Source organism: Methylobacterium sp. J-092, assembly GCF_022829325.1.
In the GTDB taxonomy this organism is placed as follows: domain Bacteria; phylum Pseudomonadota; class Alphaproteobacteria; order Rhizobiales; family Beijerinckiaceae; genus Methylobacterium.
Genome location: NZ_JAKSXU010000206.1, coordinates 1 through 57,105, shown reverse-complemented (window position 1 = coordinate 57,105; position 57,105 = coordinate 1). Strand labels below are relative to the sequence as shown.

Genomic DNA, 57,105 nt, shown 5'->3' with positions numbered 1-57,105 from the left:
CCGGGCGGCGGCGCGAGCGGCGCCGAGGTCACGGCGCCGGAGGGCATCGCCGGAGCGATGTTGTCGATGGCGGCTTGCTGTGCCGGCCCGCGGACGCGGGGTCCGTCGAAGCGCTGGGACGCGCAGGCGCCGAGCCCTGCCGCCAGCGCGAGGAGGGCGATCGTCGAACGGTACTGACGCGGCATCGGTCTCGGCTTCCCCGGCGCACGTGCGGCGCCCCTTGCGAGCCCTTGCGTCGGGGGCAATTGCGATGCCCGCAAGGCGGCCGGTCGGGGAACGGTCTTCGGAGGGCCCGCGCGCGAGGCTTTTCGGGCCGAGTGTGGCGGGGCGGCCTCAGTCGGCTGCCCCGCCGGATCACACCGTGCGCTCGACCATCATCTTCTTGATCTCGGCGATCGCCTTGGCCGGGTTCAGGCTCTTCGGGCAGGTGTTGGCGCAGTTCATGATCGTGTGGCAGCGATAGAGTTTGAACGGGTCGTGCAGCGCGTCGAGGCGGTCGCCGGTGTTCTCGTCGCGGCTGTCGATCAGCCAGCGATAGGCCTGCAGCAGCGCCGCCGGGCCGAGGAACTTCTCGCCGTTCCACCAGTAGCTCGGGCACGAGGTGGTGCAGCAGGCGCACAGGATGCACTCGTACAGCCCGTCGAGCTTGGCCCGGTCCTCGGGCGTCTGCGGCCACTCCTTCTCGGGGGCCAGGGTGTCGGTCTTGAGCCAGGGCTCGACCGAGGCATGCTGGGCGTAGAAGTTCGTCAGGTCGGGGACGAGGTCCTTCAGCACCGGCATGTGCGGCAGCGGATAGATCTTCACCGCTGCGGTCTTGCGGCCCTTCGCGTGCTCCTGGCACTCGTCGATGCCCATGGTGCAGGCGAGCGCGTTCTGGCCCTCGATGTTCATGGCGCAGGAGCCGCAGATGCCCTCGCGGCAGGAGCGGCGGAACACCAGCGTCGAGTCGACCTTGTTCTTGATCCACAGCAGCGCGTCGAGCACCATCGGCCCGCAATCGTCGCGGTCGACCTGATAGGTGTCGATCCGCGGGTTCTTCCCGTCGTCCGGGTTCCAGCGGTAGACGCGGAACTCCTTGAGGTTCTTGGCCCCCGTCGTCGCGGGCCAGGACTTGCCCTCGGTGATCTGGGAGTTCTTGGGGAGGGAGAATTCGGCCATGGCTGTCGTTGGCTTCCGCTAGAGTCGATCGAAGCAACGATCGGCAAGACGCATCGGGAACGCGGTCCCGCCGATCGGCTTTCCGAAGCGCGCAGCTTAGTAAACGCGCGCCTTCGGCTCGATGTACTGGATCTCATTCGACATCGTGTAGGTGTGGACCGGGCGGTAATCGATGCTCACCCGGTGGGCGCTCTCGTCGAGCCACGACAGGGTGTGCTTCATCCACTCCTTGTCGTTGCGGTCGGGGAAATCCTCGCGGGCGTGCGCGCCGCGGGATTCCTCGCGGTTGGCGGCCGATTCCATGGTGACGACCGCCTGGCCGATCAGGTTGTCGAACTCCAGGGTCTCGAGCAGGTCGGTGTTCCAGACGAGCGACCGGTCGGTGATGCGGATGTCGGCGGATGCCGACCACACCTTGTGGATCAGGCCCTTGCCCTCCTCCAGCACCTCGCCGGTGCGGAACACGGCGCAGTTGTTTTGCATCGTCTTCTGCATCTCGAGGCGCAGATCCGCGGTCGGCGTGGAGCCGTCGGCGTAGCGGAAGCGGTCGAGGCGGGTCAGCGCCTTGTCGGCGGAATCCTTGGCCAGGTCCATCGGCCGGCCGTTCGGCTCGACGATCTCGGCGCAGCGCTGGCCGGCGGCGCGGCCGAACACCACGAGGTCGATCAGCGAGTTCGAGCCGAGGCGATTGGCGCCGTGCACCGAGACGCAGGCCGCCTCGCCGATCGCCATCAGGCCGGGCACGACGGTGTCGGGGTTGCCGTCGCGCAAGGTCAGCACCTCGCCGTGATAGTTCGTCGGGATGCCGCCCATGTTGTAGTGCACCGTCGGCAGCACCGGGATCGGCTCCTTGGTGACGTCGACGCCGGCGAAGATCTTGGCGGATTCCGAGATGCCCGGCAGGCGCTGGTGGAGGATCGCCGGGTCGAGGTGGTCGAGGTGCAGGAAGATGTGGTCGCCGCCCTTGCCGACGCCGCGGCCGGCCCGGATCTCCATGGTCATCGAGCGCGAGACCACGTCGCGCGAGGCGAGGTCCTTGGCCGACGGGGCGTAGCGCTCCATGAAGCGCTCGCCCTCGGAATTCGTCAGGTAGCCGCCCTCGCCGCGGGCGCCCTCGGTGATCAGGCAGCCGGCGCCGTAGATGCCGGTCGGGTGGAACTGCACGAACTCCATGTCCTGCAGCGGCAGGCCGGCGCGCAGCACCATGGCATTGCCGTCGCCGGTGCAGGTGTGGGCCGAGGTCGCCGAGAAGTACGAGCGGCCGTAACCGCCGGTGGCGAGGATCACCATCTGCGCGCGGAAGCGGTGGATCTCGCCGGTGGCCTGGTCCATGGCGATGACGCCGCGGCAGCGGCCCTCGTCGTCCATGATCAGGTCGAGGGCGAAGTACTCGATGAAGAAGTTGGTCTGGTTCTTCACCGCCTGCCCGTACAGGGTGTGGAGCATCGCGTGCCCCGTGCGGTCGGCGGCCGCGCAGGTGCGCTGCGCGGTGCCCTTGCCGTAATCGGTGGTCATGCCGCCGAACGGGCGCTGGTAGATCTTGCCCTCTTCCGTGCGCGAGAACGGCACGCCCCAGTGCTCGAGCTCGTAGACGGCCGCGGGAGCATTGCGCACGAGATACTCGATCGCATCCTGGTCGCCGAGCCAGTCCGACCCCTTCACGGTGTCGTACATGTGCCAGCGCCAGTCGTCCGGGCCCATGTTGCCGAGCGAGGCCGAGATGCCGCCCTGCGCCGCCACCGTGTGCGAGCGGGTCGGGAACACCTTGGTGATGCAGGCGGTGCGCAGGCCCGCCTGGGAGCAGCCGACGGTGGCGCGCAGGCCCGCGCCGCCCGCGCCGACGACCACCACGTCGAAGGTGTGGTCGGTGATGGGATAGGCGGGTCCCTGCCCGTTCTGTCCGTTGGCGGCCATGGAAGGCTCCTTCAAGATCGCGAGTGGCAGGTCAGACGAGGCGGCCGAGCCCCACGCGCAGGATCGCGTAGAGGCAGGCCACGGCCACGACGACCGCGTAGAAGTTGTTGGCGAACACCGCGGCGACCTTCAGCCCCGGGCTGTGGACGTAATCCTCGATGATCACCTGCATCCCGAGACGCATGTGGATCGCGACCGAGGTCACGGCGAGGATCAGGACGATCGCGACGAAGGGGTGCGACACCAGGGCCACCGCCTCCGCGTAGGAGCGGCCGGCCATCAGCGCGATGATCACCACGAAGGCGAGCATCAAGGGCGCGTTGGCGGCGGCGGTCAGCCGCTGCATCCACCAATGCCCGACGCCGTGGTGGGCGACGCCGAGGCCGCGGACGCGGGCGCGGGGCGTGCGGATCGAGACCTGCGGGTTCTGAAGGATCTTGGCCTTGGCCATGGCGGGAACTCCTCAGCGCGCCAGAAGGGCGACGGCCCAGACGACGATGGTCAGCGTCGTTGAGCCGATCAGGGTGGCGCGGGCCAGCGCCATGCGCTTGTCGCGGTCGAAGCCGTATCCGGCATCCCACACGAAGTGCCGCAGGCCGCCCAGCATGTGGTGCAGCAGGATCCAGGTGTAGGCGAACAGCACGATCCGCCCGATCCAGGACCCGAAGAACCACGCCACCCAGGCGTAGGCCGCCGGGCCGGAGGCGAGCGCCACGAGCCAGATCGCGACGAGCGCGGTGCCGCCGTAGAGCGCCGTGCCGGTGACGCGGTGGAACACCGACATCGCCATCGTCCAGGTCCAGCGATAGATCTGGAGATGCGGCGAGAGCGGCTGGGCGACGGTGGGGCGTGCGGTGGGTGCCATCGTGCGGGAGGCCTCGTGTCGTTCTCGGAACCGGGTCGATCTTGGAATTGGACCGTCTCTAATCTGTAGCGCTAGAGGCCCGAGCGTTTCGCCGCAATGCGGCATGGCAGGACGGAGATGACGATTTCGTCGGGATATCGCCTGCTGCTGGGCACGGCGGCCGCCGTTCTCGCGACACGTATCCTTCTCATGGCAGTCGCCCGATCAGCCGCCACCAGAGGTAGTCGAGCGGCGCGGCGACCAGCAGCGTCGCGACCCCGTAGGCGAAGGTCGCGCGCGTCGCGTCCTTCAGCGACACGCCGCCGAGCTCGCGCGCGAACACGATGGGCGGCGCCTGATACGGGAAGAACAGCGTCGCGTAGCCGAGCACCTGCACCATCACCACGTCGAGCACAGGCCAGCCGCTGGCCTGTGCCATCTCGCCCGCCAGCGCCGTGTAGAGCGCGGGCGCGCCGTTGGCCGTGACCACGAGGGTGAGCGCCGTGGCGACGCCGGTCAGCACCGCGAAGTTCTGCACGGTCGCGCCCGGGCTCAGGGGCGCGACCGCCAGCAGCGCGTGGCCGAGCCGCTCGCCCAAGCCGGTCTCGTTGACGACCGCCACGAGGCCGAGCAGCGCGGCGATGTAGAAGCAGGTGCGCAGCGAGACCTGCGCGAAGGCGTCCGCCGGCAGCACGCCGATCCGCGGCATCAGGCAGATCACCGCGGCCGAGAGCCCGACCCAGGCCGGGGCGATGCCGTGCAGCCCGTCGGTCATCCATAGCGCCAGCGTGCCGACGAGGATCGCGGCCAGCCGGCGCTCGGCGGGCGAGGCCGGGGGCAGGGCCGGCAGCGCCGCGGCACCGGATTCGAGCCGGTCGGGGAACAGCGTCACGAGGAGCGCCACGAGCAGCACGCCCTTCACCAGCGCCAGGACCGGCGCGTGCAGCCAGAGATAGGGCAGGTAGGTGAGGTGCAGGCCCTGGAGCCGCTCGGCCGCGCCGGCCATCACCAGGTTCGGCACGTTGGCGGGCAGGATCGCCGCCGACAGGATCGGGGTCGCGAGCCCGACCGCCATCACCGCGCCGATCCGGCCCTTCCGCCCGGGCGCCAGCCCGAACGCGTCGCAGAGCGACAGGGTCACCGGAATCATCAGCGCGATGCGCCCGAGGTTCGACGGCATCACGAAGGCGAGCAGGAAGCTGAACCCCACGAGCCCGGCGACGAGGCGCGGATAGGAGCCCGAGAGCCGGCCGCTCAGCCCCTGCGCCAGGCGTGCGCCGAGGCCGGTCCGCGTCATCGCGAGGCCGACCACCATCCCCGACATCACCAGCCAGAAGGCCGAGGCCGCGAAGCCGGAGAACACCGTCGCTGCCGTGCCGAGCTTGAGCAGCATGGCGAGGGCGAAGAACAGCAGCGCGGTGACGATCTCGGGCAGCAGCGCCGTCGCCCAGAGGCCCATGCAGAGCACGAGCAGCGCGCCGGTCGCCCAGATCGTCGTCCCGCCTCCCACGCCGCCCTGCCCCTACCCTGTTCGATCCGCCCGATGGTTAGGGGCCCGATTGGAACGGTTCGCAATACGGATTTCCTTGATGATGCCTTCGCGATCGGCGAAGGCTGAGCGTCGGGAGCGCGCGTTTCGCAGTCGCTCGTGCATCGCGGTGGCGCCGGCAGCGGCTTCGCGGCCCGCGTAAGGAAGCCCGGTGATGATGCGCTTCGACCTGTCCGACCTCACCCTCTTCCGCCACGTGGTCGAGGCCGGCTCGATCACCCACGGGGCGGCGCGCGCGAACCTCGCGCTCGCCGCCGCCTCGACGCGGATCCGGGCAATGGAGACCTCGCTCGGCGCCGCCCTGCTCACCCGCACCCGTCTCGGCGTCACGCCGACCCCGGCCGGGCGGGCCTTGCTGGCGCATGCCCGCGGGCTGATCGCCGCGATCGAGCGGATGCAGGGCGAGCTCTCGGCCTTCTCCGGCGGCACGGTCGGGCAGATCCGGGTGCTGGCCAACACCAACGCGCTCACCGAATTCCTGCCGGATGCGCTGGCCGCCTACCTGGCGAAGAACCCCGGGGTCAGCGTCGAGATCGACGAGCACACCTCGGACGAGATCGTCGGCCTCGTCGCGGACGGGCAGGCCGACCTCGGCATCCTGTCGGGCACGGTCGACACCGGCGACCTCGAGACCTTCCCGTTCCGGCAGGACCGCTTCGTGCTGGTGGCGGCGCGCGGGCACGCCCTGGCCGGGCGCGGGGCGGTCGCCTTCGCCGAGGTGCTGGCGCACGACCTCGTCGGTCTCGACCGGGCGAGCGCGCTCACCCGGTTTCTCGCCGACAAGGCGGCGCGCGTCGGGCGCCCGATGCGCCTGCGCGTGCAGCTGCGCGGGTTCGACGCCGTCTGCCGTCTCGTCGATGCCCGCGTCGGCGTCGGCATCGTGCCCGAGAGCATGGCCCGGCGGGTCGCCCGCGGCCTCGACATCGCCGTCGTGCCGCTGGTCGAGCCGTGGGCGACGCGCGCCCTGACCCTGTGCCTGCGCAGCTACGAAGGCTTGCCGACCTTCGCGCAGGAATTCGTGACGCACTTGCGCGACGGTCGCGACGCCTGAACAGACCGCACCATGTCGTCGTCGATGAAGGCGCGACGCGATCTCTACCTTCGGTAGAACATTGCCACGATGTTTCTCGCTGGTCACGAAGGGTTGATCGCGAAGAACTACGCAAGGATCTTCTTTTCGGGATGGTTGCGACTTCTGTACCGTGCGGGCGTGTCGAAGGCGCCCCTGCCGGAGGGATGTGCTCGCCATGCCTGCTCAGACGGACTGCTTCGACGTCGTGGTGATCGGCGCCGGCCTGGCCGGAACCTGCCTGGCCGGCCGCCTCGCCCGCGACGGCCGCAGCGTCGCACTGATCGACACCCACGCCGTCCACCCGCACGATTTCCGCGCCGAGAAGTACGGCTCCGCCCAGATGTCGCTGTTCGAGTCCCTCGGGTTCGGCGCCGCCGCCCGCGGGTGCACCACGAGCACCGACGCCGTCCGGGTCGTGCGCTTCGGCAGCCTCGCGCATTGGGAGCGCAACACCGAGTACGGCGCCGCCTATCCCGACCTGATCAACGCCCTGCGCGCCGACCTGCCCGCCGGGCTGCTCACCGTCGGCCGGGTCGCCGACCTCGATCTCGGCCCGGAGCGGCAGGTCGTCACCCTCGGCGACGGGCGCCGGTTCGCCGGCCGCCTCGTGGTGCTGGCGACGGGGCTCGGCGACGTGCTGCGCCGCAAGGCCGGGATCGTCCGGCGCGTGATCGGCGAACGCCACTCGCTGGCCGTCGGCTTCGACATGGCGGCGCCGCGCGACGCCTTCCCGTTTCGGGCGATGACCTACTTCTCCGAACGGTTCGGCGGGCGCGACGCCTACCTGACGCTGTTCCCGCTCGGCGAGACCATGCGGGCGAACCTGTTCGGCTACCAGCAGCCGAACGCCCCCTGGACGAAGGCGTTTCGCGCCGAGCCGGAGGCGGCCCTGCGCGCGCTGATGCCGGGGCTCGCGGCCCATTGCCCGGACCTCGCCGTCGCCGGCTCGGTCGAGGTGCGCCCGATCGACCTGATGCGGGCCGAGGGCCACGTCCGCGACGGGGTGGTCCTCGTCGGCGACGTGTTCCAGACCGCGTGCCCGATTCCCGGGACCGGGATCGGCAAGGTGCTGACCGACGTGCGGCAACTGGCCGACGCCCACCTGCCCGGCTGGCTCGCGACGCCCGGCATGGGTGCCGACAAGGTCGCCGCGTTCTATGTCGACCCGGTCAAGGTCGCCTGCGACGCGGCGAGCCTGCGATCCAGCCTCTACGCCCGCGCGCTCGCCACCGAGACCGCCCTGCCCTGGGCGGTCCGCCGGGTGCGCAACCGCGTCGCGCGCCACGCGATCCGCTACGCGACGGGCGCCTCGCAGGGAGCGGTGCGCGCCGCCTCGGCGGTCGCGGCCCACTTGGCGCTCTGACCGCGCCGGGCGGTTGCCCCGTGCGGCCATCGGCGTAGCCTAGGCCGCGCGACGGGACGGAAAGGACGGCCATGGCGATTGCGACGGTGGACGCGCTCGGAAGCCGCCGAGGGGCGATGGTGCTGCTCGAGGTGCTGCGCTCGGAGGGGGTTCGCTACATCTTCGGCAATCCCGGCACCACCGAGCTGCCGCTGATCGACGCGCTCACCGAGACCCCCGACATCGCCTACGTGCTGGCGCTGCAGGAGGCGAGCGCGGTGGCGATGGCCGACGGCTACGCGCATGCCGCGCGCCGGCCCGCCTTCCTCAATCTCCACACCGCCGGCGGCCTCGGCCACGGCTTTGGCAACCTGATCAACGCCCACGTCTCGGGCACGCCGCTGGTGGTGACGGCGGGCCAGCAGGATTCGCGTCACGCGATCACCGATCCGCTGCTGTTCGGCGACCTCGTCAGCCTCGCCACGCCCGCCGTGAAGTGGGCGCGCGAGGTCACCAACGCCGACCAGCTGCCGATCCTGCTGCGGCGCGCCTTCCACGACTGCTCGGCCGCGCCCTCGGGCCCGGTCTTCCTGTCGCTGCCGATGGACGTGATGGAGGCGATGACCGCCGCGCCCGCCGGCGGCGTCTCGACGATCGACCGCTGCGCCGTGGCGGGCTCGCTCGAGCGGCTCGCCGACCACCTTGCCGCGGTGGCGCCCGGGCGCCTCGCCGTCATCGCCGGCGACGAGATCGACGCCAGCGACGCCTCCGGCCAGGCCGTGGCGCTCGCCGACCTCCTCGGCGCGCCGGTCTACGGCTCGTCCTGGCCGGCCCACATCCCCTTCCCCACCGCGCATCCGCTCTGGGCCGGGAACCTGCCGACCAAGGCCACGGAGATCGCCGGCATCCTCGGCGCCTACGACGCGGTGTTCGCGCTCGGCGGCAAGTCGCTGATCACGGTGCTCTACACGGAAGGCTCGGCGGTGCCGGCCGGCACGCAGGTGTTCCAGCTCTCGGCGGACGTGCGCGACCTCGGGCGCACCTACGAGACCACCCTCTCGATGGTCGGCGACGTGCGCGCCTCCCTCGACGCGCTGCTGCCGCTCCTGAGGCCGCGCCTCGCGGAGCGGGCCGACGCCTATGCCGAGCTGCGGGTCGCGGCCGCGCGGATCTACGCGGCCCGTCGCGGAAAGCTGACCGAGGCGGCCGACGCCGCCTTCGCCGACCCGGTGATCGCGCCGCTGGTCGCCGCCCGCGAGATCGCCCGCGCCGTCGGCGCCGACACCGCCATCGTCGACGAGGCGCCGGCGACGATGGCGCATCTGCGCACCTTCCTGCACAGCGACAAGACGCACCAGTACGCCTCGATGCGCGGCGGCGTCCTGGGCTGGGGAATGCCGGCCTCGGTCGGCACCTCGCTCGGCCTCGACCGCGCGCCGGTGATCTGCGTCGTCGGCGACGGCGCGGCGATGTACTCGCCCCAGGCGCTGTGGACCGCCGCCCACGAAGCGCTGCCGGTGACCTTCGTGGTGATCAACAACGCCGAGTACAACATCCTGAAGAACTACATGAAGTCGCAATCCCACTACGCGTCGGTGCGCGCCAACCGCTTCATCGCCATGGACCTCGTCGATCCGCGCATCGACTTCGTCGCGCTGGCCGCCTCGATGGGCGTGCCGGCGCGGCGCGTGACCCGTGCGGCCGACATCGCGGCGGCGATCGAGGACGGGATCCGGTCGGGCGCGCCGAACCTGGTCGAGGTGGTGGTGCGGGCGACCTGACGGGCGGCATGCCTCACGGCAGCAGCAGGATCGATCCCGTCGTTTCGCGTGCCTCCGCCGCGCGGTGCGCCGCGACCGCCTCCGCGAGCGGGAACCGCGCGCCGATGCGCGCGACGATCGCCCCCGAGGCGATGGCCGCGAAGACCTCGGCCGCGTTGGCCCGCAGGTCCGCGGGGTCGGCATTGTGCGGAAACACCGACGGGCGGGTGAGGAAGAGGCAGCCCTTCTTGTTCAGCAGCTCCGGCTCGATCGCCGGCGCCGGCCCGGAGGCGGCGCCGTAGAGCACCACGAGGCCGAAGGGCGCGGCGAGGTCGAGCGAATGCAGGAAGGTGTCGCGGCCGACCGAATCGTAGACGACCCGCGCCTTGCGGCCGCCGGTGGCGGCGAGCAGCGCCTCGGGCCAGCCCCCTTGCGAATAGTCGATCGCCACGTCGCAGCCGGCCTCGCGCGCCACCGCGCACTTCTGCGCCGATCCCGCGGTGCCGACCACGGTAGCGCCGAGCGCCTTGGCCCAGCGGCACAGGATCTGCCCGACGCCGCCGGCCGCGGCATGGACCAGCACCATCTCGCCCGGCTGGACCGCGTGGGTGCGCCGGAGCAGGTACTGCGCGGTCATCCCCTTGAACAGCAGGGCGGCGGCGTCCTCGTCCGAGACCGCGTCGGGGATCGCCACCAGCTTGTCCGCCGGCACGACGCGCCGGTCGGCGTAGCTGCCGAGCCCCGCGTTCATGTAGGCGACCCGGTCGCCGACCCGGAACCCCGCGACGCCCTCGCCCAGCGCCTCGATCCGCCCGGCGGCCTCGTGGCCGAGCCCGGTCGGCAGCGGCAGCGGGTAGACCCCCTTGCGCTGGTAGACGTCGATGAAGTTGAAGCCGATCGCGGTCTGGCGCAGGAGCACCGCGCCCGGTCCGGGCGGGGGCAGGTCGACGGTTTCGAGGCGCATCGCCTCGGGGGCGCCGAACGCGCGGAGGATGACGGCGTTCGCGTCTGTCATGGCGGTTCTCCGAGGCCGGGCGACGGTCTCGACCACCTAGCCCTGCGCCCGGCATCTGCCTAGAAGGCCGGGACCGGAATCGGAAAGGGGTCGCGATGGCCGTCACCGACGTCGCCGCGGATTCGCTCGCCGCCCTCGACACCCCCTGCCTGCTCCTCGACGAGGCGCGCCTGACCGCCAACGTCGCGCGGATGCGGGCGCGGCTCGCCGGCCTCGGCGTCGCCTTCCGGCCCCATCTCAAGACGGCGAAGTCTCTCGACGTGGCGCGCCGCGCGATGACCGGCCTGCGCGGGCCGGCCATGGTCTCGACGCTGCGCGAGGCCGCCTACTTCGCCGAGGGCGGCGTCACCGACCTCACCTACGGCGTCGGCATCGCGCCGCAGAAGCTCGATCGGGTCGGCGGCATCCGCCGGCAATACGGGGCCGACCTCGCGATCGTCCTCGACAGCGTGGCGCAGGCCGAGGCCGTCGCGGCGTGGGTGGCGGCCAACCGCGATCCCGTCTGCGCGCCCCTGCCCGTCCTGATCGAGGTCGACGCCGACGGGCACCGCTCGGGGGTCGCGCCGGACGACGCCGGGACGCTGACGGCGATCGGCCGCGTCCTCGTCGCCGGGGGCGCGGTGCTACGCGGGGTGCTGCTGCATGCCGGCGACAGCTACGGCCTGAGCGAGCCTGAGCGGATCGCGGCGGCGGCGGAGGCCGAGCGCGCGGCCGGCGTCGCGGCGGCCGGGCACCTGCGGGCCGCCGGCCTCCCCTGCCCCGTGGTCAGCATCGGCTCGACCCCGACCGCGCGGTTCGCCGAGGCGCTCGACGGCGTGACCGAGGTGCGGGCCGGCGTCTTCATGTTCGGCGACCTGTTCCAGGCCGGCATCGGCACCTGCGCAACCGGGGACATCGTCCTGTCGGTGCTGGCGACGGTGATCGGGCACCAGCGCGCGAAGGGCTGGATCATCGTCGACGCCGGATGGATGGCGCTGTCGCGCGACCGCGGCACCGCGCGCCAAGCCGTCGACCAGGGCTACGGGATCGTCTGCGATCCGGCGGGGACGCCCTACCCCGACCTGATCGTGCGCGACGCCAACCAGGAGCACGGCATCGTCGCCCTCCGCCCCGGATCCGCCGCCGCGCTGCCGGACCTTGCCTTGGGCGCGCGTCTGCGCATCCTGCCCAACCATGCCTGCGCCACCGCCGCGCAGCACGGAAGCTACCACGTGCTCGACGCCGCCGGGCGCGTCTCCGCCACGTGGCCCCGCATCGCCGGCTGGTGATCCTCCCCATGACAGATCCGATCGAGCGCATCGCGACGAAGGCCGTGCCGGAGCCCGCCGGGCACTATGCCCAGGCGACGGCATGGCGCGACCTCGTCTTCGTCTCGGGCCAGCTCGGGCCCCGCCCCGACGGCAGCCATACCTTCGACCGCCCGTTCGAGGAGCAGGCCCGGCAGGCGCTGGCCAACGTGCTCGCCATCCTCGGCGCGGCCGGATGCGGCCCGGAGCGCGTGCTCAAGGTCACCGCCTACCTGGTCGGCGTCGAGAACTGGCCGGCCTTCGATCGGATCTACGCGGAGATGTTCGGCGCGGCCCGCCCCGCCCGCGCCGTGGTGCCGGTGCCGGGCCTGCACCACGGCTACCTCGTCGAGATCGAGGCCGTCGCCGCGCGCCCGGACCCGGCCTGAGCCGACCCATCGCGGCCGTTTACCGATCGCCGGGGGCATCCCCCAAACGGGTGATGTGCGGGTCGTTGGAATCGCGGTGTTCTCTCGTGTCCGAGCCTGACGAGGGAGCCCGACATGCGAAACCGCCAGGATTTTCCGATCTGGACGCGAAACCGGGCGCAGCGTCACGCCGCGCGCGGCTGCAGCCGGCTCGTGGTCGGCCTGATCCTCCGGTCGGGCCGCCGGCGGCCGTCGCCCCCGGTCGCGGACGAGCGTCCCTCGAACGTCCTGCCGTTCAAGATCCCCGCGACCGCGCAACCTTTCCGGCCACCGCCGGCGCCGGTGGGCGACCTGCGGCACGGGTGAGGCCGCAGGTCTCTCAGAACCGCTCGACCCAGGGGCGCAGCTCCAGCTCCTGGGTCCAGGCGCTGCGATCCTGGCGCAGCACGTCGCGGTAGCTGCGGGCGATGGCCTCCGGGTCGAGGTGGCTGTCGGGGGCATCCGGCGCCTCGGGCGCGCGGGCCGGGTTCCGGATCGCGCCGTCGATGACGAAGTGGGCCACGTGGATGCCCTGGGGCTGCAGCTCGCGCGACAGGCTCTGGGCCAGGCCGCGCAGGGCGAACTTGCCCATGGCGAAGGCCGACGAGCCGGCGAACCCCTTCACGCTCGCCGAGGCGCCGGTGAGCAGGATCGCGCCGTGCCGGGCCGGCAGCATGCGCCGGGCGGCCGCCTGCGCCACCAGGAACCCGCCGAAGGCCGAGACGGCGAGCGCCTGGGCGACGGCCGCCGGGTCGAGCTCCGCGATCGCGCCGCGCACGCGCCCGCTGGCGTTGTAGACCACCACGTCCGGCGGGCCGCCGAGCGCCGGCTCGATCGCGGCAAACAGCGCCTCGACGTCGTCCGGCCGGCTCGCGTCGCAGGCGTGGACCGCCGCGCCGGTCTCGCGGGCGAGCCCGTCGAGCTTGCCGACGTCGCGGGCCGCCAGCCCAACCCGCAGGCCGTCGGCGGCGAGTTGCCGGGCGAGCGCCGCGCTGAGGCCCGAGCCGGCCCCGACGATCAGGGCGCGATGATAGGTCGGTCTCATGGAGGCGGCTTCCGGGTTGTCCGACGGGGCAACGTCGGGCGGGCGGGGCCGGTTCGCGCGCAGGGGCGACGGGTCAGTCCCGCCGCTCGCGGAAGAAGGCGCGCAGCAGTGCCGCCGCCTCGTCCTCGCGGAAGCCGCCATACACATCCGGCGCGTGGTGGCAGGTCGGATGATTGAACACGCGGGCGCCGTTCTCGACCCCGCCGCCCTTGGGGTCGGCGGCGCCGTAATAGAGCCGCCGGATCCGCGCGAAGCCGATCGCGCCCGCGCACATCGGGCACGGCTCCAGGGTCACGTAGAGGTCGCAGCCCGGCAGCCGGTCGTCGCCGAGGGCGGCGCAGGCAGCGCGGATCGCCAGGATCTCCGCATGCGCCGTCGGATCGTTGAGCGCCCGCGGCCGGTTGTGCGCCACCGCCAGCACGACGTCGCCGCGCACGATGACGGCACCGACCGGCACCTCGCCGGCCTCCGCCGCGCGGCGCGCCGCGGCGAAGGCGAGATCGAACGGCGACGTCTTCGCGGGAGGGATCGAGTCGGGCACGAGGACGTTCCTAGCCGCCGGAACCGCCGCCGCAAAGCGCGCCGCACCGGCCGGCACATCGACCCCAATCCGATCAATGTTAATCGGCGGAACATTCAGCCGGGGCCGGCCGTTTCTCATCCAACGCGGCACGGCCGCATTCAGGATGAGGAGCCGGCGATGAGCAGCACCACCGACAAGATCAAGGGCGCCGCCAACGAGGCGGTCGGCAAGGCCAAGCAGGGCATCGGCAACGCGACGGACAACGCGAACCTGAAGGCCGACGGCGCCGCGCAGGAAGCCAAGGGCAAGGCCGAAGGCGTCAAGGGCGACGTGAAGTCGGCCGTCGGCAAGTAAGCCTCGCAGCAACGCATCCCCCGGTGCGGATGCGGGTTTCGTTCCGCATCGGGGTTCGGTCGGCCGGTCGGTGCGTCCCCCGGCCTTGCATCAACGCATTCGTTTCCAGGAGGTCTGCATGATCGGTTGGGCCATCACCTTTCTCGTGGTCGCGTTGGTCGCGGCGCTCCTCGGCTTCGGCGGCATCGCCGGGATGGCGATGGAGGCGGCCAAGATCGTCTTCTTCGTGGCCATCGCCCTGTTCCTGGTCTCCGCCGTGTTCGGCGTGATGCGCGGACGCGCGCCGCGGCTCTGACCGGCCGGACTAGTTCTGCGTTGTGAGAAGGGCGGCCCGGATCGGGCCGCCCTTCTCGCGTTCCAGGGTGCACTGGGCGGGGTGCATTGGAACGCGTGCGGGCGTAGCCTCAGGTGCCCTCACCTCACCCTGTCCGGTCCATGAATCCCCAAACCTGGGCGCTCTTCCTATGCGCCGTCTTCCTGCTTTCCGGCACCCCCGGCCCGAACATGCTGCACGTGATGACGCGCAGCCTTCGCTTCGGCCTCGGAGCCAGCCTGTTCGCCATGGCCGGGTGCCTGTCGGCCGTGGTGCTGGTGCTCTGCGCCTCGGCGACGGGGCTGGGCGCCGTGCTCGCCGCCTCGCCCAACCTGTTCGCAGGGCTGCGCTATGCCGGCGTCGCATACCTGGTCCTCCTCGGGATTCAGGCGTGGCGCGGGGCCGGCGGGGTGCCGCAGGTCGGAACGGGACCGATCGCCCCCTCCGCCGGCGGCCTGTTCCGGGGCGGGTTCCTGATCGGGGCGAGCAACCCGAAGCTCCTGCTGTTCGCGGCGGCGTTCCTGCCGCAATTCATCGATCCCGCCGCGGATCAGGGGTTGCAGCTGACGATCCTGGTCGCGACCTTCGCCGCCGCCGAGGCGTTCTGGTATGCGGTCTACGCCCTCGGCGGCCGGCAGCTCGCGCGCCATCTCGCCAGGCCTGCGCTGCGGCGCCTGTTCGACCGGGCCACCGGTGCGATCTTCGTCGGCTTCGGGCTCGGCCTGCTGGCCGGACGCCCCTGAGCGACGATCCGTCTCGCGCGGCGGGGCCCGCTCTGTTATGGGCTTGCCGATGAGCGACAATCCGACCACCCCCTCCGCGGACGAGCCCGTCCGCGGTCCCGAGACGACGCAGGCGCCCGAGACCCCGGCGAACGCCGAGCCCGCACGCCGCGAGGCCGCCTCTCAGGACGAGCCTTCCCGTCAAGAGCCTTGGAGCCCGGCCACCGACGCCAACGTCCGGTCCGCGGACGACGAGGCGCCGCGGGAGCGCGTGGCCCGCGACCGACCCAAGGACCGGCACGCCAACGAGCGCCCGGCCAAGGAGAAGGTTTCGAAGGAGCGCGGCGGCGACGCCCCCCTGCGCCGCCGCCCGGCCGCGGCCGAGCCGACCCCGGCAGCGTCGGCCCCCGTCGATGAGGCCGAGCTCGAGGATCTCGAGGCCGCCGCGCCGGAGGCCACGGCTTCCGAGATCGCGGCCCCCGAGACCGCGCCGGCGAAGGCCGCCCCCGCTGCGCCCGAGACCTACGAGGGCGAGCGCATCGCCAAGGCGATCGCCCGCGCCGGCATCGCCTCGCGCCGCGACGTCGAGGCGATGATCGCGGAAGGCCGCATCACGCTGAACGGCCGCGTGCTCGACACGCCGGCGATCAACGTGACGGATTCCGACGCCATCACCGTCGACGGCGAGCCGCTGCCGACGCGCGAGCGCACCCGGCTCTGGATCTTCCACAAGCCGCGCGGCCTCGTCACCACGGCGCGCGACCCGGAAGGGCGCCAGACCGTGTTCGAGGTGATGCCTCAGGAGATGCCGCGCGTCGTCGCCATCGGCCGCCTCGACATCAACACCGAAGGCCTGCTGCTGCTGACCAACGACGGCGGCCTCGCCAAGGTGATCGCCCATCCCGATACCGGCTGGCTGCGCCGCTATCGCGTGCGTGCCTTCGGCGACATCACGCAGATGGAGCTCGACCAGCTGCGCAAGGGCGTGACCATCGACGGCATGGAATACGGCCCGGTCGAGGCGACCCTCGATCGCGCCAGCGGCGACAACGTCTGGCTGACGCTCGGCCTGCGCGAGGGCAAGAACCGCGAGGTCAAGCGCATCCTCGAGCATCTCGGCCTGTCGGTGAACCGGCTGATCCGGCTGTCGTTCGGGCCGTTCCAGCTCGGCGACCTCGAGGTCGGGCTGACCGAGGAGATCAAGACCAAGGTCCTGAAGGAGCAGCTCGGCAAGGGCCTCGCGAGCCAGGCCGGCGTCGACTTCGAGAGCCCGGTGCGCGAGCCGATCGCGCCCTTCGGCGGGCCGAAGAAGGAGGCCCAGGCCGAGCGCTCGCGCCGGGACGAGGCGCCCCGCGGCCGCGCGCCCTCCGGCGGGCGCCCGGTGCGCCCGGCCGCGCCGGCCCGCGTGCCCACCGGCGGCATGGGCGCCGGTCCGCGCCGGTCCGTCTGGCGCGCCGGCGAATCCGACAATCCGGAGGGCTTCCGGCCCTCCAAGGTGCCGCGCCGCGGCGCCGACCCGAAGGCCGAGCGGGCGGCGGCGGCCGAGAGCCGCGGGCGCGAGCGCGTCGGGGCGATCAACACCGGCGACCGGCGCGTCCTCGTCGAGCGGCTGTCGGCGAGCCCGGCGCCCGCCGAGGAGGCGCAGCCGCAGCGCCGCTACGCCCGCGACGAGAACGGCGCGAAGCCGCAGCGCCGGCGCGACGACCGCGACGCGGGCGCCCGCCCGGAGCGGCCCTACACCCCGCGCTTCAACGAGGGCGCGGATCGCGGGCCCCCGCGCAGCGATCGCGGCACGGGGTTCCGCGGGCAGGAGTCCGGCGAGCGCCCGCGCGGCGACCGCAATGAATCGCGCGGGTACCAGGGCGAGCGCCGGGACGGCGGCCGCGCCGAGGGCGCCCGCCCGGAGGGGCGCGGCTACCAGGGCAAGAAGCCGGCCGGGCAGCCGGGCGATCGACCCGGCGGCTTCGGCGGCAAGCCCGGCGGATTTGGTGCGAAGCCCGGCGGCTTCGGCGGAAAGCCGTCGGGCGGCTTCGGCGGCAAGCCCGGCGGCGAGCGCGAGACCGGCTACAAGGGCCGCGTCGAGGGCAGCTTCAAGCCGCGCGGCGAGGGCGGGTTCAAGGGCGGCCAGGGCCGACCCGGCGGCGGGGCCGGTCGTCCGGCGGGCGGCAAGCCCGGCGGGTTCGGGGGCAAGCCGTCCGGCGGGTTCGGTGCGAAGCCCGGCGGTCGGCCCGGCGGCGGCCGTCCGCCCGGCCGCGGCGGGCGGTGAGGATCGTCGGCGGGGATTGGCGCGGCCGGCGCCTCGCCACCCCGCGCTCCGACGCGATCCGCCCGACCTCGGACCGCCTGCGGGAGGCGTTGTTCAACGTTCTGGCCCACGCCTACGACGACGCGGTGCCGGGCGCCCGCATCCTCGACCTGTTCGCCGGCACCGGCGCGCTGAGCTTCGAGGCGCTGTCCCGCGGCGCGGCCTACGCGCTGCTGGTCGACGAGGGGGCGGAGGCGCGCGGCGTCATCCGCGAGAACATCGAGCAGTTCGGCGCCGAGGGGCGCACCCGCCTGTTCCGGCGGGACGCGACCAAGCTCGGCCCCTCGGGCACCACCGGTCGCTTCTCCCTGGTGTTCTGCGATCCGCCCTACGGCCGCGACCTGGCGCCCGCAGCGCTGACGGCGGCCGCGCAGGGCGGCTGGTTGACGCCCGACGCCCTGGTGGTGATCGAGGAATCCGCCGACGCGGTCGTCGCTCTGCCGGCGGGGTTCACGGACCTGGAACGGCGGACCTACGGTGACACGGCGGTCACGCTGGCGCGCTTCACGGGCTGAGTTGCCCAAGGCGAGAAAGGCCGTTCCTTGACCCCCCTGCCCCTCGTCCTCCTCACCAACCCGATCCACCCCGACGCGGTCGCGATGCTGGCGCCCCATGCCCGCGTCGTCGTCGCCCCCGACACGGCGGCGTCCTCCCTGCGTGCGCTCGCCCCCGACGCCGCCGGGATGATCGTGCGCGCGCAGCTGCCCGACGACATCCTCGACCACGCGCCGAAGCTTCGCGGCATCGTCCGCCACGGCGTCGGGCTGGACTTCGTGCCGCTGGCGGCCGCCACCGCCCGCGGGATCCCGGTGGCGAACCTGCCCGGCAGCAACACCGGGGCGGTGGCCGAGTACGTCCTCTCCGCCCTCCTCGCCCTGCGGCGGCGGCTCGCCGACGTCGATGCCGGGCTGCGCCGGGACGGCTGGCTCGCGGCCAAGACCCGCGCCAACGACCTCGCCGAGATCGGCGGCACCACGCTCGGCATCCTCGGGATGGGCGAGATCGGCCGCCGCGTCGCGGGAATCGCCCGCCACGGCTTCGGCCTGCGCGTGCTCGGGGCGTCGCGGACCGCATCGGACCATGGCGGGCTCGTCGAGCCGGTGGACGTCGCGACGCTGTTCTCGGGCAGCGACGCGGTGGTGATTGCCTGCCCGCTCACCGACGCCACGCGCGGGCTGGTCGACGCCGCGCTGATCGGGCGGATGCGCCCGGGTGCGGTGCTGATCAACGTCGCCCGCGGGCCGATCGTCGTGACCGATGCGGTGGTGGCGGCGCTGAACGCGGGCCGGCTCGGCGGCGCGGCGCTCGACGTGTTCGAGCATCAGCCGCTGGCGCCCGACCATCCGCTCCACGCCTGCCCGAACCTGCTGCTGACGCCGCACGTCGCCGGAACCACCGCCACGAGTCTGCGCGCGATGGGCCTCGGGGCGGTGGAGGAGATGCTCAGGATCCTGTCCGGCGAGCGGCCGCGGAACCTCGTGAACCCGGCCGCGCTGGAACGCTGACGGCTGGCGGTGCGCGCGCGGAGGCGGGCGCACACGGCGCTTGGGAGCCGTGACATCGCGCGGGTCCCTTCTCCCATGGGGGAGAAGGACAGGATGAGGGGCGTGAGCTTTCCGGAGAGGTCACGCCTCTCACTTCAACCCTCTCCCAAAGGGAGAGGGAGCCGGTCGGCCCCCGATCCGAAACTGAGCCGCCGAGTGTGTGAACCTGGATCGGAGCGAGGAACGGCACGATGAGCAAGGGTCTGCGAAAGGGTCTCACCAGCTACGGCGATGCCGGGTTCTCGCTGTTCCTGCGCAAGGCCTTCATCAAGGCGGCGGGCTATTCCGACGACGCCCTCGACCGGCCGATCGTCGGCATCACCAACACGGCCAGCGACTTCAATCCATGCCACGGCAACGTGCCGGCGCTGATCGAGGCGGCCAAGCGCGGTGTCATGCTCGCCGGCGCGATGCCGATGGTGTTCCCCACCATCTCGATCCACGAGAGCTTCGCGCACCCGACCTCGATGTTCCTGCGCAACCTGATGGCGATGGAGACCGAGGAGATGATCCGCGCCCAGCCGATGGACGCGGTGATCGTCATCGGCGGCTGCGACAAGACCCTTCCGGCCCAGATCATGGCTGCGGCCAGCGCCGACCTGCCGACGGTGGTGATCCCGACCGGGCCGATGGTGGTGGGCCACCACAAGGGCGAGGTTTTGGGCGCCTGCACCGATTGCCGCCGGCTCTGGAGCGCGCACCGTGCCGGCCAGCTCGACGAGGCCGAGATCGCCGCCGTCGAGGGCCGGCTCGCGCCCTCCGTCGGCACCTGCATGGTGATGGGCACGGCCAGCACCATGGCCTGCATCGCCGAGGCGCTCGGCCTGTCGCTGCCGATGTCGGCGACGATCCCCGCGCCACACGCCGAGCGCATCCGCCTCGCCGAGGCGAGCGGCCGGCGCGCCGCCGAGATGGCGGCCTCTGGCGGTCCCCGCCCGAGCGAACTCCTGACGCCGGACGCCTTCCGCAACGCGCAGGTGGTGCTCCAGGCGATCGGCGGCTCGACCAACGGGCTGATCCACCTCACCGCCATCGCCAACCGCACGCCGCACGGAATCGACCTCGACGCCTTCGACCGGCTCGGCCGTGCGGTGCCGGTGCTGGTCGATCTGAAGCCGTCCGGCGACCACTACATGGAGCATTTCCACCATGCCGGCGGCGTCCCGAAGCTGATGGCGCAGCTTGGGGACCTGATCGACCTCGACGCCGGGACGGTGGCCGGCGGGACGCTCCGCGACGTGGCCGCGGCGGCCGAGGACGTCCCGGGCCAGACGGTGATCCGGTCGCGGGACAACCCGATCAAGCCGCTGGGCGCGATGGCGGTGCTGCGCGGCAACCTCGCGCCGCGGGGCGCCGTGATCAAGCACAGCGCCGCGAGCCCGGCGCTGCTCCAGCACGAGGGCCGCGCGGTGGTGTTCGCCTCGATCCCCGACATGACCGCGCGGATCGACGATCCCGACCTCGACGTCGGCCCCGACGACGTGCTCGTCCTGCAGAACGCGGGCCCCAAGGGCGCGCCCGGCATGCCCGAGGCCGGCTACCTGCCGATCCCGAAGAAGATCCTCGCCGCTGGGGTGAAGGACATGGTCCGCATTTCCGATGCGCGGATGAGCGGCACCGCCTTCGGCACGATCGTGCTGCACGTCACCCCGGAATCGGCCGACGGCGGCCCGCTCGGGCTCGTCCGCACCGGCGACCGCATCCGCCTCGACACGGCGGCCCGTCGCATCGATCTCCTAGTGCACGACGCCGAGCTGGAGCGGCGCCGGTCCGAGGCGGGTCCGGCCGAGCGCCCGGCCTGGGCCGCCCGCGGCTACGCGCGCCTGCTCTACGAGACGGTCGAGCAGGCCGACGCGGGCTGCGACTTCGGTTTCATGCGCGCGGCGCCGGAGACCGGCTGAACGCCGCGACCGGCGTCAGCGTCCCGCCCCCGGCAGGACGACCTCCGCGCGCAGGCCCCCTTGCGGCAGGTTGTGCAGCCGGATCTCACCGCCATGCGCGCGGATCGCCGAGCGCGCGATGGCGAGCCCGAGGCCGGTGCCGCCGGTCTCGTCGCTGCGCGAATCGTCGAGCCGGGCGAAAGGCTCGAACATCGCCTCGACCCGGTCGGCAGGGATGCCCGGCCCGTCGTCCTCGACCCGGATGCGCACGTCCGCGCCGTCGCGATCGAGCGCGAGGCGCGCGCGTCGCCCGTAGCGGACCGCATTCTCGACGAGGTTGTCGAGCGCCCGCCTCAGGGCGTCGGGCCGGCCGGCGAAGGGAAGGGCTTCTGGGGCCGACAGGGTGACGTCGCGGCCGAGCGCGGCGTGGTCCGAGGCCAGCGTGCGGGCGAGCTCGGCGAGGTCGAGGGGGCCGCTCGCCTGCGAGGCGGCGTCGTCGCGGGCGAAGGACAGCGTCGCCTCCACCATCCGCTTCATGTCGCCCAGCGTCCGCACCATGCCGGCGCGGAGGTCCTCGTCCTCCACCATCTCCGCGCGCAGCCACAGCGAGGCGATCGGCGTGCGCAGGTCGTGGCTGACGGCGGCGAGCATCCGGGTGCGATCGTCGACGTAGGCCCGGAGCCGTGCTTGCATCCGGTTGAAGGCGATCGTCATCGTCCGCAGTTCCGCGGGGCCCGATTCCGGCAACGGCGCGACCATCGTGCCGCGCCCGGCCTCCTCGGCGGCCTGCGCCAGGGCTGTCACCGGCCCGACCACCCCGCGCAGCCCGAGACCGACCACGGCGAGCACGGCGACGACGCTGGCGGCGATCTGGAACAGGCCGATGCGCATCCAGGGCGGCGTCGGCAGCGCGACCGGCGCCTCGCCGTTGAGCCAGCGCCCGTCGGCGAGGTGCACCGAGACCTGGAGTGCCTCCGGCTTGGCCCGGCGCCCCTCGGCCGGCGGGTCGTCGGCGACGTCGGCGACGTCGCGCCTGACCGAGTCGCGCTTGACCAGGAGCAGGCGCGCCTCGGTCGCATCCGCCTGCAGGCGGCGGTCGAGGCCGTGCGCCAGCCGGGCCTCGTCGGCGTCCATCGCCCCGTCGGGGACGAGGCTCGCCGGGCCGATCGAGAAGTGGTGCCTGGGCGAGTTGAAGGCCGCGATGGTGCCTGGGACGGCGTCCGCCGGCACCGTGTCGAGCAGGCGGACGAGGATGGCGATGCGGTCGATCACCTGGGTGCGGCCGGCGGCGCGCCCGACGCGGGTCGCCTCGCTCGCGAACATCGCGAAGGCCGCGGCCTGCGCGGCCACCACCGCCAGCACCAGGAGCAGCGCCAGCCGCCAGACGAGCGAGCGCGGCATGAGGCGGCTCACCGGACCTCCCGCACGTCGGTGGCGAAGACGTAGCCGCCGCCCCACACCGTCTTGAGCAGCTCGGGATGGGCCGGGTCGCGCTCGAGCTTGCGCCGAAGCCGGCTGACCTGGTTGTCGATGCTGCGGTCGAAGGCCTGGGCGGTGCGGCCGCTCGTCAGGTCGAGGAGCTGGTCGCGCGACAGCACCACCCGCGGGCGCCGCACCAGCGCGGCGAGCAGGCGGAACTCCGCGGTGCTGAGCACGACCGCCTCGCCCGCCCCGTCGACGAGCTCGCGCCGGTCGCTATCCAGGATCCAGCGGTCGAAGGCGAGGCGCCGCGCGCCGGGTTCGGCGCGCTCGCGCGGCAGGGCGGCGGCCCGGCGCAGCAGGTTCTTCACCCGGGCGAGCAGCTCCCGCGGGTCGAACGGCTTGGTCACGTAGTCGTCCGCGCCGATCTCCAGCCCGACGATGCGGTCGGTCTGCTCGGCCATCGCCGTCAGCAGGATCACCGGCGTGTCGTGCACCTCGCGGATGTGGCGACAGAGCGAGAGCCCGTCCTCGCCGGGCATCATCACGTCGAGGACGACGAGGTCGATGGCGCTGGTGCCGAGGATCGCCCGCGCCGCCGCGGCGTCGGCCGCCACGCTCACCCGCAGGTCGTGCCGGCGCAGGTAGGCGGCCAGCGGATCGCGGATGTCGCGGTGGTCGTCGACGACCAGCAGGTGGGCAGCGTCCATGTCGTCGAGCCTTCGTCGTCGGGCCTTCCGCCGGCCGATCCTAGCGGCCGGGCCGGCCGGACCGCGCGGAAACAACGTCGCAAGATGTAACCGCCCGCCGGGCCTGCGACAGCTCGGCAAGAAAGTCTTCGAACCTGGGATTGTTGCGCGACAGGCGGGCGCGAAGGTCCGATCCAGGCCGCCGGTTCGGCGCGCCGCGAGGGATCGAAGCGATGACCACGGATGCGGTCCTTGCACTCAACCGGTTCGGGATCGGCGCACGGCCGGGCGAGACCGCCCGCATCGCCGGCGATCCCCGCGGATGGCTCGCCGCGCAGCTGTCCCAGCCCGCGGCGGCCCTGATCGACGATCCCGCGCTCCTGCCGTCCGATGCGGCGGCTCGCAGCCTCGCGCAGGCCCGGAACGCCAAGCGGGACCGGGCGGCGGCCGAACCCGCTTCGATGCCGGCTGCGCCCCCCCAGCCCGCGCCTCCGCCGTCCGCCGACCCCGGGCAGGTCCGGCGAACCATCGAGCGCGCCGAGGTCGAGGCCCGGCTCGCGCACGGCGCGGCGACGGAGGCCGGCTTCGTCGAGCGGCTGGCGCTTTTCTTCGCCAACCACTTCGCGGTCTCGAGCGACAAGGGGCCGGTCCGCGTGCTGGCCGGCGCCTTCGAGCGCGAGGCGATCCGCCCGCACGTGCTCGGGCGCTTCGCCGACATGCTGCGGGCGGTGCAGCGCCACCCGGCGATGCTGGTCTACCTCGACAATCAGCGCTCCGTCGGCCCCGGCTCCCCGGCCGGGGCACGGCGCGGCCTCGGCCTCAACGAGAACCTCGCCCGCGAGACGCTGGAGCTGCACACGCTCGGCGTCGACGGCGGCTACGGCCAGGCCGACGTCACGGCGCTGGCCGGGGTTCTCACCGGCCGGGGCTGGGTGCCGCCGCGGGCCGACCGGCCGGATGCCGGGCGCTTCCTGTTCGCCGCGAGCCGGCACGAGCCCGGCCCGGCGACGATCCTCGGCCGGACCTACGAACCGGGCGGCCTGGAGCAGGGCGACGCGGTGCTGGACGCGCTCGCGCGCCATCCGGCGACGGCCCGCCATCTCGCCCGCAAGCTCGCGATCCACTTCATCGCCGACGATCCGCCCGAGGGCGCGGTGGCGCGGCTCGCCGCCGCCTATCGCGACGGCGACGGCGATCTCGCCGCGATGGCCGCCGCGCTGGTCGCGACGCCGGAGGCGTGGGAGCCGGCGCCGCGCAAGTTCAAGACGCCCTACGAGTTCGTGCTGAGCGCGCTCCGGCTCGTCCCCGGTGCCGACCGACGCGACGGCCGCGTGCCGCGGGCGCTCGCCGCCTTCGGGCAGCGCACCTTCGCGCCGCCGAGCCCCCGCGGCTGGCCGGACGCCGCCGCCGAATGGCTCGCGCCGCACGCCTTCAAGGCCCGGATCGATTGGGCCGCCGAAGCCTGCGAGCGGGCGCCGCACGCCGGCAACCCGGTCGCGCTCGCCGAGGACGCGTTCGGTCCGCTGCTCTCCGCGCCGACCCGGCGCGAGATCGCCCGGGCCGAGACCGGGGCGCAGGGCCTCGCCCTGCTCCTGATGAGCCCGGAATTCCAGCGGAGATAGCGCGATGCGGCTCAACCCACCGACCTGCGGCAGCCTGCCGACCCGTCGCGGCCTGCTCGCCGCCGGCTCGACGCTCGCGGCCGCCGGCCTGATGCCGCGGATCGCTTCGGCCGCGACCCGCGACCCGCGCTTCGTCTTCGTGATCCTGCGCGGCGCGCTCGACGGTCTCGCCTTCCTCCCGGCGATCGGCGATCCGGCCTATGCCGCCTTGCGCGGCCCGCTGGCACTGCCGGCGTCGGGCGCCGGCGCGGCGCTGCCGTTCGGCGGCCTGTTCGGCCTCAACCCGAACCTGCCGTTCCTCAAGGGGCTGTTCGATGCCCGCGAGGCCTTGATGCTGCACGCGGTGGCGACGCCCTATCGCGAGCGTTCGCATTTCGACGGGCAGGACGTCCTGGAGAACGGCACCCCGAGCCCGAACGGCAGCGGGACCGGCTGGCTCAATCGCGCGGCCGCCCTGCTGCCGTCCGCCGGCCCGGCCCGCGGACGCGACCTCTTCGCCTGCGGCGCGACGGTGCCCCTGGTGATGCGCGGGCCCGCCCCGGTGATGAGCTGGTCGCCCGGCAACCTGCGCGCGCCGCTCGACGACACGGTGATGCGGCTGGAGCGTCTCTACGGCGAGCGCGATCCGGCCCTGCTGGCGGCGCTGACCGAAAGCAACCGTCTCGACGCGATGCTGCCGGAGGGGGGGCAAGCGGTCGGCGGTCCCGGCCGCATCTACGCCACCCTGGCCGCGGCGGCGGGGCGGATGCTCGCCCGCCCCGACGGGCCTCGGATCGCGACCCTGGCGCTCGACGGCTGGGACACCCATGCCGCGGAGGGGCCGGCCTCGGGCCGCCTCGCCCACCTCCTCAAGGCGCTCGACGACGCGCTGGCGGCGCTGAAGGCGGAGCTCGGCCCCGCCTGGGGCGACACCGTGGTCGCGGTCGCCACCGAGTTCGGCCGCACCGCGCACGCCAACGGCACCGACGGGACCGACCACGGCACCGCGGCGGCCGCCTTCCTCGCCGGCGGCGCGGTGGCCGGTGGGCGGGTCGTCGCCGACTGGCCGGGCCTCGCACCCGCGGCCCTGCTCGAGGGCCGCGACCTGCGCCCGACCACGGACCTGCGCGCCGTGCTGAAGGGCGTCCTGCGCGACCATCTCGGCCTCCCCGACCGGGCGCTGGCCGACACCGTCTTCCCGGGCAGCGGAGGCGTCGCGCCGATGCGCGACCTCCTCGCCTGATCCCCTGTTTCCGGGGTTCGAACCCGGAAGATCCCGGTGCGGCCGGACGGGCCGCGCCTTCCATGTCCAGGAGACTCGAATGGTGAGACGACATCTCGGCGCCTGCATCCTCGCCGGCAGCTTGGCCAGCACCCTCGCCGCGGCCGCCCCGGCCTCGGCGCTTCCCCTCGCCGGGCTCGCCGGCCCGGACGCGACCATCGTCCAGGTCTACGGCGGCTGCGGCCCGTTCGGCCATCGCGGACCCTACGGCGGCTGCCGACCCGGCGGGCAGGCCGGCGGCTACGTCCGCGGCCGCTCGTGCCCGCCGGGCTTCCACATCGGCCCGGCCGGCCGACGCTGCCGGCCGAACCGCTTCTGACGACCCGTCACGAACGACCGATGCCGGCGGCGTGCCGCCGGCCCTCACCCGTCACAGGAGAATCCCATGAAGGCATCGTTCATCACCACCCCGGTCGCGGCGGGGATCGTCGCCCTCGGCCTCGTCGGCGCGAGCGCCGGCGCCGCCGAGGCCCGCGACGGCTGCGGCCCCGGATTCCACCGCGGGTTCTACGGCTATTGCCGCCCGAACTTCGGCTACCGGCCGTTCGTCTACCGTCGCTTCGTGCATCGCCCCGCCTTCTACGGCTACCGGCGCTTCGCCTACGGCCCGCGCTGGCATCGCTGGGGCGGCCACCGTCACGTCGGCTGGGGCGGCTGGCACCGCGGATGGGGCGGCCATCGCGGATGGGGCGGCCACCACGGCGGCTGGCATCATCGCTGGTGATCGCCGGTGCACGTGAACCTGAGCCGCGTCGCCGCCTTCGCAGCGGCGCGGTTCCCGACGACGCGCGCGCAGCCTATCCGACCAGGCCGGCGAGGTGCAGGAGGATGCCGGCCGCCGCGCAGGCCGCCAGCGTCGGGATCACGCCGGCCTTGAGCCGGAACACGGCGGCGAGCGCCGCGACGGCGAGGACGAGCGCCCACGGATTCAGGCTCGCGAGCACCGGAAGCTCGAGGCGGATCGGCCCGAGGGCGACGGGTTCGAGGCGGGCGAACAGCGTGTGCAGCGCGAACCAGACCGCGAGGTTCAGGATCACCCCGACCACCGCCGCCGTGATCGCCGAGAGCGCGCCGGCCAGCGCCCGGTCGCCGCGCAGGCGCTCGACGTAGGGCGCGCCGACGAAGATCCAGAGGAAGCACGGCGCGAAGGTGACCCAGGTGGTGAGCAGGCCCCCGAGCGTGCCGGCGAGCAGCGGCGGCAGGCTGCCCGGATTGCGGAACGCGGCCAGGAAGCCGACGAACTGCGTGACCATGATCAGCGGCCCCGGCGTCGTCTCGGCCATGCCGAGCCCGTCGAGCATCTCGCCCGGCCGGAGCCAGCCGAACTGCCCGACCGCCTGCTGGGCGACGTAGGCCAGCACCGCGTAGGCGCCGCCGAAGGTCACCATCGCCATCTTCGAGAAGAACAGGGCGATCTGCCCGAACACGTTGTCGGGCCCGAGGATGGCGACGATCGCCGCGACCGGCGTCAGCCAGAGCGCGGCCCAGACAACCGCCGTCAGGAGCGTGCGCGCGGGGGCGTCCCGCTCCTGCGGCAGCGCCGCGTCGCCGATGAGGTACGGTCCGGCATCCGTCCTGCCGGCCGCTCCGTGGCCGCCGCCGACTCGGAACTGCGGCAGGCCGGCCCGGCCCCCGAGATAGCCGGCGAGGCCCGCGGCCAGGACGATCAGCGGGAACGGCAGGTCGAACAGGAACAGCGCGACGAACGAGGCCGCCGCCAGCGCGACCATCGGTGCGCTCCTCAGGGCGCGCCGGCCGATGCGGAGCACCGCCTCGGCGACGATGGCCAGCACCGCCGCCTTCAACCCGAAGAACAGGCCGGCGACGACGCCGACGTTGCCCGACAGCGCGTAGACCCAGCTCAGCGCCATGATCGCGACGAGGCCCGGCAGCACGAACAGGCCGCCCGCGACCAGCCCGCCGCGCGTGCCGTGCATCAGCCAGCCGATATAGGTCGCGAGCTGCTGCGCCTCCGGCCCCGGAAGCAGCGTGCAGAAGTTCAGCGCGTGCAGGAAGCGGTCCTCGGAGATCCAGCGCCGCTCCTCGACCAGGATGCGGTGCATCACCGCGATCTGCCCGGCCGGGCCGCCGAAGGAGAGCGCGGCGATGCGGCCCCAGACGGGGACGGCCTCGGCGAGGCCGACCGCCGGCGGGGCCGTGCGGGGCAGCGCGGCGCGGCCGGGCATCGGGATCTCGGGGCCGTCGGCCATGTCGGGGTTCGCCTCCCACCCCGCCGCCTCGGCCGGGGCGTCCGGTGTGCTACGCGGTGGCGCGGGCGGCCAGCACCTTGTCGATCCGGCGCCCGTCCATGTCGATGACCTCGAAGCGCCAGCCGCCGGCCTCGAAGGCGTCGCCCGCCGCAGGGATGCGGCCGAGCTGGTAGATCACGTAGCCGGCCAGCGTCGTGAAGTCGTCGGAATCCGGCGGCTCGGCGAGCCCGAGCCGCTCGAACGCCTGGCGGGCCGGGATCATCCCGTCGATCAGGAGCGAGCCGTCGGCCCGCTCGACCACGTCGGGCTCCTCGCCGGGCTCCGGGATGTCGCCGGCGATCGCCTCGAGCAGGTCCGTCTGGGTGACGATGCCCTCCAGGGTGCCGTACTCGTCCACGACCACGGCCATGCGCATCGGCTGGCTCTGGAAGGTCTCCAGCACCGCCAGGATCGTCATGCTCTCGTGGACGACGATCGGCGCCTGCGTCGCGGAGGCGATGTCGATCGCCCGCCCGTCGAGCACCTGATCGAGCAGGTCCTGCTTGCGGACCACGCCGACGAGCTCGTCGACCTGGCCCCGGCTGACCACCACCTGAGCGTGCCCGCAGGCGCGCATGGCCTTGAGGATCGCCTCCTGCTCCGCGTCGGCGTCGACCCACTCGACCTCGTGGCGCGGGGTCATGATGTCGCTGACCCGGCGCTCGCCGATGGCGAAGATCCGCTCCACCGCCTCCTGCTGGACCTCGCGGATCAGGCCGGCCTCCTGGCTCGCCTGGATCAGCAGGTTGAGCTCGGCGGTCGAGTGCAGCGAGCCCTCGCCGTGGCCCGGCTGGAGTCCGAACAGCCGCAGCACGCCGTTGCCGAGCCCGTTGAGGAACAGGATCGCCGGCCGGAACACGAACAGGAACAGGGCCAGGGGGCGGACCACCGCGAGCGCGGTGCGCTCGCTGCGCTGGAGGGCGAGGCTCTTGGGCGCGAGCTCGCCGAGCACGATGTGCAGCGACGTGATCAGGGCGAAGGCGATCGCCACCGCGATGGAGTGGGCGGCCACCGGCCCGAGCGACAGCGGCAGCCCGTCGACCGCCGGCGCGATCAGGTGGGCGAGCGCCGGCTCGCCGACCCAGCCGAGCGCCAGCGACGACAGGGTGATGCCGAGCTGCGTCGCGGCGAGATGCGCATCGAGGCGGTCGGTCGCCCGCTGCAGCGCCGTCGCGTTCGCGCGCCGCTCGGAGACGAGCTCGGCGACGCGGCTCCGGCGTACCGAGACCAGGGCGAACTCCGCCGCCACGAAGAACCCGTTGGCCAGCACCAGGACGAGGACCGCGAGCAGCCCCAGCGCGGTCGCCCATGCATCGTCGGAAATTCGCCGTCTCCCCGCGTGTCGAACGCCCCGCCATAGCAGCCGGAGCGTCGCCCGGCCACGCCGAAGGTCGCCGAAGGCGGGCGGACCGTTCGATGTGACATCAGAAACGATGCGTTTCCATCGTTTCGATTTCAATCGGTCGGGGCAATCCTCAAGTGAGGTCCATCACCAGCGCCCAGGGGCGCCAGGCAGGAGAAGCCTCATGTCCGAGATCGGCCTCCACCACGTCACCGCCTTTTCCGGCCCGGCGGCACGCAACCGCGACTTCTACACCCGCGTGCTCGGGTTGCGGCTCGTCAAGACGACCGTCAACTTCGACGACCCGGGCACCTACCATCTCTATTACGGCGACGAGGCCGGGCAGCCCGGCACGCTGCTGACCTTCTTCCCGATCGCGCATGCGGCCGCCGGCCGGGTCGGGGTCGGCGAGACGCAGGAGACCGCCTTCCGGGTGCCGCGGGCCTCGATCGGCTGGTGGATCCACCGCTTCGTCGCGATGAATGTCGACCACCAGGCGCCGTCGAGCGCGTTCGGCGAGCCGATCCTGCGCTTCCGCGATCCCGACGGGATGCGGCTGGCCCTGGTGGGCGTCGAGGAGGCCGGCCCGGCGCCGACCCGGGACGGCGGCGACGTGCCGGCCGAGCACGCGTTGCGCGGCCTTCACGGCGTCACGCTGCTCCTGGCCGAGACCGGCCCGACCGCCGCGATCCTCACCGACGGCCTCGGGTTCCGCGAGGCCGCACGCGACGGCGCATCGATCCGCTTCGCCGGCAGCGCGGCGGCCGGCGGGTTCGTGACGCTCGCCACGGCGGCCGACCGTTCGAGCGGGCGGCCGGGGGCCGGATCGGTGCACCACATCGCCTTCCGGGCGGCCGACGACGCGGCCCAGGCGGCGATGGTCGAGCGGCTCTCGACCCACCACCGCCTCGCCGTGACCGAGCAGCGCGACCGCCAGTACTTCCGCTCGGTGTATTTCCGCGAGCCCGGCGGCGTGCTGTTCGAGATCGCGACCGACGTGCCGGGCTTCACCGTCGACGAGCCGCTCGCCACCCTGGGCAGCGCCTTGAAGCTGCCCGCCGGCCTCGAGCCGCACCGGGCGCGGATCGCGGCCGCGCTGCCCGACCTCGCCTGATCCGTCGTCCCGCTCCGCGCGAATGCGGGGCGGGATCGTCCTGCCCCACGCTTTGGGAGCCCGAACATGCCCAACCCCGATCTCGGCTTCGTCCACCGCTTCGAGCCGGGCCGCGCCCCCGTCCCGCCCCTCCTCCTCCTGCACGGCACCGGCGGCGACGAGACCGACCTGCTGCCCCTCGGTCGCATGGTCGCTCCCGGCGCGGCCCTGCTGTCGCCGCGCGGGCCGGTCCTCGAGAACGGCATGCCGCGCTTCTTCCGCCGGCTGTCCGAGGGCGTGTTCGATGCTGCGGACGTGCGGCGCCGGGCGGCCGACCTCGCCGGGTTCGTCGCCGCGGCGCGGGCGCGCTACGGGCTTCCGGCGCCGTGGGCGCTCGGCTTCTCGAACGGGGCCAACATCGCCGCCGCGATGCTGCTGCTGCACCCCGAGGCGCTGGCGGGCGCCGTGCTGCTCCGGGCGATGATGCCGCTGTCCGACCCCGCGCCGGCGGACCTCTCGGGCCGGCCGGTGCTGATGCTCTCGGGCGCGGCCGACCCGATCGTCCCGGGCGACAACGCGGCAGGGCTGGCCGCGCTGCTCGCCGCGGCGGGCGCCCGCGTCGAGTACGCGGTCCTCCCGGGCGGCCACGGCCTGTCGCAGGCCGACGTCACCCGGATCGAGGCCTGGATGACGCGCGAGGCGCCCCTGCCCTGACGCTCGGGCCGGGCGCGTTGCGCCCGCCCAGGGCCATCCCGTCGTCAGGCTCCGCCTTAGGTCGGCGCCTGCATGACGGCGCGTCGGGGTGTAGGGAGGGAACGCGCGTGCGCTGAAACCGTCGGTGCAGCGTACAAGGATCGGAACAACCCCATGGACGCCGAGCTCGCCTCCAGCCTGCGACGGGCCACCGCCGCCGCCCGGCGCCACGCCGAGAAGTTCGTCGGCCCTGCCGGTGCGGACGCCCTCCCGTGGTCGATGGTCGATGCCTTCGATGCCGAGATCCGCGGCTCGGTCGAGCGCGACCGGCGGATCGAGGACGAGCGCGACCGCGTGCTGATCGCCGCGGTGAAGCTCGCCGACACCCGGCCGGAGGACGGGGCCGAGGCGATCGAGGCGGCCCGCGATCACCTGGTGGCGGCGATCGACTACTTGGAGCAGGCGGTGCTGCGGTTCGGCGTCGTCAACCGCGCCGGCGCGAAGCGCGGCTTCGGCTCGGCCGGCCAGCCGGTGACCGCGAGGACGTGACGTCGCCGCCGAAGCCGGGGTCGCGCCGAAATCCTTTCGGGCATCCTCGGCAGGCGCGAAGCGCCGTCAGCCCTCGCCGCCGCCCGCCAGGTGAAGCCTCGGCTTGAAGGGCGGCTTGCTGCCGGGGGCGTCGCCTCCGGACACCGCGTTGCGGGCATCGGCCACGGTCGCCTTCGCGGTCTCGATGGCGATGCCGACGGCGGCCATGGTCCGCATCTCCGGCGCGCGCTCGCGGGCGTAGCGGACCACGTCCGTCGCGAGCCGGTCGATCTCGCTGTTCAGGGCCTCGATGGCGGCCGGGTCGCGCAGCGTCGGGGCCTCGTCGATGATCGCCAGCAGCCGATCCGTCACCTCGTCGATCCGTTCGCGGCGCAGGCCGGCCAACCGCTGGCGGAGCCAGGCCACGGCCGAGAACAGGCCGCCGGCCAGGGCCGCCAGCAGGTAGAGGGTGTCGCCGAGCCTCTGTGGCGGCTCCGGTGCAGTGCCAGCACCGGAGCCGCGTCGACCATCGGTCCACTGGATACATGTCTCGGGCCGATCCGACCGCGACGACAGGTGATAGTTCGGCGTCCGGCCAGCCAGCCGTGGGAGTCGAGATCCCTGAGGCCGACCTTTACGAGAAGCGGAGGACGCCATCCCGGATCGCGAGGCGAGGCGCGCGTTGGTCGAGGCGACCGCGCCGGGCTGGCGCGATGTCCGCTCGCCGCCCGAGAGCGTGCGTCAGCGGTTTCCCTCGTTCGCGATACCGATCGGCCGTCTGGCGGATCTCGACCGCCGCGACCTGATCGAGCTCGTCTGGCTGTTCCCGAAGAAGCACCAACAGCTCTAATTATACAATGTTTAACAATGACTTAGCTGCCTTCTGGCGGCTTTTTCGTGCGGCGACGGCTAGCAACCTGATCCAAGCAATATCAATGACTTGAGATAGTCTGACGGCACCTGGACGCGACATGGCGACGACAAGGCCGCAACAAGAAGGCGAGGCGATGGTGCGCACCGATGACGACCTTAACGCACGAGATTTGCTCTACGGAATGCCGACCATCGCAGCCCATCTCGGTTTAAAAGTGCCCCAGGCTCGGCGCCTGTCGGACAAGGGCACCTTCCCGACGTTCAAGATCGGCAAGCTGACCTGCGCTCGGCGATAAACACTGAACGCTTGGCTCGCCGGGCGTGAGGCAGAAGCCCGGAAGGCGGCCGGCGCATGATCGAGGCCTACACGCCTCAAGGGGGGGCATCGGCTGTCCGTGACGAGGCCTGCCGGGGCAGGCAACGACCCATGATCGGGCCGACCTTCGGCAAGCTCAGTCGTCGGTCTTGTCTGGCGGGCTGATGAGGCGGGCAATCTGCGCCTCAAGCCGCTCGGTCTTCTCTCCGAACGCGATCGCGTAGCTTTCGCCTCCGGGCGATCGGATGAGCGAAGCGAGGTTTGTGAAGCCCTGGTGAAGCTGTTGCAGGTCTCGAAGGTGAGGCCGGATCGCAGCGCCATCGACCTTCACGAGACGGCCGGCGAAATCACCTGATCCGACGATCCACCGAACTAGTAAGCGCTCGGGGCCAAATCGAATCATCGGGTTATGCGCCCATTCGTTCCGCGCTCTCGAAAGTATCGTCGCGCGTTCAAGTAAGATCCTCAACGCCTCTTTCTGGACGCCCTCCAATTTGCCCTCGAAGGACGTTCGAACGAGCGCTATTCTTCTGCTCAGGCCAGACGTATCTCTATAGAACTCCTTGCGCCTCTGAACTTCGCTGCCTGGATTTGCAAGCAAATACAGCAGAAACATATCGACTTCGATGTACGCCGTCCAAGCCATGAACTCGCCAAGCAAGGTCAGTTCGGCTTCGGGGATTTCAGCGATCGGATCGATTAGCAGTTCGATCGGCGGCACATCGCCGAACTCATCCAAGTGCTCGCTGTCGTCGCCGCTCATGCCGTTCCAATCACGGTCTTCGGTAGGCTGCGTCGAGCGGGTCGGCTTTACACCAAGGGTATGGGGCCGCCCATGGCCCTGTGGGTGGAACCCACACGGTTGCTCGACGCAACCCGTGCCGACCATCGGCGCAACTCGCGCGACTGGCAAGCACCCCAGCGAATGGCGCGACGCCGGCCCGGCCACTGATCCTAGAACGCACCGGGCGGCGTGCGCGCTGCTCCGCCGAGGAACCCGCCATGACGACGCTCGTCTCGAAGCTCCACGTCGGCTGCGTGAACGGCAAGCCGCTGCGGCTCTACCGTTCCCCGATCGCCGGCACGCAGCTGCCCTGGCACGCCTGGAACGACCTTCAGGCCTGCATGAACCTTTCGGAGGACATGCGGGCCTACCTCCACCGCTGCCTGATGACGGACTGGTCGTGGAGCGCTTCAGGTACTTCGAGACCCATGCCGAGTTCGGCGAGATCAAGGTGACGATCGCCCGCACCGACGATGCCGAACGGCCCGTGGCGCTGATCCTAGACGGCCTTGGCTACGGCGTCGGCTTCGAAGTGCTTGGTCGGTTCGAGGCGAACGAGATTGGCGATGCGTCCTGCCGCCTGATGGCGAAGGCCGTAACCCTCACGCTGATCCATGTCCTCGTCGACGAAAGAGCCGGGGCCTGACCACACCGAGCAGGGAGATAGCCATGGGTCGCCTCAGGAACCTAGGCCCCCGCGTCGTCACCCTCGACACTCGCATCAGTCGAGCGCCACCCGTTGTAGGTAAGCCATCTCGATCGACAGAGCAGAGCTACGACGATCGGCGCAGGCGAGAAAGCGCAACGAAGGACCTATACGGCCTCGGACGATGGAAGGCTCTGCGGGAGGATCAGCTTCGGCGAGAGCCACTGTGCCGGATGTGTGAGGAAGAAGGTCGGGTGACGCCTGCTTCGGTCTGCGATCACATTGAGCCGCACCGCGGGGACGTGGACCGTTTCTGGGCTGGTCCGTTCCAGTCTGTGTGCGCGACCTGTCACAACCGGCATAAGCAGCGCCAGGAGCGCCAGGACGGCGGCGGGACAGACCTGACGGCGGAGTACGCCGAGCGGCGCATGCCAACCCACCTGAAGCCTTCTCGCATCCCCTTGACCATCGTCTGCGGTCCACCGGGATCCGGGAAGTCCACCTACATCCGCGAGCGCATCGAGCCTCGCGACATCCTCATCGACCTCGACGCGATCATGTCGGGTCTCTCTGGTCTACCCGAGCACCACACCTCGGCCAGGATTAGTATGCCTTCGCTCGAACGGGAGCGGAGCAGGGAAGCTTGGGATTGCCCAGCGGCCGAGGCAGGTTTGAGCCAACCGCGCGACATTGAGGCTCCACAGAGTCAATCGCTTCACCTAAAACTGCCGCTGAGGAAATAAGCGTAGAAGCCTGATGCCCCTGGGTGAGAGCCGCAATGGCAACCGATACTGACATCAAACTTCGTAGCGCCCTTGATGCAAATCAGCGCGACCGAGAGCAAATGTGTCGCGCGGTTCTGGCGCTCGACCGTCGGTATTCTGAGGTACGTCCGCGTCATCCCCATGGTGGCCCCGACGGTGGTAGGGACATCGAGGCCGTGCTTGATGGAGACCGCACCGCTTACGGCGCGGTAGGATTTAGTAATAGCGCCAATGATTCATCCGAACAAAAGACCAAAATTCGTTCTAAATTTAACTCCGACTTATCATCAGCACTTGGTGCCCACGCGAAATTGAAAGTGTTCGTGTTTTTGACGAACCTCCATTTCACGATGGGCGAGCAGAACGAAATGAAGGCGGAGGCGAAGAGAGCCGGGATAGAGCACTGTGACGTGCTTGATCGAGAGCGACTGCGGATCGAGCTTGATTCGCCCGCGGGATTCTTCATCCGATTCCAATACCTTGGCATACCCCTTTCGCCGGAAGAACAGGCCAGCTTCCTGTCGCGGTACGGCGACAAGCTCCAAGATGTGGTCGCGACTGGTTTTAATCGTATTGAAACAACTCTCAATCGCGTCCTCTTCCTGCAGGAGTCCACCGATATACTGGACGGCATCCACGTTAGAATTACTCTGACGGAACAATATTCTGCAGAAGAAATCGGCCACTTTCGTGCATGCTGGTTACTAACGCTGCGCAGCATTGTTCATAACATCTTTCAGATTATCGCCTCATCTTCTGACAAATCACACCGTTTCTCCGATGATAGGGCGGAATTTGCTCAGGATTTACCGGGGATCGGCAATGGAATTGCATCAGGACAATGGGAACAGCATCTCAAGTTGCCGTCGCCAGATCTTGAGGACGAGGGTGAGGACGGTGAGACGATTTCTGAAGATGCCGCTGACGATCCTGACGATGAGAAGTGGACCCCTGTCGGCTATGGCAGCGGGATCGGCTCAGACCCCGTATCGGACATCACTGTTTCTTACCGGCATGACAACGACTTGATCCGTTTCCAGCCCAGAATTCAATTGCGTGACTTAGACCGATGCATGTTTATGCCAATATTGAACAAAGCCTTGGCGCAAAAGGTTAGTTCGTTTGACGTCTATGCCAACGGCTATCATCTTTTGGCGTTGGGGCCATCCGACTTCCGCATTGATAATTCCTCGTTCAATTTTAGCCTTCCAGGCGAGTATTCACCTGAAGAGCTTTCGGATCCATGGGTCCGGATCAGACCGGCATCAGGGTCGTCTGCCTTCCACTTATACTTTTCGTCACGCACGCCGCGAAGAATGTTCGGTCACGAAGAAGTTGCTGGGCGTTCGGAGCAAGCTGCCGAACCAGCTAGTGAAGAGGCTCAGGGAATCGCAGCGTCGCCCGCCTCATAGTGAAGGTGCAGCACGACGTGCGTATGATCTGAGTGTGCGAGGCGAATGGGCTGGTGACGCCGGCAACGGTATGCGATCACGTCGAGCCCCACCGTGGCGACGTCGAGCGCTTCTGGGCTGGCCCATTCCAGTCTGTCTGCGCCCACTGCCACAACAGCCACAAACAGCGCCAGGAGCGCCAGGGCGGGGGCGATGGCATGGTCACGGCAGAGTACGCCGAGCGCCGTATGCCGACGGACCTCAAGCCCTCTCGCATTCCTCTGACCATAGTGTGCGGTCCGCCCGGGTCGGGTAAGTCCACCTACATCCGAGAACGCATCGGACTCCGCGATACGCTGATCGACCTCGATGCCATCATGTCGGGCCCGTCCGGGCTGCCCGAGCATCACACCTCGGCCGACTTCCTGACCGAAGCGCTGAGGGAGAGGAACAGGCGCCTGAGGGCCTTGGCCTACGACTATGATCACGAGCGGGCTTGGTTCATCGTAGGCGCCCCAGACCCCGGTGAGCGCATCCTATGGCGTGATCGGTTAGGCGGCGAACTCGTGACCCTTGCCGTGCCTTCAGCCGAGTGCCTACGCCGTATCGAAGCGGACCCGACAAGAGAGGGCCACCGTGATCGGATGATCCGGTCCGCACACGCATGGTGGGAGAAGAACAAACCGTCCGCTTAGACGCCGGGGTGGGGGGCACCTCGAAACTCTGGAAGTTCGCGGGCCGTCTACCGGTCTTGAAGCCATCCGCAGAATTTGTGCGCGCGGAAAAATCTTGCGCCAAATGGACGACGAATGCTGGAAGTCTTTGTGATCACTCAGGAAAAGCCCGGAGGTTTTTCGGTGCGTCGGGACGCTCTTGCGCTCCCGAATGCTGTAACCCATTGATAGTCTTGAGCTATCGCCCGAAGGTTTTGCACCGATGCCCCGCAATCCACCGCGCAAGCCGAAATCCAAGCCTGCCGGCGGCCGTCCGCGCACGGATCCCCTACCGGCTACCATTGTGCCGATCACGGATCCGCACGCGTCCATAGACCCCGGGCTAGTGGATCCGATCCGCATCCTTTCGGCCATCGCGAGTGATCGTGGCTTGCCGGCCGCCGCGCGCGTCGCTGCCGCTAAGGCGCTTCTGAAGGCCGGCGTGAACGGCGACACGGGAGGTGGCGATGGCGCCGTGCCCGGATCGCCCGAGGACGATCTCAACCGTCGCACGTTGGCCCTAATGGCACGCAGAGGGAAGCCGAACTGATGCACGCTGCCGACGATGACCGCATCCCCGTGATCGAGACGTATCGCGGCGTCGGTATCCGCGCTTTCCAGCCGCGATCCCGCATAATGGAGGTGGTCAAGCCCGCGATTGATGCGGTCTATGGACTCCGCGAAGGCACGGCCTTGCTCGCCTACGCACGCGAGCCGCGGCACCCGCCGGAGGCTCGGCTGTTCGCAGCCGCGCGCGTTGAGGCAATCTGGGATCTTGCCGCCGAGAATCGAGAGGTGCGACCGGAGGTCAAGCCGGAGCGAGCCCAAGTGCTCACTAGCTGTCGTTGCCCAGAAGGTTGTTCAGCCTTTGCCAGGGTGTCTGTCGGCTGAGGGCGGAGTGGGTTCGGCTGGTGTTGTAGTGGTCGATCCAGGGGCTCATGGCCTGTGTCCGCTCGGCGGATGAGGCGTAGGGCTCGGCGTAGATCCAGTCACGCAGCGAGGTCTGGATGAAGCGCTCGGCCTTGCCGTTGGTGCGCGGCGTGTAGGGCCGGGTCCGGACATGGCGCAGGCCGGCCTCGGCGAGCAGGTCGCGGAAGGCATGGCTGCGGTAGGCCGCGCCGTTGTCGCTCATCACGCGCTCGACGGTGACGCCATGTCGGGCAAAGAACGCCAGCGCCTCACTCATGAAGGTGATGGCGCTCTGCTTGGTCTCGTCGGGCAGGACGGCCGTGTAGGCGAGACGCGAGGCATCGTCGATGGCCACATGCAGGGCCTCCCAGCCGATGCCGCGCCGGCCGTCGCGCCGGTTGCCGGTGATGCGGTGACCGACGCCGTCGATCCGGCCGAGCTTCTTCGTGTCGATGTGGACGAGTTCGCCCGGCCTCTCGCGCTGATAGCGGATGACCGGCGGCCGAACGTCCAGCGCGCTCAGACGGCCGAGACCGAGACCGCGCAGGACCCGGCCGATGGTGGAGCGCGGGATGGTGAGGCGCTCGGCGATGGTCTGCCCCGTCAGCCGCGTGCGCCGCAGGGCCTCGACCTGCGTGCAGATCGCGGGCGTGACGCGCACCTTTGGCCGGAGGGGCGCCGAGCTTCTATCGCGAAGTGCCCCCGCGCCGCCCGCCCGAAAGCGGGCCAGCTACTTGTAGGCCGAGCGCTCGCTGAGGCCCGTAGCCTGCGCGGCCTCGGCCACGCGCCAGCCTTCGACCAGGATCCGGTTCACCAGAAGGGCTCGACCATGGACCGTCATGCGGGCATGCTGATGGGTGTTCATCCGGGGCGCTCGGTCAGGGTTGGTTGGCTTCGCAACCCCAGCCTCTCACCCCCGCCCCGGGTGAACAACCTTCATAGCTTCGACAACTAGCGGCCTCGAAAGCCTGAACTGGACCAGTCCCTGGCATTACAACTCGCTGCTCGAACCCGGGCCACAGCCGGGCGGGAGCCGTCCAGAACGCGACGCTGCCTCTCAAGAAGCCCTAGCAGGCCGTTGAAATAGTCGAAAAACGCCTCAGAAGATCGATGTGACCTACTGCAGGTAGGTGCCACCTGCCTGTTGCCGTACCAGATCTGGGTGCAAGCGCCGCCCGTCCGTACTTTTTTCAACACCCTGCGAGAGCAGGCTCAGACGGCCTGGCTGATCCGTGACCGGCAGCAAAGGCTAAGCGGTGCGTAGGAAGCGCGGCGATACTTTCAGCCGGTAGCTCGGAGTAACACCGTGAATGATGCACAGGCCACTACTTCGTGCGCCACGACCTGCAGACCGCGGTCAAGCAGAAGAATCTCACCCAGCCCAACTTCGCTCCTGAAGTGGCATCGCACGTCTCGCAGATCATGTAGGACGATCTGTGGCAGCGAAGCATAGGGATCGTTTATCTCGCTATTTAGGACCTGAACGCCGGCGGGCATTCGGCCTAGCCACTTTTACAGCTCTTTTTTTAGTTCGCGTTTTTTCCGTGGTCGGACAATTTTCTTGGGTAGTGGGTCCGAAACATCGAAAACAATCACTACAGTACGGATCCGAATATTATGCGGTAGATCGTCCAAAAGCATGCGTTCAAGTTCGTCGGCAATATTTGGCCCATTGCTACCATCCGGGCGAGAAGGTATTGGGCTAATTTCATTGCCGAACCAGAATACGAGATAAACGCCGAAGCCATCTGCACCAGAAGATGCAGTATACCCTTGCAGCTGTGTGCTGGCTGCCGTCCAGATGTCGGCGTGATAATGGCGCTTAGCTTCGATAGGCAAATTTTTTCCAGCGTGGCTGAGGACAAGAATGTCAGCACGAGTCTCATCCCCGCGACGAGCTTCTGGAATACTTGCTGCGATCTGGTAACGTGAAAGCTTGTCGCGCAACCGCTCAAGTATATGATCACGGCAATCGTTCTCAATAAGTGGGATCGTAACCTTCCCCCGATAATCCCTATTCCAAAATTGCCTCCAAGGCATGGTATCGCCTATTCGCAATTCTCGTCGGAGTTCTCTGAGCTCCTCCACAACAACCGCCTGTAGATCGGACGCGTTCACTGGAGGTCCGCCACCAACGCTCGCTCGAATTGCCGATGGCGTTGGGTGGCGAAAATTCCGATCCCTGAACTGCACAGCATGTTGGGCCCATGCATGACGCAATTCGCTCTGCCAAGCTTTTAAGCAAGGTTCATCAATTAGCCGCCCAAGAAGAAGACCGGCTTCTCTACTTGCATCACCCTCCAACGCCCTAATTGCCGCCCTTACAGTCGCACTACGACCTTCAAAACAAGAAAGTCCTGCATCCTCAATCTGATCAGCGGGCGTACAGAGAGTCCCAAAAAGTTTGACCATCGCCGCTTCACGATAAGTGGATGCTTTCGCATCTATTATATTCAAAGCTTCAACAAGATGTCTGTTTATTTCATGTTCGAGCCGTTGTGCTTCCTCATCGCTACCGAACTCTAGTAAAAAGGCTTGCTCTTCATAGCTCGGATTGATCGCAAAGGATACGTATCTCCAGATAATCCGCTGAGAACCTACTACCCGGTCATTGGCTAACGCCAACGTGGTCGTTAACCGAAACCAATCTAAGTCGGCCAGAGAAGCGATCGCACACAAGGCAGTTCGCAACGCCTCCGGTGGCAACCAAGGCCGTGTTGTCAGCAGCGATCCGAGCGCAATCCGAAGCGCCCCATCGCAAGGCGCGTCAATTGAAAGGTCGCTGATTAGGTCGAGGTCTGTCGCCCCAGCATCCTGTGCAGCTTCCCAATAGGCGACGAGATGCGTAGCACCTTCGTTTGCATCTTCATTGAGTCTTTTTACTGCCCATCGTGTAACATCTTCTCGCGCATTTCTATCATTAAGAAAATAAGACGATTTCAGAAATGATAACGCAGATATCAAAGGTATAAATCGAGACTGTAAGCCGCCCACTTCTGAACTAATTATGACAAGACCGGTCATGGCTGCTGTTTCTGCTGATTTCCTGCGATTGTGCGCCTTGGCGATACCAAGAGCTGCTACGCCAGCACTATTAAGTCCCGACGTTGCAAGGATCTTCCATCCTTCCACCGCAGCACTTGCGATTTCATTGCTCGTAAAATATGTCAGATTATCTATGTTTGTTCGGTTATCCCGTTCTGTATACCAGTATATCTCAGCGCACCGACTTAGGATGCTGGGGTAGCGACCCGCTCTAAGCTCGGAAATTAGCGGTTCCAGAATTGTTCGATTTCTCGACCTAGTCCGGTTCTCATCGAGCTTTTTACTCTCGTGCTGACTCCATCTTTGGATATCCCAAGGCTTTATTTCCGAGATCCGAACTCGCAGCAGGAGATCTTCAAATTCCTCATGCTGAGAAAGGTGATCATATATAAGCCAATAGGCCGTATCCACATTTTCTATTGCACGGGCGATTTCAGTAGCGATTGAAAGCGACCGATGCGAAGATGATTTGTTTTGATCAATTCTAGAAAGTTCGAATAAGTGCAATACCACTGCGCCAGATGGGGATCGGCCAGCGAGCGAACGGAATTTATTGCCTGCGACCCAAGGGCCATCCTGAGGTCCCAAGCTCGCTATGATTGCGTCAAAAAACGCGATCTCCCTTGAGGGATCGCGACCGAACGATTTGCAGATCGTGTCCTGCAGACTTTTTCCCGCCTGGGCCCAGCTATAATCCCAACGGCCGACGAGCCAGCGGTGAAGGCGATCACCGCTAAGTGTCGAGTCTGCCTTGATTGCGGCCTGCAGAGCGCTATCCAATAGACTGTCGACTTCATGCCGTCGCTTTCGATGCTCCATCTCCGGCCGCCAGTACGGGGCTGGAACATCAAACAAGTCACCTCGTGGCTCAATGTCCAACTTTTGAGAAAGTATGAAGAGGCGGCCGATAGTGTTGTCATCACCGCAGCGCTCATAATCGGCGATTACCATTTTCAGGTCAGCAAGAGGGAGTGCTGCTGTCGGAAGTTGGCCAGCGAGATACACCCGCAGTGCTTCGCGGGCGATGGATATCGGCTCGGCGGCTAGGGCGTCGAACAACTCGCGGCGTGCCAAATCAGCATCTGAAGCTCCGTTCAACCAAGCTTCGATTGCCCGGCGGCGGATCGACTCGCTACGTGCAGCATCGAGCGCTAGCGACCATAGCGTGGGTCGTAGAGATTCGATGGGCGTACCGCCCGTCAAAGCCTCCAAAACGGTGAAAGTGAGGTGCGTTCCGTCGCCTCTATTCTCAAGGATAGCCCTGAAATCCTCAACGAGATCCTCGCCAGCTAGTCCACTGACGGCGGTAACACCGACTTCTGTGGCGCGGAAATAGGGGTCGCGCCGGTCGAGGTTCGCCAGTAGTGCGCGACGACCGATATGGCCGAGCGCGGCGGCATCCCCGTAGGCAAGGACGGTCGCCGCATCGGCTTCGATAAGATGCATCGCCCGCGTCTCGTCTCCATTGCGCGCAAGATGCGCGGCGAACCAGGCGAACACCCCGCGCAGCTCGGTCGGAGGAGCTCCGTCGTCGGTCGCGACGAGTGCCAGAGCTCGCCGTAGAGGCAAGGCGGCGCGATCCGCCGAACCACGGATTGCGTCTGCGAGTGCACTCCCAGCGAGAAACTCAGCAAGCGTTTTGTGCATAGGCTCAAACGCCTCACCCTCACCACGGAAGAGAGCGGTGTCGAGCGTATCGCGAAGCAGATTTCGGTCGACTGCCAGATCATGCAACGTGACGTATGCGCGCCGATCTTGGTCCCGGGGTGGCTCATCATTCGAGCGCCACAAGGACTTGGCACCTGAAGCAACCATCAAGAGGCATGCTTGAGCAGCCGCTGAGATGATCGCCTGTCTAGAATGCCGAGGAATGGCAAGCCGCATGCGGTCGCGCTCAAAGGATAGCTGTTCGATAGCAGAGGTGAACAGATCGAAACGTGTTTCTGGCCACTCACCTTCTGCGACGGCCGCACGCAAAAGTTTTAGACTGAGAGGGCTCTCGGTGAACCCCTTTGCCCCGAAGTCTAGAGCGCGGTCTAAAAAAGCTTCCGGCTCTGCCTCACCTAATTCCGTTAGAACCGTGAGAGCCTCATCATAGTCAAGGGGCAGGAGTTGGGCGACGACGATCGGTGTTCCGCCCGTCGTGCTGTGGATTGCCTCGATATCAGCCTCTTTGCGCCAATCTTCAGATCGACACGTCAGGCGCCAACGATCAACTGGGCTGCGGGTAATCACTTCGGCGAGCTGGTAAATTTTATCGCCAGCTTGCCCGTCAATGCGGTATTCATCTAGCGCGTCGAGATAGAGGCCTGCGCTTACCTGAGGCCTACTGCCATTGAGAAGCGCGCGTACTCTCGTAACCGAAGCTCCATCCGCTGCAGCTTCAGCTTCGAGCACAGTGGATTTTCCAATGCCAGGCTCGCCGAGAAGAACAACGAAAGGAAATTTGCGCAGGTCGCTGACGCGTCTTATCGACCCATCATTACCAGCAACCTCGCTCAGCACAGCTACGCGTCGGTCAAGTGTCGGCATTACTTGATCCAGCCTAAAGACTGGCGATCCCGAGGCGAACGTTGTTTAAACAACGAGTGTCAGGAGCGCTTGGCCTTCAAGGCCTGTTCGACAAGCCGGCGGATGGCCTCGGACCGGGATGGCTTATCAGGCTGCGTCTCAGCCCACGCATCAATCCCATCTCGCAGGCCGTCAGACATACGAAACCCATACATCGGATCACGGCCGCCAGTAGGAGGGCGACCCCGCTTTTTTGGTTTAGCCATAATTGACGTAAGCATCTTTATGGTTTAGCCAAAAAATCGGGCCGGAGTAAGGCTGATACCCCTGCTCACGGCCCTGACCACGAAACGTCCGGAGCGAACCGTCACATGGCTACCACATATCCTAACACGGACAGCGATGTCCGTGAATGCTCTCGCTTGGCCTACAGGCAGGTAAGTTGGCCTCGGCCCATTATCGCACATGGCGGCCCGGTTTCCGCCGCCATCCTCGCCGGCAGGGGGGAAGCGATCGACTCCGAGCGCAGCCGGCTCAGTCGCCTTGCCAGCGGCATCAGCGCGACGCTGGAGGAGGATGGGGCACGCATCGACGCGTGCCTGGCCATCGTGGAGTTGGGAGCATGCGCATGACGACGACGAGCGGCCCGAACCGCAAGCCCATGCACTTCCCGCCTCCAGGCATCGTCTTGGACAGCACGAGCACCATCGTGCCGCCCACGACTCAGGATATCGTTCGCTTCGCTGCGGACGTGTGCCCGAAGGCTCTTCCCAAGTTCGTGTCGGGCCTAGAGCTGTTGTCGTTTAGGTTGGGTCATAAGCATCGTATCCGGCGGCGGCGATGTAGTTGCGGTATTCCGCTGGAGTGAAGGATGCGAAGGCCCGGGCGATGGCTGCCCAAAGGTCTGGGACGGTTCGGGCAGCGGCGGTGCGCAGCAGCGCCTTAAGCTTTGAGAAGGCCTGCTCGATCGGGTTGAAGTCGGGCGAGTAGGCCGGGAGGTAGAGGAGCCGCGCGCCGGCCGCCTCGATGGCTTGGCGCACGCCGACGACTTTGTGGGATTGCAGGTTGTCGAGGATGACGGTGTCACCCGGCTTCAGCACCGGGACCAGGGTGTCGGTGACGTAGGCGCGGAAGCGCGCGCCGTTGGTGGCCCCGTCGAACAGGGTGGTGGCGACCAAGCCGCTGGTGCGCAGGGCGGCGGTGACGGTGGTGGTCTTGTAATGACCCTGGGGCACGGGGAGCCGGCAGCGCTCGCCGCGTGGAGCCCGACCGTAGGTGCGGGCCATGTTCGTGACGGTCGCCGTCTCGTCGATGAAGACGACAGCATCGGGGTCGAGGTCGAGTTGACCCTTGAACCACGCCTCCCGCGCGGCTCTCACGTCCGGACGCTCCTGCTCGGCCGCGTAGACAGCCCCTTTTTACGGGTGATCCGATGCCGGGCGAAGAACCGCCACAGCCCGCTGACGCTCGTGCGGACACCCTGCTCGGCCAGGATATCACGCACCTCGTGCAGGAAGGCCTGCGGCTGCTCCCGATCGACCTGAAGGATCCGCTCCGCGTGCGCTTCGATGGCCGGTGCGGGTCGCTGCCCGCACGAGGGCCGGGGTGCGATCGCGCCCTCCGCCTGGAAGCGTTCATGCCAGCGGATCGCGCTGGATGGGCCGACCCCGAAACGCTTGGCCGCCTGTCGGCGCGAAGCTCCCGCCTCGATCGCCGCGATTACGCGTTCTCGCAGATCCATCGATAGCGCTGGCGGCATCCCGACCTCCTCGGAAAGCTCAACATCGAATCAGATCCGCAGACTGCCGGCTACCCCCAACGATTCAACCCAGCCGGACACGGCTCTAACCGTAGCGGAAGAACCATGGTCGGTTCGCCTCGTACTCGTCCCTGGTCGCCGCGGCATCCCCAGTTGCCCCGACACCCTTCTCATCCGCGAGGACCACCTTCTGCCGCGGGAGAGCCCTCGGATTCCGCCATCTCCTTGAGGTGCTCCGTGACCGCAGCCGGGATCGCGGTCGCCGCGGCGGCGCGAGCCGCCAGAGTCAACCTCGCGGCCGCCGCCGGCGTTCGTGCCGGTTGGCTAAGAATGTTTTCGATGGGAGGCGCCGACAGGGCTGGTGAGGCCAGTAGAAACCGGCCCTGAGTGACCAGATGCGACCAACCCTCGAAGATCCATGCAACGACGCGACCGCTGGTAAACTCTCGCAAGGACGTCCAACGGAGATGAAGCAGCAGCCAGAGCCCGCACCACAGAAGAGCCAACGGATTGCCGCGTAGGTCGGCCCGCATGGTGTAAATCGCGCTTGCAACCCCTTCGCAGTCGGAATTCGGAGAGTCGGTCCCACCGATCATACGACGAAACAGAGGATGCAGCATTTCAAGTTCCGCCGATTGCAGACCGGCCTCGGAGGCCGCGTCGACAGCCTCGAAGTCGCCCGACAACGCCGCGACGATCGCGAAGGTCAGGACGAAATCCTCAGCGGCTCTACGCGCATCTACCGGCTCCTCCGTGCCGAGCGTCGCCGACGGAATCGTCCCACGAAAGGGATCGCTCATTGCCTCGGGCGTTTCGGGGAAGGCGCCAGATCGCACGATTTCCGACGTCGCCACGTGCTGGAGGACGCGCGAGACGAAGCCTCGGGTGTCATGGCGCGTGATCGCCCGGCGGATCTGGCCGATCGACGAAGAAATCTCGACCGACAGGATCGGTTCGCCGATCAGATCGTCGCGGAAGCTTAAGTGGTAGCCGGTCGGCTCCGCCAGGGCCAGATCGGCCTCGGCGAGCAGATAGAAGGCGTAGTCGATATTCGCGACCGGATGCGACCTGATCGCCTCCATGGGATCCGGTTTGCTGCCGCAGCCTGCCGGATAAGCTACCTCCCGATCATCGGCATCGGCGATGCCCTTTACGGTGCGGAGGAACCACAGCACGCCGTTGCGAACAATCCGGTGACAGTATGATTCCGCGAGCGTGCCGTTCGGATCGATGGTCGGAAGGAGACGGACCGCTTCGCGGAACAGCCCGAGGGCCCTCCCGTGGGCACCCGCTCGGCAGGCAGCGTGCCCCATGTCGGCGAGAAGGCCGATCGCGTACGCATTCCCCAGTACGTGGGGGACCAGGACCGCGGCGGCATGCGCGCGTTCGAACCACCGCTCCGCGTCCAGCCAGTCCCCGAGGTCCGCGGCGCTAATTCCTGCCTCACGCGCGATGAAGAGACGCTCCAGTGGCTCCTGGCCTCCGGCCTCGGCGGCAGCTGCCAGGAGCGGCAGGGCAGCTGCGTGGTCGCGCTGCCGCCAATGTACGCGAGCCCGGGCACGCACGAGCGCAACGTCAGGACCGAACCGCCGAGCGGCATCGTCCAGGCAGGCGAGCGCTCTGTTCGGATCGTGGCCGTTCTCATCGAAGCACATCGCTCGGGCGATCGCGCAGCGAACCGCGAGGACCGCGTTGCCCCACGAAATGGCAACCGCCGCACATGCTTCGTAGTCGTTCGCCGCGGCCTCCCAATCGAACCCTGGTTCCCGCGACTCTTGGAGCCAGCCCTGGTTGACTAGGATCGACAGGTCGCTGCGCCCTGGCACGAAGGAACTCAGGCAGCGTTCTCGAAAGTCTGGTTGCTCGCGGTCGATCCTTTCCACGAGCGAGCGGAAGGCTGCGACCGAGACAATGCTTCGCATCTGACTGGCCAATAGAACGCCTGTCACGTCGGGCGGCGCTTCTGGTCGCTTCTGGTAGTCGCTGTTCGCGTCTGCCAGTCTCGTGTCCGACCTAGCGAGCGCATCCGCGCGGATCAGCATGTCGGGCCAATCCTGGAAGATCGACCCTGCTCGCTCATGCATGAGCACCTTCACAAGGACCGCACTCTCGAGCAGCTCCGAATTAGCGACGTCAGCGAGTTCCAGTTCCAATACGGTGAAGCACCGGCGCACCTCGTCGGGGGAACCCTCTGGTAGAAGCACCATGAGCTGCGCGAAGCGGAGCGTGGCCGACAAGCGAGGCTCGTCGGGTAGGATCGGCTCTGCGAAGGGAAAGCGCCGAAGTGTGCCGGTGAAAGGCGCGAGGATCCCAAGCATGTCCTCGCCGCAGGTGAGGATCGAATTCGCGAACGCGGCGATCAGGATGGCGTCTCCGCTGCCGAGCGCATGTCGGAGCGCCGGTTCCGCGTCGAGAACAGAAAGCGTGCGACGTCCCATAAGCCTTTCTGCGATGCAGTGATGGATCGCCCGGCATTCGGTCTGGGACAAGACTTCGTTGGCCGCGCCCTCCAGCAGCGGAGAAACGCGCAGCTTGTCGCGTCGCACCGGTTCGATCCAGGGGCCGACAAGGCGGTCGAGAACCATGCCGGCGAGGGGCACCTGCGGACTCAGCTCCCCGAGCGCCAAGCCCAGTGCCCGGTCGAAGCCACCTTCGACCAGGCTCATGCGCAAAAGGAGACGAGTCGATTCCACCGGCATCGCGATCATAAGCCGTTGTCGGGCGGCACGGCGTTCGCCAGCGAAGTCGCTACCCGACGCCCCGCCTAGCAGGGCGGCCAAGTCTGCTCTTCGCCATTCCGCCTGGACCAGTCGCTGAACGATGCCCATGGTGAGTTGCGGATGGCCGAACGACGCCGCGCGGTGGATCGAACCGGCGTATCTCGCCTCTCCCCCGGCGTCTACGACGAGGGTCGCGACTTCCTCCTCGGATAGGTACTGGACCTCGACTACCGGTACGCCACGCGGGGAGAGGGCATGGAGCGTCGACGAGGCTGGTGCCGAATAGGCGGTGACGATGCCGGTGACGTCTCGGCGCCGAAGTGCAACCAGAAGACGCGCCGTCATGTCCCTGACGCCGTGGTCCTCGACGCAGTTGAGGTCGTCGAGGATTAGTCCAGTCGGCGGGGAGACGGCCAGCTCGGCCAATATCAGCGATAGGCGCGCGGCGGTGTCGGCCGCGTTAAGGTCACGAAAATCAATGATCGACCACGCCCTACCTGTCCTCGCCGCGACGAGCTTGGCCGCCAGCGACTTCCCGAGACCAGTCGCCCCCACCACGAAGACGGCGCCGGACGATGCTCGCAGCTGGTCGATGGTCTCGACGAGCCTTGTCCGTGGCACGAGGGGTTCCGGGAGCGGCAGTTCATTGACGGGAAGAATCAGGGACGGGCGGAGGAAGCCTTCGGCGCCGGCCCTACCGCCGAAAGCCCTCGCGAGCTGGTCGACCGGCACGGACACCCTGCTCGCCTCGTCCACCAGCATAAGGAGATCCGCGCGGCGTAGCCGACGCGATTCCTTGGAAACGGCCGTCAAGAGGATTCTTTCCACAACAGTGGAGACCATGTTCCTCCCAACATGGCTCGACAGTCCCCGGTTCGTGCCAACGTATTCGACCAAGCCGGCGACGAGGTCGGCACGTACGTCCTGGAGCCCCGGCGCACCGCAATGCCAATGGATCCGCGCGAGGAAGCTTGTTGCGAACTCCTCGTCGGACATCGCAGCCAAGTGGGATTTTGTCCCGAGCGCGAGATGCATTCGATCGAGCAGCGCGCGCAAGGGGCCGACCTCGGCGCCAGCCGCGGCCCGCCGCCAATAGGCGAGCGCCGCTTCGTTCCCGATCCTGTCTTCGGCGCTCCGTTCGGTCCCGAGCACGGACGTCGTCAGGTAGTGCAGCGACACGATCCGGCCGGGATTTCGCGACACGAGGTCGACGAAGGCGTCGATGGCCGAACGCACGCCTGCGGAACGCAATGTAACCGCTCCGCTTGCAGCCGTGTCCTTCACCTGCGTACCGGCGAGGGCGTCGCGCGTGACGGTCGCGAAGTCTTCGGCGACCTCTAGGTACAGCAACTCGTTGTCGCCAAGCCCCAGCCAGGCCAAGGCGGAGGCGTAGATCTGATACCCGTAGCCTCGAAGCGCGGCGACCGCCTGCCGGCTCTCGTCGCCCCTTGGGGCCTGAACGTTTTGGCCTGCTGCGCCGATCTCCATGGACCACAGGTAGCACGGCATAGGGCGCGCCGTCAGAGACCGAAGAATTTAAGTCCAAGGAATGTCCCGGTAGCGCATGCAGGTGTCCGGCTAAGGGGCGCTTGAGCGGACTTTGACCGCCATCGCAAAAAGGGGCTTTCGCACCTAATTTTCCGCGACAAACCACTGCTGGGACATTGGCTTCGGACTACACGACAGAGCACGATGACGCTCATAAAACGAGAACTAGCCCATGTCGCTTCTAACATATGCCAAGCCTTGCCGGAGCCAGGGGTCAATGTCCACTTTCAGAACAATGCTGAATTTGTCTAAACGACAACATTAGCGCGAGGCCGAAGGTCTGCTTTCTAGCCGAGAGGCGAGGTCCGGTATTGGCGCTATGCGGACCTGCTGCACATCCTAGCCAGTTGTGGAATGCTTCGGACGCAGCGTTGACCAGGGTCCAATCTGATGGTCCACTCCCCAGGTCCGATACCGCTTAAGACGGGTGATCGAGGGCCTAACCCTTTGATGTCGTACCCCTCCGGTTTTGGCTGACAATCCTGGCTGCCAACCCACATACATTGTGGAATCTCAGAGTGCTGGCCGCCTGCACTGAGCTGCCCGGTCGCGCCAAAGCTCCTCGAAACTCCACCGCTCAGCCGATGCGGTCTGCGTAAGGCTCAATCGACCGCTTGCGCTTACTCAAGTTTCGAGGAATCTTAGCCGTACACGGCGGTTCGTTTTTTGGCGGACGCGTCGTGTCGCGCCGGGGAAGGTGAAGAAACTGACCCACGCTGGCCGGCGGCCAGCCCTGGATGCGTAGGCTGCCGGTCGGCGTGGGACCTCACGTGCTTCGTGGTGTATCGACCCTCCGCTCCGCCGGTGGCGCGTACCCCAGGTGCGTCGACGCCGGCACGGATGACATCGGGCGCGGTAGCCGGCGCCGAGACATCGCTGAAGTCCCCGGCCGCCGGAGCACCTGTCAAAGGTCGGGGAGCCCACTTCGGCACCGATGCGACCGCGCCGCTGTCCCCTCAGCGCAAACGCGGACGTGCGCCCAAACGCGATCCTGATCCGCCTCAGGTCGTGAATGATCTCCCGCGCCCGGTGCCGGTCACACGGGCCGAGCTCGACGTGATCGAGACCTTCCTCGGTGACGCGATCACCGCGCTTCTGCGCGACTTGACGCGATGACGCTCGCACTCCCCCCGGCCCTTCCTGCCGAAGCCCCGCCTGCCCAAAGCGTGGCGACAGGCCTGTGGATCATGGCGCATCCCGGCTTTGCCTGGCTCCGCCGCCGACTCACCCTGCCGCAGCCGTCTGCGAGGTTCGAACCATGAAACTGATCAAGCGCTCGAACCGTCCGCTGCCCGCGCGCGACGGACAACTGCGCGCCTGCGTCTACCTGCGCGTCTCGACGGGCCGGCAGGCCGAGAGCGATCTCTCCATCCCCGATCAGCGCAAATCGGTACAAGCTTACTGTGCCGCCCACGGCTGGCCCGTGATCGCCGAGCATGTCGAACCCGGAGCCTCCGCCCTCGCCGATAACCGTCCCGCCTTCCAGACCATGATTGCTCGAGCCGAGGACGGCGACCGCCCCTACGACGTCATCGTGGTGCACTCCCTCTCCCGCTTCTTCCGCGATGCGTTAGGGATGGAGATATATGTGCGCCGCCTCGCCAAGGTCGGGGTGCGGCTCGTCTCGATCACCCAGGAACTCGGCGACGAACCCGCTGCCGAGATGATGCGCCAGATGTTCGCGCTCTTCGACGAGTACAGCAGCCACGAGAACAGCAAGCACGTCCAGCGCGCGATGAACGAGAACGCGCGTCAGGGCTTCTACAACGGCTCCAAGCTGCCGCTTGGCTACACGCTTGAGGAGGTCGAGCGGCGCGGCAGCCGGATGAAGAAGCGGGCGATCGTCGACCCGGTCGAGGCCGAGACGGTCCGGTTGATCTTTCGGCTCTACCGGCATGGCAACGGGCAGTCGGGTCCGCTCGGGGTGAAAGCGATCTGCTGCTATCTGAACGAGCGAGGCTACCGCACGCGTGCCGGTGCACGATTCGGCGTGGCTACGATCCACCGCATCCTGACGAACCGGATCTACGTCGGCGAGTGGAGCTTCAACAAGTACTGCTCGAAGACGCTGCAGGAAAAGCCGAAGGCGGAGCACATCGCCGTCGCGGTGCCGCCGATCATCGCGCATGACGTGTTCGAGGCGGTGCAGACGACGCTGAAGGCGCACAATCCGCGTGTTACGCCGCCGCGGGTGGTGACGGGTCCGATCCTGCTCACTGGACTTGCGACGTGCACAAGCTGCGGCGGCGCGATGACAATGCGGACCGGGACCTCGAAATCAAAGAAGGTGCACACCTACTACAGCTGCTCGACGAAGGCGCGTCAGGGTGCGACGGGCTGCTCGGGCCGCTCGATCCGAATGGCTACGCTCGATACGCTCGTCACCGACCACCTCGTGGCCGAACTGCTGCAGCCCGAGCGTTTGCGGGCGACTTTGGCATCGCTCTGGGCGCTCAGAGCCGAGCGTGCGGCGGAGGTCGACGGTCGCGTGGCTGCGCTGCGCAGCGAACTCACGCTGGCGGAGGAGAAGCTGCGGCGGCTTTACCGGCTCGTGGAAAACGGTGAGGACGAGCCGGACGACCTCCTGCAGGAGCGGCTCTCCACTTTGCGGGCGGAACGGGATCTGGCGAAGGCTGCGCTTGGCCGGATCCGTGATACCAGCCCGGGCTCTGCCGAGATCAGCCCTGAAGCGATCGCTCGATTCGGGCGCTTGATGCGCGAGCACGTGACGTCGGGCGAGATCCCGTTTCGAAAGGCGTGGCTTCAGGCGATCGTCGACCGGGTGGAGGTCGGAGCGGACGTGATCCGCATCGTCGGCGACAAGGAGGGCCTGGAAACTGCCATGACTGGATCCGGTGGCACAGACGTACCCGGTGTTCGCAGTTTTGTACGCAAATGGCGCGCCCTGCGGGAGTCGAACCCGCCTCTTCAGCGTGAAAGGCTGACGTCCTAACCGATAGACGAAGGGCGCTGGCGCTGGGCCGAGGTTTCTATAGTCGGGCCACGGGCGGAGGGCAACGGGCGGATCGCGGCTTGTGCGGCGGCGGCGGGCGCGGGCGCGGGCCGGTTTGTCGCGGATGGGGCGGGATGGCGGCGCCGGGCGGGTGCGGCAACTTCGCCCCGGCCGTGCTAACGCTGCCGCTTCGCGCGCCTTGGCGGGGCGCTGTTTTCCTGCGCGGTCGCGCGCAGCACGGGTCTGGAATGGTTGGGCGGATGGCGAGCGAGAGCGACGACGGCGGCGACGGCGGGCGGCCGACCGGGTCCGAGGTGCGAAAGCCCGGCTTCGGCAAGGCCGATCATGGCAAGCCAGGGTATGGGAAGCCCGGCTTCGGCAAGCCGAGCCACGGCAAGCCGGGTTACGGCAAGCCCGGCTTCGGAAAACCCGGCTTCGGCAAGCCCGCCTACGGTCAGCGGCCGCGGCCGGCCGGGCCGCAGCCGGCGCACGAGGGCGCCGCGGTGATCTACGGGTTCCACCCGGTGGTGCAGGCGATGGGCAATGCCGAGCGGATCCTGCACCGGCTGCTCGCCACCGAGAACGGCGCCGCGCGCCTCGTGGAGGAGCTGGGCACCCTGCGGATCGAGCCCGAGCTGGTGCGGCCGTCCGACATCAACCGGCTGCTCGGGGCGGATGCGGTGCACCAGGGCCTTTACCTCGAGGCGGAACCCCTCGCCTCGCCCGGCCTCGACGCGCTGCCGGCCGACGCGCTGCTGCTGGCGCTCGACCAGATCACCGATCCGCACAATGTCGGGGCGATCGTGCGCACCGCCGCGGCCTTCGGCGTCACCGGCATCGTCACGACCGCGCGCCATGCGCCGGGCGCCACCGGCGTGCTGGCGAAATCCGCCTCCGGCGGCCTGGAGCACGTGCCGTTCCTGGTGGTGCGCAACCTCGCCGAGGCGCTGATCGCCCTCGGCGCGCAGGGCTTCACCCGCATCGGCCTCGATTCCGACGCCGAGACCGGCCTCGACACGCTGACCCCGACGCGGCCGGCGGTGATCGTGCTCGGCGCCGAGGGCAAGGGGCTGCGCGAGCGCACCCGCGCCTGCTGCGACGTGCTCGCCAAGATCCCGTTCACCGGCGAGATCCGCAGCCTCAACGTCTCGAACGCCGCCGCGATCGCCCTCTACGCCCTCGGCCGTTAGTTTGCGATCTGGCGACGCGGGACACACCCGCCTCGCCCGGTCGCAAACGGTCAGATGCCGTGGCCGGCGACCTCGCGGGCGACGGCGCGCCGGCCGATGTCGCGGCGACAGAACCCTTCCGGCCAGTCGATCCGGGCGACCGCCGCGTAGGCGCGGGCCTGCGCCTCCAGCACGCTGTCGCCGAGCGCGGTGACCGCCAGCACCCGGCCGCCGTCGGCGAGGATGGCCTCGCCCTCGGCCCGGGTCCCGGCCTGGAACACCAGGGCGCCGTCGCGCTCGGCATCGGCGATGCCGCGGATCGTCGAGCCGCGCACCACCGTGCCGGGATAGCCGGCCGCCGCCATCACCACGGTCAGCGCCGCGCGCGAGGCGTCGAATTCCAGGCAGACGCCGGTGAGGTCGCCGTCGCAGGCCGAGAGCAGCGCCGGCACGAGGTCGGAGGCGAGCCGCGGCATCAGCACCTGCGCCTCCGGGTCGCCGAAGCGGGTGTTGTACTCGATGAGCTTGGGGCCGTCCGCGGTCAGCATCAGGCCGGCATAGAGGATGCCGGTGAACGGCGTGCCGCGCGCGCGCATGCCGTCGAGCGTCGGCTGGATGATCGTCTCCATCACGGTCCGCTCGATCGCCGGCGTGACGATGCCCGCCGGCGAATACGCGCCCATGCCGCCGGTGTTGGGACCGCGGTCGCCGTCGAAGACCCGCTTGTGGTCCTGCGCCGTGCCCATCGGAATCGCCCGCGTGCCGTCGCACAGGGCGAAGAAGCTCGCCTCTTCGCCGAACAGGCATTCCTCGATCACGACTTCCGCGCCCGCCTCCGCGAACAGCGCCCGCAGCGCGCCCTCGGCCTGCTCCACCGTCTCGGCGACGGTGACGCCCTTGCCGGCGGCGAGCCCGTCGGCCTTCACCACGATCGGGGCGCCCGCGGCGCGCACGTGCGCGAGGGCGGGATCGAGCGCGGCGAAGCGGCCGTAGCCCGCCGTCGGGATGCCGCGCTCGGTGCACAGCTCCTTGGTGAAGCCCTTCGAGCCTTCGAGCTGCGCGGCGGCCTTCGTCGGGCCGAAGGCGCGGATGCCGGCCCGCGTCAGGTCGTCCACGAGGCCGGCGACCAGCGGCGCCTCGGGCCCGATCACGACGAGGCCGATGCGCTCGGCCTCGCAGAAGCTGCGGACCGCGCCATGGTCGGCGACGTTCAGCTCCGGCCGGTTCTCGCCGTGCTGCGCGGTGCCGGGATTGCCCGGCGCCGTGAGCAGCCGGGTGCAGAGCGGGCTTTTCGCGAGGGCATAGGCGAGGGCGTGCTCGCGGCCGCCGTTGCCGATGAGAAGGATGTTCATGCGATCAGGATGTTCCCGAAATCCGGGAGCGGGGAAAGGGCCGTTTCGCACGAAGGCGGGCGTCGTGCACCGGATCCACCGTCGCGCGGCGGCCTTTGACCTCGGCGCCGCGTCCGCATAGCACTCTCGCCATGGCCCTCGTCCCGCCCCCCGCCCCCCGCAGGTCGCCGCCGGCCGCGGACGTCCCGCCCGCGGCCGTGCTGGTCGCCAACCAGCCGGAATGGTCGGTGGGCGACCTCGCCTCGGCGCTCAAGCGTACCCTGGAGGACGCGTTCGGCCACGTGCGGCTGCGCGGCGAGATCTCGGGCTTCCGCGGGCAGCACGGCTCGGGGCACGCCTACTTCTCGCTCAAGGACGGCAACGCCCGCATCGACGCGGTGGTGTGGAAGGGCACCTTCAATCGCCTGCGGCAGAAGCCGCAGGAGGGGCTCGAGGTCGTCGCCACCGGCAAGATCACGACGTTTCCCGGCAAGTCCTCGTACCAGATCGTCATCGAGAGCCTCGAGCCGGCCGGCATCGGCGCCTGGATGGCGCTGCTGGAGGAGCGCAAGCGCGCGCTGGCGGCCGAGGGTCTGTTCGCGGCCGAGCACAAGCGGGCGATCCCGTTCCTGCCGCAGGTCGTCGGCGTGGTGACCTCGCCGACCGGCGCGGTGATCCGCGACATCCTGCACCGGCTGGAAGACCGGTTCCCGCGCCCCGTGCTGGTCTGGCCGGTGCGCGTGCAGGGCGACGGCGCGGCCGACGAGATCGCCGCCGCCATCCGCGGCTTCAACGCGCTGCCGGCCGGCGGCGCGATCCCGCGGCCGGACGTGCTGATCGTCGCCCGCGGCGGCGGCTCGATCGAGGACCTGTGGGCGTTCAACGAGGAGGCGGTGGTGCGCGCCGCCTTCGAGAGCCGGATCCCGCTGATCTCGGCAGTCGGGCACGAGACCGACACCACGCTGATCGACTTCGTCTCCGACCGGCGCGCGCCGACGCCGACCGGCGCCGCCGAGATGGCGGTGCCGGTGCGGGGCGATCTGCTGGTCACCCTCGACGACCTGACCCGCCGCCGCCGCGGCGCGGTGGAGCGCAAGCTCGACCGACTCGGCGCGGATTTCCGCTCGGCGCTGCGGGCGATGCCCGGTGCCGACGCGTTCCTGGCGGCCAAGCGCCAGCGGCTCGACCTCGCCGAGGCCCGGCTCGCGCCGGCGCTCGCGGGCAACGCCCGCGCCTTCCGCGAGCGGTTCTCGCGCCTGCTCGACCGGCTCGTGCGGCATCCGCCGGAACTGGTTCTGGCCCGGGCGCGGGCGCGGCTCGCGGCGATCGACCATCGGCCGCGCCAGGCGCTCGCCAACCACGCGACCCGCAAGGGCGACGCGCTCGCCGCGCTGAGCCACCGGCTGGTTGTCGCGCGGACGACGACGCTGCGCCGGGCCGAGACCGAGACCGCCCGGTCGCGCGAGCGGCTGGCCGCGTCGCACGCGCGGATGGTGCAGGCCGGGGCCGGGCTGATCGAGCGCCGCAGCGCCCGACTCGAACGGGCCGGCGGCCTCCTCGGCAGCCTCGGCTACCGCGCCGTGCTCGCCCGCGGCTACGTGCTGGTCCGCGACGGCGCGGGCGCGGCGCTGCGCTCCGGCCTCGGATTGCCGGCGGGCACGCCCGTGACGCTGCAGTTCGCCGACGGGCTCGTGGCGGCCAGGACCGAGGGGGAAGCGGCCGCACCCGCGCCGGAGGGCGCCCC

General features: G+C 69.2%; 48 protein-coding genes, 1 tRNA gene and 2 pseudogenes (1 of these 51 only partly in view). 30 read left to right on the top strand and 21 right to left on the bottom strand.

Features of this window, described 5'->3' with window-relative positions; all coding sequences use genetic code 11:
• The 6 genes from MKK60_RS26065 to MKK60_RS26040 form a co-directional block, all read right to left on the bottom strand.
• Nucleotides 1–185 carry the 5' end (the start) of an AprI/Inh family metalloprotease inhibitor gene (locus MKK60_RS26065; protein ID WP_243933827.1) on the bottom strand. The gene continues 400 nt to the left of window position 1, outside the view, so the window shows 185 of its 585 coding nt (coding positions 1–185); it begins with the start codon at nt 183–185; its stop codon lies off the left edge, out of view.
• 169 nt (nt 186–354) lie between these two features.
• Nucleotides 355–1,158 (bottom strand): succinate dehydrogenase iron-sulfur subunit, encoded by an 804-nt coding sequence (locus MKK60_RS26060; RefSeq protein WP_147727562.1) that lies wholly within the window; start codon nt 1,156–1,158, stop codon nt 355–357.
• A 96-nt stretch (nt 1,159–1,254) separates the two neighbouring features.
• The gene (sdhA, locus tag MKK60_RS26055) at nt 1,255–3,072 is read right to left on the bottom strand and encodes a succinate dehydrogenase flavoprotein subunit (RefSeq protein ID WP_147727561.1); all 1,818 of its coding nucleotides are present in this window, start codon (nt 3,070–3,072) and stop codon (nt 1,255–1,257) included.
• Between the two features lie 31 nt (nt 3,073–3,103).
• Nucleotides 3,104–3,523, bottom strand: a complete 420-nt coding sequence (sdhD, locus tag MKK60_RS26050; protein WP_243989051.1) for a succinate dehydrogenase, hydrophobic membrane anchor protein — start codon at nt 3,521–3,523, stop codon at nt 3,104–3,106.
• Between the two features lie 12 nt (nt 3,524–3,535).
• Nucleotides 3,536–3,937 (bottom strand): succinate dehydrogenase, cytochrome b556 subunit, encoded by a 402-nt coding sequence (gene sdhC / locus MKK60_RS26045; RefSeq protein WP_147843280.1) that lies wholly within the window; start codon nt 3,935–3,937, stop codon nt 3,536–3,538.
• 187 nt (nt 3,938–4,124) lie between these two features.
• The gene (locus MKK60_RS26040) at nt 4,125–5,426 is read right to left on the bottom strand and encodes an SLC13 family permease (protein ID WP_147843279.1); all 1,302 of its coding nucleotides are present in this window, start codon (nt 5,424–5,426) and stop codon (nt 4,125–4,127) included.
• A gap of 193 nt (nt 5,427–5,619) precedes the next feature.
• Here MKK60_RS26040 and MKK60_RS26035 point away from each other — a divergent pair, with 193 nt between their 5' ends.
• From MKK60_RS26035 to MKK60_RS26025, 3 genes are all read left to right on the top strand, one after another.
• A complete protein-coding gene (locus MKK60_RS26035) occupies nt 5,620–6,516 on the top strand; it encodes a LysR substrate-binding domain-containing protein (RefSeq protein ID WP_187275534.1) in 897 nt (298 codons plus the stop codon).
• Between the two features lie 196 nt (nt 6,517–6,712).
• The gene (locus MKK60_RS26030; protein ID WP_243989050.1) at nt 6,713–7,900 is read left to right on the top strand and encodes an FAD-dependent oxidoreductase; all 1,188 of its coding nucleotides are present in this window, start codon (nt 6,713–6,715) and stop codon (nt 7,898–7,900) included.
• A 71-nt stretch (nt 7,901–7,971) separates the two neighbouring features.
• Complete coding sequence (locus MKK60_RS26025) at nt 7,972–9,660, top strand: thiamine pyrophosphate-binding protein (RefSeq protein ID WP_243989049.1); 1,689 nt, start codon at nt 7,972–7,974, stop codon at nt 9,658–9,660.
• Nucleotides 9,661–9,673: 13 nt separating this feature from the next.
• On the opposite strand, the gene MKK60_RS26020 is transcribed toward MKK60_RS26025, so the two are convergent.
• Nucleotides 9,674–10,654, bottom strand: coding sequence for a quinone oxidoreductase family protein (locus tag MKK60_RS26020; RefSeq protein ID WP_243989048.1), 981 nt, complete (start codon nt 10,652–10,654; stop codon nt 9,674–9,676).
• Nucleotides 10,655–10,749: 95 nt separating this feature from the next.
• Here MKK60_RS26020 and MKK60_RS26015 point away from each other — a divergent pair, with 95 nt between their 5' ends.
• From MKK60_RS26015 to MKK60_RS26005, 3 genes are all read left to right on the top strand, one after another.
• Nucleotides 10,750–11,922, top strand: a complete 1,173-nt coding sequence (locus MKK60_RS26015; RefSeq protein ID WP_243989047.1) for an alanine racemase — start codon at nt 10,750–10,752, stop codon at nt 11,920–11,922.
• 8 nt (nt 11,923–11,930) lie between these two features.
• Nucleotides 11,931–12,329, top strand: coding sequence for a RidA family protein (locus MKK60_RS26010; protein WP_147729782.1), 399 nt, complete (start codon nt 11,931–11,933; stop codon nt 12,327–12,329).
• Nucleotides 12,330–12,443: 114 nt separating this feature from the next.
• Complete coding sequence (locus MKK60_RS26005) at nt 12,444–12,674, top strand: hypothetical protein (protein ID WP_243989046.1); 231 nt, start codon at nt 12,444–12,446, stop codon at nt 12,672–12,674.
• 13 nt (nt 12,675–12,687) lie between these two features.
• Here MKK60_RS26005 and MKK60_RS26000 read toward each other — a convergent pair whose 3' ends face one another.
• Nucleotides 12,688–13,392, bottom strand: coding sequence for an SDR family NAD(P)-dependent oxidoreductase (locus tag MKK60_RS26000; RefSeq protein ID WP_243989045.1), 705 nt, complete (start codon nt 13,390–13,392; stop codon nt 12,688–12,690).
• A 73-nt stretch (nt 13,393–13,465) separates the two neighbouring features.
• Nucleotides 13,466–13,933, bottom strand: a complete 468-nt coding sequence (locus MKK60_RS25995; RefSeq protein WP_243989044.1) for a nucleoside deaminase — start codon at nt 13,931–13,933, stop codon at nt 13,466–13,468.
• Between the two features lie 159 nt (nt 13,934–14,092).
• Here MKK60_RS25995 and MKK60_RS25990 point away from each other — a divergent pair, with 159 nt between their 5' ends.
• From MKK60_RS25990 to MKK60_RS25960, 7 genes are all read left to right on the top strand, one after another.
• Nucleotides 14,093–14,269: a CsbD family protein gene (locus MKK60_RS25990; protein WP_147729527.1), complete on the top strand. Its 177-nt coding sequence runs from the start codon at nt 14,093–14,095 to the stop codon at nt 14,267–14,269.
• Nucleotides 14,270–14,387: 118 nt separating this feature from the next.
• Nucleotides 14,388–14,564, top strand: a complete 177-nt coding sequence (locus tag MKK60_RS25985; RefSeq protein WP_243989043.1) for a DUF1328 domain-containing protein — start codon at nt 14,388–14,390, stop codon at nt 14,562–14,564.
• 140 nt (nt 14,565–14,704) lie between these two features.
• Nucleotides 14,705–15,325 (top strand): LysE family translocator, encoded by a 621-nt coding sequence (locus MKK60_RS25980; RefSeq protein WP_147844614.1) that lies wholly within the window; start codon nt 14,705–14,707, stop codon nt 15,323–15,325.
• 49 nt (nt 15,326–15,374) lie between these two features.
• Entirely contained in the window at nt 15,375–17,570 is a 2,196-nt protein-coding gene (locus MKK60_RS25975) for a pseudouridine synthase (RefSeq protein WP_243989042.1), read from the top strand.
• Entirely contained in the window at nt 17,567–18,124 is a 558-nt protein-coding gene (gene rsmD / locus MKK60_RS25970) for a 16S rRNA (guanine(966)-N(2))-methyltransferase RsmD (protein WP_147859843.1), read from the top strand. Before MKK60_RS25975 ends, rsmD begins: the two co-directional genes overlap by 4 nt.
• A gap of 27 nt (nt 18,125–18,151) precedes the next feature.
• Nucleotides 18,152–19,114 carry an NAD(P)-dependent oxidoreductase gene (locus tag MKK60_RS25965; RefSeq protein ID WP_243989041.1) on the top strand — a complete coding sequence of 321 codons (963 nt, stop codon included), beginning with the start codon at nt 18,152–18,154 and terminating at the stop codon, nt 19,112–19,114.
• Between the two features lie 230 nt (nt 19,115–19,344).
• Nucleotides 19,345–21,054: an IlvD/Edd family dehydratase gene (locus MKK60_RS25960; RefSeq protein WP_243989040.1), complete on the top strand. Its 1,710-nt coding sequence runs from the start codon at nt 19,345–19,347 to the stop codon at nt 21,052–21,054.
• Between the two features lie 15 nt (nt 21,055–21,069).
• On the opposite strand, the gene MKK60_RS28620 is transcribed toward MKK60_RS25960, so the two are convergent.
• Together MKK60_RS28620 and MKK60_RS25950 are read right to left on the bottom strand one after the other, a co-directional pair.
• Complete coding sequence (locus MKK60_RS28620; RefSeq protein WP_243989039.1) at nt 21,070–22,446, bottom strand: ATP-binding protein; 1,377 nt, start codon at nt 22,444–22,446, stop codon at nt 21,070–21,072.
• Complete coding sequence (locus MKK60_RS25950; protein ID WP_147844073.1) at nt 22,443–23,162, bottom strand: response regulator; 720 nt, start codon at nt 23,160–23,162, stop codon at nt 22,443–22,445. Before MKK60_RS25950 ends, MKK60_RS28620 begins: the two co-directional genes overlap by 4 nt.
• 212 nt (nt 23,163–23,374) lie before the next feature.
• Between MKK60_RS25950 and MKK60_RS25945 the strand changes: the two genes are divergently transcribed.
• The 4 genes from MKK60_RS25945 to MKK60_RS25930 all read left to right on the top strand — a co-directional run bounded on the left by MKK60_RS25945 (nt 23,375) and on the right by MKK60_RS25930 (nt 26,748).
• Complete coding sequence (locus MKK60_RS25945; RefSeq protein ID WP_243989038.1) at nt 23,375–24,763, top strand: DUF1800 family protein; 1,389 nt, start codon at nt 23,375–23,377, stop codon at nt 24,761–24,763.
• A 4-nt stretch (nt 24,764–24,767) separates the two neighbouring features.
• On the top strand, nt 24,768–25,985 hold the full coding sequence (locus MKK60_RS25940) for a DUF1501 domain-containing protein (RefSeq protein ID WP_243989037.1): 1,218 nt from the start codon (nt 24,768–24,770) through the stop codon (nt 25,983–25,985).
• A 79-nt stretch (nt 25,986–26,064) separates the two neighbouring features.
• Nucleotides 26,065–26,343, top strand: coding sequence for a GCG_CRPN prefix-to-repeats domain-containing protein (locus MKK60_RS25935; protein ID WP_243989036.1), 279 nt, complete (start codon nt 26,065–26,067; stop codon nt 26,341–26,343).
• A 66-nt stretch (nt 26,344–26,409) separates the two neighbouring features.
• Nucleotides 26,410–26,748, top strand: coding sequence for a GCG_CRPN prefix-to-repeats domain-containing protein (locus tag MKK60_RS25930; protein ID WP_243989035.1), 339 nt, complete (start codon nt 26,410–26,412; stop codon nt 26,746–26,748).
• A gap of 73 nt (nt 26,749–26,821) precedes the next feature.
• Here MKK60_RS25930 and chrA read toward each other — a convergent pair whose 3' ends face one another.
• Both chrA and MKK60_RS25920 read right to left on the bottom strand, forming a co-directional pair.
• Complete coding sequence (gene chrA, locus MKK60_RS25925) at nt 26,822–28,234, bottom strand: chromate efflux transporter (RefSeq protein WP_409567455.1); 1,413 nt, start codon at nt 28,232–28,234, stop codon at nt 26,822–26,824.
• Nucleotides 28,235–28,283: 49 nt separating this feature from the next.
• The gene (locus tag MKK60_RS25920; RefSeq protein ID WP_279604259.1) at nt 28,284–29,546 is read right to left on the bottom strand and encodes a hemolysin family protein; all 1,263 of its coding nucleotides are present in this window, start codon (nt 29,544–29,546) and stop codon (nt 28,284–28,286) included.
• 253 nt (nt 29,547–29,799) lie between these two features.
• Here MKK60_RS25920 and MKK60_RS25915 point away from each other — a divergent pair, with 253 nt between their 5' ends.
• The 3 genes from MKK60_RS25915 (at nt 29,800) to MKK60_RS25905 (ending at nt 31,950) form a co-directional block, all read left to right on the top strand.
• Nucleotides 29,800–30,729 (top strand): ring-cleaving dioxygenase, encoded by a 930-nt coding sequence (locus MKK60_RS25915; protein ID WP_243946579.1) that lies wholly within the window; start codon nt 29,800–29,802, stop codon nt 30,727–30,729.
• A gap of 66 nt (nt 30,730–30,795) precedes the next feature.
• The gene (locus tag MKK60_RS25910) at nt 30,796–31,422 is read left to right on the top strand and encodes an alpha/beta hydrolase (RefSeq protein WP_243989033.1); all 627 of its coding nucleotides are present in this window, start codon (nt 30,796–30,798) and stop codon (nt 31,420–31,422) included.
• A 153-nt stretch (nt 31,423–31,575) separates the two neighbouring features.
• On the top strand, nt 31,576–31,950 hold the full coding sequence (locus MKK60_RS25905; protein ID WP_243989032.1) for a hypothetical protein: 375 nt from the start codon (nt 31,576–31,578) through the stop codon (nt 31,948–31,950).
• A gap of 66 nt (nt 31,951–32,016) precedes the next feature.
• Here MKK60_RS25905 and MKK60_RS25900 read toward each other — a convergent pair whose 3' ends face one another.
• Nucleotides 32,017–32,355, bottom strand: a complete 339-nt coding sequence (locus MKK60_RS25900; protein ID WP_243989031.1) for a hypothetical protein — start codon at nt 32,353–32,355, stop codon at nt 32,017–32,019.
• A 256-nt stretch (nt 32,356–32,611) separates the two neighbouring features.
• Between MKK60_RS25900 and MKK60_RS25895 the strand changes: the two genes are divergently transcribed.
• Nucleotides 32,612–32,779, top strand: coding sequence for a hypothetical protein (locus MKK60_RS25895; RefSeq protein ID WP_243989030.1), 168 nt, complete (start codon nt 32,612–32,614; stop codon nt 32,777–32,779).
• Nucleotides 32,780–32,900: 121 nt separating this feature from the next.
• On the top strand, nt 32,901–33,098 hold the full coding sequence (locus MKK60_RS25890) for a DNA-binding protein (protein WP_243989029.1): 198 nt from the start codon (nt 32,901–32,903) through the stop codon (nt 33,096–33,098).
• Between the two features lie 156 nt (nt 33,099–33,254).
• Here MKK60_RS25890 and MKK60_RS25885 read toward each other — a convergent pair whose 3' ends face one another.
• Nucleotides 33,255–33,881, bottom strand: coding sequence for a hypothetical protein (locus MKK60_RS25885; protein WP_243989028.1), 627 nt, complete (start codon nt 33,879–33,881; stop codon nt 33,255–33,257).
• A gap of 239 nt (nt 33,882–34,120) precedes the next feature.
• Here MKK60_RS25885 and MKK60_RS25880 point away from each other — a divergent pair, with 239 nt between their 5' ends.
• From MKK60_RS25880 to MKK60_RS25860, 5 genes are all read left to right on the top strand, one after another.
• A complete protein-coding gene (locus MKK60_RS25880) occupies nt 34,121–34,357 on the top strand; it encodes a hypothetical protein (protein ID WP_243989027.1) in 237 nt (78 codons plus the stop codon).
• The gene (locus MKK60_RS25875) at nt 34,354–34,548 is read left to right on the top strand and encodes a hypothetical protein (RefSeq protein WP_243989026.1); all 195 of its coding nucleotides are present in this window, start codon (nt 34,354–34,356) and stop codon (nt 34,546–34,548) included. The genes MKK60_RS25880 and MKK60_RS25875 overlap by 4 nt, the downstream gene beginning before the upstream one ends.
• Before the next feature lie 254 nt (nt 34,549–34,802).
• Nucleotides 34,803–35,291, top strand: a complete 489-nt coding sequence (locus MKK60_RS25870) for an ATP-binding protein (RefSeq protein WP_243989025.1) — start codon at nt 34,803–34,805, stop codon at nt 35,289–35,291.
• Between the two features lie 35 nt (nt 35,292–35,326).
• Nucleotides 35,327–36,724 carry a hypothetical protein gene (locus MKK60_RS25865; protein WP_243989024.1) on the top strand — a complete coding sequence of 466 codons (1,398 nt, stop codon included), beginning with the start codon at nt 35,327–35,329 and terminating at the stop codon, nt 36,722–36,724.
• Nucleotides 36,725–36,777: 53 nt separating this feature from the next.
• Nucleotides 36,778–37,398 (top strand): ATP-binding protein, encoded by a 621-nt coding sequence (locus MKK60_RS25860; RefSeq protein ID WP_243989023.1) that lies wholly within the window; start codon nt 36,778–36,780, stop codon nt 37,396–37,398.
• 853 nt (nt 37,399–38,251) lie between these two features.
• Here the strand turns inward: MKK60_RS25860 and MKK60_RS25855 are convergent.
• The 4 genes and pseudogenes from MKK60_RS25855 to MKK60_RS25840 all read right to left on the bottom strand — a co-directional run bounded on the left by MKK60_RS25855 (nt 38,252) and on the right by MKK60_RS25840 (nt 49,869).
• Nucleotides 38,252–39,190: pseudogene (locus MKK60_RS25855) on the bottom strand (IS481 family transposase).
• Between the two features lie 647 nt (nt 39,191–39,837).
• On the bottom strand, nt 39,838–43,902 hold the full coding sequence (locus tag MKK60_RS25850; RefSeq protein ID WP_243989022.1) for a hypothetical protein: 4,065 nt from the start codon (nt 43,900–43,902) through the stop codon (nt 39,838–39,840).
• Between the two features lie 782 nt (nt 43,903–44,684).
• Nucleotides 44,685–45,640 (bottom strand): IS630 family transposase gene (locus MKK60_RS25845; RefSeq protein WP_243989021.1). Its coding sequence is split into 2 segments (ribosomal slippage): nt 44,685–45,289 and nt 45,289–45,640, totalling 957 coding nucleotides; the frame shifts between segments, so codons are not numbered across the junction.
• Nucleotides 45,641–45,810: 170 nt separating this feature from the next.
• Nucleotides 45,811–49,869 (bottom strand): hypothetical protein, encoded by a 4,059-nt coding sequence (locus MKK60_RS25840; RefSeq protein ID WP_243989020.1) that lies wholly within the window; start codon nt 49,867–49,869, stop codon nt 45,811–45,813.
• A 1,297-nt stretch (nt 49,870–51,166) separates the two neighbouring features.
• On the opposite strand from MKK60_RS25840, the pseudogene MKK60_RS25835 reads away from it, so the two are divergent.
• A pseudogene (locus MKK60_RS25835) lies at nt 51,167–52,291 on the top strand (recombinase family protein); the annotation flags it as partial.
• Nucleotides 52,292–52,804: 513 nt separating this feature from the next.
• On the opposite strand, the gene MKK60_RS25830 reads toward MKK60_RS25835, so the two are convergent.
• Nucleotides 52,805–52,879, bottom strand: a tRNA-Glu gene (locus tag MKK60_RS25830).
• A 242-nt stretch (nt 52,880–53,121) separates the two neighbouring features.
• Here MKK60_RS25830 and rlmB point away from each other — a divergent pair.
• Complete coding sequence (gene rlmB, locus MKK60_RS25825) at nt 53,122–54,051, top strand: 23S rRNA (guanosine(2251)-2'-O)-methyltransferase RlmB (RefSeq protein WP_243989019.1); 930 nt, start codon at nt 53,122–53,124, stop codon at nt 54,049–54,051.
• 50 nt (nt 54,052–54,101) lie between these two features.
• Here rlmB and purD read toward each other — a convergent pair whose 3' ends face one another.
• Nucleotides 54,102–55,382, bottom strand: coding sequence for a phosphoribosylamine--glycine ligase (gene purD, locus MKK60_RS25820; protein ID WP_147841946.1), 1,281 nt, complete (start codon nt 55,380–55,382; stop codon nt 54,102–54,104).
• Between the two features lie 131 nt (nt 55,383–55,513).
• On the opposite strand from purD, the gene xseA reads away from it, so the two are divergent.
• Nucleotides 55,514–57,105, top strand: a 1,592-nt coding sequence (gene xseA, locus MKK60_RS25815) for an exodeoxyribonuclease VII large subunit (protein WP_243989018.1), incomplete at its 3' end; no start/stop codon positions are given.

Excerpts from the sequence above, each read along its gene's own strand:
- MKK60_RS25930 (WP_243989035.1), top strand. The coding sequence starts at position 26,410 with ATGAAGGCATCGTTCATCACCACCCCGGTCGCGGCGGGGATCGTCGCC.
- MKK60_RS25865 (WP_243989024.1), top strand. The coding sequence starts at position 35,327 with ATGGCAACCGATACTGACATCAAACTTCGTAGCGCCCTTGATGCAAAT.
- MKK60_RS25990 (WP_147729527.1), top strand. The coding sequence starts at position 14,093 with ATGAGCAGCACCACCGACAAGATCAAGGGCGCCGCCAACGAGGCGGTC.
- chrA (WP_409567455.1), bottom strand. The coding sequence starts at position 28,234 with ATGGCCGACGGCCCCGAGATCCCGATGCCCGGCCGCGCCGCGCTGCCC.
- MKK60_RS25935 (WP_243989036.1), top strand. The coding sequence starts at position 26,065 with ATGGTGAGACGACATCTCGGCGCCTGCATCCTCGCCGGCAGCTTGGCC.
- MKK60_RS25885 (WP_243989028.1), bottom strand. The coding sequence starts at position 33,881 with ATGAGCGGCGACGACAGCGAGCACTTGGATGAGTTCGGCGATGTGCCG.
- purD (WP_147841946.1), bottom strand. The coding sequence starts at position 55,382 with ATGAACATCCTTCTCATCGGCAACGGCGGCCGCGAGCACGCCCTCGCC.
- MKK60_RS25940 (WP_243989037.1), top strand. The coding sequence starts at position 24,768 with ATGCGGCTCAACCCACCGACCTGCGGCAGCCTGCCGACCCGTCGCGGC.
- MKK60_RS25850 (WP_243989022.1), bottom strand. The coding sequence starts at position 43,902 with ATGCCGACACTTGACCGACGCGTAGCTGTGCTGAGCGAGGTTGCTGGT.
- MKK60_RS25985 (WP_243989043.1), top strand. The coding sequence starts at position 14,388 with ATGATCGGTTGGGCCATCACCTTTCTCGTGGTCGCGTTGGTCGCGGCG.
- MKK60_RS25910 (WP_243989033.1), top strand. The coding sequence starts at position 30,796 with ATGCCCAACCCCGATCTCGGCTTCGTCCACCGCTTCGAGCCGGGCCGC.
- MKK60_RS25950 (WP_147844073.1), bottom strand. The coding sequence starts at position 23,162 with ATGGACGCTGCCCACCTGCTGGTCGTCGACGACCACCGCGACATCCGC.
- MKK60_RS25880 (WP_243989027.1), top strand. The coding sequence starts at position 34,121 with ATGACGACGCTCGTCTCGAAGCTCCACGTCGGCTGCGTGAACGGCAAG.
- sdhD (WP_243989051.1), bottom strand. The coding sequence starts at position 3,523 with ATGGCCAAGGCCAAGATCCTTCAGAACCCGCAGGTCTCGATCCGCACG.
- MKK60_RS26005 (WP_243989046.1), top strand. The coding sequence starts at position 12,444 with ATGCGAAACCGCCAGGATTTTCCGATCTGGACGCGAAACCGGGCGCAG.
- MKK60_RS25975 (WP_243989042.1), top strand. The coding sequence starts at position 15,375 with ATGAGCGACAATCCGACCACCCCCTCCGCGGACGAGCCCGTCCGCGGT.
- sdhA (WP_147727561.1), bottom strand. The coding sequence starts at position 3,072 with ATGGCCGCCAACGGACAGAACGGGCAGGGACCCGCCTATCCCATCACC.
- rlmB (WP_243989019.1), top strand. The coding sequence starts at position 53,122 with ATGGCGAGCGAGAGCGACGACGGCGGCGACGGCGGGCGGCCGACCGGG.
- MKK60_RS25840 (WP_243989020.1), bottom strand. The coding sequence starts at position 49,869 with ATGCCGTGCTACCTGTGGTCCATGGAGATCGGCGCAGCAGGCCAAAAC.
- MKK60_RS25915 (WP_243946579.1), top strand. The coding sequence starts at position 29,800 with ATGTCCGAGATCGGCCTCCACCACGTCACCGCCTTTTCCGGCCCGGCG.
- MKK60_RS25980 (WP_147844614.1), top strand. The coding sequence starts at position 14,705 with ATGAATCCCCAAACCTGGGCGCTCTTCCTATGCGCCGTCTTCCTGCTT.
- MKK60_RS25945 (WP_243989038.1), top strand. The coding sequence starts at position 23,375 with ATGACCACGGATGCGGTCCTTGCACTCAACCGGTTCGGGATCGGCGCA.
- MKK60_RS26020 (WP_243989048.1), bottom strand. The coding sequence starts at position 10,654 with ATGACAGACGCGAACGCCGTCATCCTCCGCGCGTTCGGCGCCCCCGAG.
- MKK60_RS26010 (WP_147729782.1), top strand. The coding sequence starts at position 11,931 with ATGACAGATCCGATCGAGCGCATCGCGACGAAGGCCGTGCCGGAGCCC.
- MKK60_RS25905 (WP_243989032.1), top strand. The coding sequence starts at position 31,576 with ATGGACGCCGAGCTCGCCTCCAGCCTGCGACGGGCCACCGCCGCCGCC.
- MKK60_RS26060 (WP_147727562.1), bottom strand. The coding sequence starts at position 1,158 with ATGGCCGAATTCTCCCTCCCCAAGAACTCCCAGATCACCGAGGGCAAG.
- MKK60_RS26000 (WP_243989045.1), bottom strand. The coding sequence starts at position 13,392 with ATGAGACCGACCTATCATCGCGCCCTGATCGTCGGGGCCGGCTCGGGC.
- MKK60_RS25960 (WP_243989040.1), top strand. The coding sequence starts at position 19,345 with ATGAGCAAGGGTCTGCGAAAGGGTCTCACCAGCTACGGCGATGCCGGG.
- MKK60_RS26025 (WP_243989049.1), top strand. The coding sequence starts at position 7,972 with ATGGCGATTGCGACGGTGGACGCGCTCGGAAGCCGCCGAGGGGCGATG.
- MKK60_RS26035 (WP_187275534.1), top strand. The coding sequence starts at position 5,620 with ATGATGCGCTTCGACCTGTCCGACCTCACCCTCTTCCGCCACGTGGTC.
- MKK60_RS26015 (WP_243989047.1), top strand. The coding sequence starts at position 10,750 with ATGGCCGTCACCGACGTCGCCGCGGATTCGCTCGCCGCCCTCGACACC.
- MKK60_RS25890 (WP_243989029.1), top strand. The coding sequence starts at position 32,901 with ATGGCGACGACAAGGCCGCAACAAGAAGGCGAGGCGATGGTGCGCACC.
- MKK60_RS26030 (WP_243989050.1), top strand. The coding sequence starts at position 6,713 with ATGCCTGCTCAGACGGACTGCTTCGACGTCGTGGTGATCGGCGCCGGC.
- sdhC (WP_147843280.1), bottom strand. The coding sequence starts at position 3,937 with ATGGCACCCACCGCACGCCCCACCGTCGCCCAGCCGCTCTCGCCGCAT.